The organism is Streptomyces iranensis (assembly GCF_017874715.1).
Classification (GTDB): domain Bacteria; phylum Actinomycetota; class Actinomycetes; order Streptomycetales; family Streptomycetaceae; genus Streptomyces; species Streptomyces iranensis.
In genome coordinates this window covers 345,343-400,962 of the sequence record NZ_JAGGLR010000001.1, presented here as the reverse complement: position 1 = coordinate 400,962, position 55,620 = coordinate 345,343, and the positions used below count along the sequence as shown (strand labels likewise).

Sequence of the window (55,620 nt, the reverse complement as noted above, 5' to 3'; positions counted from 1 at the left end):
GCGAACGCCGTGTTCAGGCGGCCCAGTTCGTCGCGGAAGCGGCGGCCGGAGGCGGTTGCGGGGACGATGCCCGCGCCGACCTCGTTGCTGACCGCGACGACCGTACGGGTCGTGGCGCGGACCGCCGCGACGAGGGCGGAGACCCGTTCGTGGAGGGCGCGTTCGCCGCCGTGTGCCCACTTCTCGTCGTCCCAGGCGCTCACGGCGTCCATCGCGTCGGTGAGCCACAGCGCCAGGCAGTCGATGAGCAGCGGTGGGCCGTCCTCGGTGAGCAGCGGGGGCAGGTCGCAGGTCTCGGTGGTGCGCCAGGAGCCGGGGCGGCGGTCGCGGTGGGCGGCGACGCGGGCGGCCCACTCGGGGTCCCCCTCGCGGGTGCCGCCCGTCGCGACGTACAGGACGTCGGGGAACGCGGCCAGCCGCCGTTCCGCCTCGAGGGACTTGCCGGACCGGGCGCCGCCCAGCACCAGCGTGCGGCGCGGCAGATCCGGCACCGCGTGATACTCGCCGACGATCAGCGTCTGCCCGTCCGGCACCGCCCGCGCGCCCGCCGTGGCGAGGCGGCGGTGCAGCTCCCGGCCGGGCGGGGTGGTGTGGTCGAGATGGACGGCCAGGACGTCGGTGGTGGCGCCGACGGCGCCCGGGGAGCGGAGGGCGGCCAGCGCGTCGGGGCGGCCCAGCACGTCGAGCAGCACCATGTCGTACGGCTCGGCCGGGTCCGGGAGCCCGGCGACGGCCGCGCCCGGCGGGAGGTACAGCAGCCGGGTGCCGTCGGGCCCGGTGACCTCGTAGCCGGTACCGGGGGAGTCCAGCGCGACCGCCCGTACCCGGTGCCCGCTGATCAGGGACAGCGTGCGGCCGTCCGGCACCCGCCCCGGCGCCGGCAGCCCGGCCGGGAACTCGACGGCCGGACCCGCGTGCGGATGCGAGAGCAGCACCTGCCGGACGCCCACCAGCGAGTACCCGGCCCGCGCGGCGGCGAAGGCGGCCCCCGGGGTGAGGTCGATCAGCAGCGCGCCGTCGATCAGCAGCGAGGTGGCGGCCCGTGCCTCCTCGCCGACGGCGGCGGCGCAGGCGGCGCAGGGGCAGGCGTGGCGCGGCAGCCCGTCGGGGGCCCCGGTGCCCAGAAGAGTGAGTTCCACGCCCCGATCGTCTCGCGTCCGTTCCCACGGGTCGCGCGGGGCCACCCCGTACGGAGTGATCAGTCACCTAGGCTGCGGGCAGACATCAGCTGTGGACCGGCGGGTATCACCCGTGGGTCGGCGGGATGGAGGAGGCTGGAATGGCGTGGACATGGCGGTTCGAGAAGTCCGACGGGGCGGAGACGAAGCCCGCGGTGCAGCCGGAGGAGTTCCCGACCCAGGGGGACGCGGAGTCGTGGATCGGCGAGGAGTGGCGGGAGCTCCTCGAGGGAGGCGCTGAGCAGGTGACGCTCTTCGAGGACGGTAAGAAGATCTACGGCCCGATGAGCCTGCGCGCCGAATAGACAAAACGCGCCGAATGGACAAAAGCGCGGGGTGGCGGTCCTGACCGCCACCCCGTCCCGGCCCCGGTTCAGCCGTCCCGGCCCCGGTTCAGCCGTCTCGGCCCCGGACCAGCCGTCCCGGCGCCCCGGATCAGCCGCGCACCCCGCACAGGTGCAGCAGCGCCGCCACCGCCCGGTAGGGATCCGTGCGGCCGGCCCGCTCCTCGGCCGTCAGCAGCCGCTCCCACTCCGGGGAGCCCGGCGGCTCAGCGTCGTCCGGGGCGAGGTCGGTGAAGACCCGCACGCCGTACCAGGCGCGCAGCGGCGCGCCGATCGCGGTGAGGGTCTCGGTCAGCTCCTCGCGCCGGTCGGCGCGCACCGGCAACCCGATGCGGTTGGTGTACGAGGGGGAGTCGAAGGCGGCCAGCGCGGTGTCGAAGTCCCCGGCCAGACCGGGCCGCATCGCCAGCGCGTCACCGTTGCGCACCAGCAGCGAGAGCAGACCGCCGGGGGCCAGCACCCGGGCCAGCCCGGCGAGCAGCGGATCCGGTTCGGGCATGTACATCAGCACGCCGTGGCACAGCACCACATCGAAGGTGCCCGGCAGGAAGTGTGCCCCGGTCTCCCGGCCGTCGCCCTCCAGCAGCCGGACACGTCTTCGGATGCCCTCGGGCTCGTCGGCGAGCGCGGTGCGGGCCGCCTCCAGCATGGTGGCGTCGGACTCCAGCCCGGTCACCTCATGGCCCGCGCGGGCCAGCCGCAGGGCCTGGGTGCCCTGGCCGACGCCAACGTCGAGCATCCGCAGCCGCTGCCCCACCGGGAAGCGCGCGGTGATCTGCTCATCGAGCTGGTGGGCGACCAGCGCCTGCCGGACGGTGTTCCGCAGGCCCCCGAGGTGGCCCAGCCAGCCGGCCGCCCCGCCGGTGAAGCCGGAGGGTTGGCCGCTCAGGGCCGCTCCCCGCGCTTGACCTGCGGCTTGGGCAGCCGCAGTCGGCGCATCTGGAGGGTGCGCATCAGGGCGTACGCCACCGCGCCGCGCAGATTCTCGTCGGGGAAGCGCTTGCGCAGCTGCCGCTTGAGCTGGACGCCGAGGATCAGGGAATTGACCACGATGAGGACGATGACCACCATCCACACCAGCAGCACATAGCTCTGCATGGCCCCGGCCCGGACCATGCTCAGGACCAGGATGACCACCGCGAGCGGCAGGAAGTACTCGGCGACGGAGAACCGCGAGTCCACGTAGTCGCGGGCGAAGCGTCGCACCGGACCCTTGTCTCGGGCCGGCAGATACCGCTCGTCACCCCCGGCCAGCGCCTGGCGCTGCTTGGCCATATCGGCGCGGCGGGCCTCGCGCGCACGCTTGGAGGCGTCCTTACGGTTGGCCGGCGTCTTCGCCAGGCTGCGGCGCTGCGACTGGGCCTCGCTCCGCTTGGGAGTGGGGCGGCCCTTGGGCGCCTGCGGGTCACGGGTCTGCTGCGGCTGGTCCGCGGTCACCTTGGTGGTTGCGGCCTGCTCATCCTTGGAACGGCTTCGGAACACAAAGCCCAAGGGTACGGGTTGCGGGGTGTGCGCCCCAGCCTCTGGGGGAACGATCAGGCAACGGAGTCCCGCCCTAATCGGGACACAGGGGGCGCACTCCTCCTTGCGCCGGAGGCTCCCACCCGTCTGATCGTCCTGCAGGAGGAGCGCGAGCGGGCTCGAACAGTGCGGTAATGGAAGCAGGGCCCGTAGGCTGGGTCTGTTGGAGTGCCGGAGTCACACGTCCGTCAGAAGGGGGCGCGCGAGGCCCATGAGCGGTGTCATGAAGCGTATGGGGATGATCTTCCGCGCGAAAGCCAACAAGGCCCTGGACCGGGCCGAGGACCCGCGCGAAACCCTTGACTACTCGTACCAGAAGCAGCTGGAGCTGCTCCAGAAGGTGCGCCGCGGTGTCGCCGACGTGGCGACTTCGCGCAAGCGCCTGGAGCTGCAGCTCAACCAGTTGCAGGGCCAGTCCACCAAGCTGGAGGACCAGGGCCGCAAGGCGCTCGCGCTCGGCCGGGAGGACCTGGCCCGCGAGGCGCTGTCCCGCCGCGCCGCGCTGCAGCAGCAGGTCACCGATCTGGAGACCCAGCACCAGACGCTCCAGGGCGAGGAGGAGAAGCTGACCCTGGCCGCCCAGCGGCTCCAGGCCAAGGTCGACGCCTTCCGTACGCGCAAGGAGACCATCAAGGCCACCTACACCGCGGCCCAGGCCCAGACCCGCATCGGCGAGGCGTTCTCCGGCATCTCCGAGGAGATGGGCGACGTCGGCATGGCGATCCAGCGTGCCGAGGACAAGACGGCGCAGCTCCAGGCGCGCGCGGGCGCGATCGACGAGCTGCTGGCCTCCGGCGCCCTGGACGACCAGTCCGGTATGGCCAAGGACGACATCGCGGCCGAGCTGGACCGGATCTCCGGCGGTACGGACGTGGAGCTCGAGCTTCAGCGGATGAAGGCCGAGCTGGCCGGCGGCAGCCCGCAGCAGGCGATCGAGGGCGGCCAGACGGACGAGTCCCAGCAGTCCCGGACCCAGCACAAGTTCGACAAGCAGTAGCCCGCGCCCCCGCCTGGGCGAGGTCTCCAAGGAGGTCGTCATGATCGTACGGATCATGGGGGAGGGCCAGGTGCTGGTGGCCGAGAGCCATCTGCCCGGACTGAACAGGCTGGACGACGAGCTGCTCGCGGAGATCGAGGGCGGCGACCACGAGGGCTTCCGGAGGACCCTGGGCGCGCTGCTTGACGCGGTGCGCTCGGCCGGTGAGCCCCTGCCCGACGACGCGCTCCAGCCGTCCGAGCTGATCCTCCCCGCCGCCGACGCGACCCTCGAGGAAGTCAAGGCGATGCTCAAGGACGACGGCCTCATTCCGGGCTAGTGCGGCACGCTCCCGGATCCACACTCCAGCACAGGTCGTACCTCCCTTCACCGGCCGGGTACGGGCCGCCCGCGAAGCCGGGCGGCCCCCCGCGGCCCTTACCGTTGGATTCCGTGACTCCCCTCGCCGTCGGGCCGGGTCTGGCCCGTCCGCACCGCTGGCTGTGCGCCCACCCCCGTGCCCTGGACACCCTGGTGGCGCTGGGGGTCCTCGCGCTGATCCTGATCGGCGCGGTGGCCGGCCCGCGCATGCGCCACCAGTCGCTGGGCGCCTTCTTCGTGCTGCTGGCCGTGCTCGCCGCCGCCTCACTGGTGCTCCGCCGCGATCTGCCCCGCGGGGTGCTCGCCTTCAACGTCGCCCTCACCCTCACCGAGCTCGTCACCAATGACGTGGGCCCGCCGCGCACCTCGATCGTGTTCGGGGTCGTGGTGGCGCTCTACACCGTGGCGGCCCGCACCGACCGCCCCACCACCTGGCGGGTCGGCGCCGCCACGGCCGTACTGCTCACCGGCGCCGGGATGCTCTTCGCGCTCAACCCCTGGTACTCACAGGAGAATTGGGGCCTGTTCGCCTGGACCGGGCTGGCCGCGGCCGCCGGTGACGCGGTGCGCAGCCGGCGCGCCTACATCGCCGCCATCGAGGAGCGGGCGGTCCGCGCCGAGCGCACCCGCGAGGAGGAGGCGCGCCGCCGGGTCGCCGAGGAGCGGCTGCGGATCGCCCGTGAGCTGCACGATGTCGTGGCGCATCACATCGCGCTGGTCAACGTCCAGGCCGGGGTCGCCTCCCATGTCATGGACAACCGCCCGGACCAGGCCAAGGAGGCGCTCGCGCACGTACGGCAGGCGAGCCGCTCGGCGCTGGAGGAGCTGCGGGCCACGGTCGGCCTGCTGCGGCAGTACGGCGACCCGGCCGCCCCCACCGAACCGGCCCCCGGCCTCACCGTCCTGGACCAGCTCGTGGACGGCTTCGTACGGGCCGGGATGCGGGTCCGGGTCCGGGCGGAGCCGCCGGAGAAGCTGGGTCCGCTGCCGGGCTCGGTGGACCTCACGGCCTACCGGGTGGTCCAGGAGGCGCTGACCAATGTGCACAAGCACGCCGGGCCCGGGGCCACGGCCGAGATCCGCATCGCCAGGGTCGCGGACGCGCTGGAGGTCACGGTCGAGGACGACGGGGCGGGGACGCGGACCGAGGGCCCCGAGGAGGCGCCGAACGGCGCGGACGGGTCCGGGCAACCCCGGGCGGACGGGACGGAGCCCGGCGGCGGACACGGCCTGCTGGGGATGCGCGAGCGGGTGACCGCGCTGCGCGGCAGCTGCGAGGCGGGAGCCCTGCCCGAGGGTGGTTTCCGGGTGCGGGTGAGACTTCCTCTGCAGCCGCGTAGGGGAGGGGACTCATGACGATCAAGGTGCTGCTGGCGGACGATCAGGCGCTGCTGCGCAGCGCGTTCCGCGTTCTGGTGGACTCCGAGCAGGATATGGAGGTGGTGGGCGAGGCGTCGGACGGCGCGGAGGCGGTGGAGATCGCCCGCGCCCGGGGCGCCGACGTCGTCCTGATGGACATCCGGATGCCCGGTACGGACGGGCTGGCCGCCACCCGCTTGATCACCGAAGACCCGCAGCTCAAGGACGTACGGGTGGTCATGCTGACGACCTTCGAGGTGGACGAGTACGTGGTGGACTCGCTGCGGGCGGGGGCCAGCGGCTTCCTCGGCAAGGGCGCCGAACCCGATGAGCTGCTCGCGGCGATCCGTATCGCGGCGGCGGGCGAGGCGCTGCTGTCCCCGGCCGCCACCAAGGGGCTGATCGCCCGCTTCCTGGCCCAGGGCGACGGGAGCGGCGGCGAGGACGCCTATGACTCCTCGCGGCTGGACGCGCTGACCGTGCGCGAGCGGGAGGTCCTGGTCCAGGTGGGCGGCGGGCTGTCCAACGACGAGATCGCCGCCCGGCTGGAGGTCAGCCCGCTCACGGTCAAGACGCATGTCAACCGTGCGATGGCCAAGCTGAGCGCCCGCGACCGGGCCCAGCTGGTGGTGATCGCCTACGAGACGGGGCTGGTCCGCGCGGGCGCGTAGGGCTGTCCGCCGGACCTTTCCCCTCCCCGCCCCTTCCCGAATCCGGGGCTCCGCCCCAGCCCCCGAAGGGGCGCGGGGCTGTGTCGATGTGCGGCTCCGCCGCGTGGGCGCGACCAGCCACGATGGTGCCGCAGATGATCGACGGCCGGTCAGGGCCAGGGGCCTCGCCCCTGGCCCCGGGGACTGGGGCGGAGCCCCAGTTGTGGGAAGGGGCGGGGAGGGGAACAGCCCGCCGCAGGCGAACCGCGCCCCGCCTCCCATCGCCGGACGCTGCCTACGGCAGCGCCAGCATCCGCTCCAGCGCCAGCTTGGCGAAGTGCTCGGTCTCCTTGTCGACCTGGATGCGGTTGACCACCTTGCCGGCTGCCAGCGACTCCAGCGCCCACACCAGATGCGGCAGATCGATCCGGTTCATGGTCGAGCAGAAGCAGACCGTCTTGTCGAGGAAGACGATCTCCTTGTCCTGGTCGGCGAAACGATTGGCCAGGCGCCGTACGAGATTCAGCTCGGTGCCGATCGCCCACTTCGAACCGGCGGGGGCGGCCTCCAGGGCCTTGATGATGTGCTCGGTCGAGCCCACGTGGTCGGCCGCCGCCACGACCTCGTGCTTGCACTCCGGGTGCACCAGCACGTTCACTCCCGGTATGCGCTCGCGCACATCGTTGACCGAGTCCAGCGAGAAGCGGCCGTGCACCGAGCAGTGGCCGCGCCAGAGGATCATCGTGGCGGCGCGCAGCTGCTCGGGGGTGAGCCCGCCGTTCGGCTTGTGCGGGTTGTAGACGACGCAGTCCTCCAGCGACATGCCCATGTCGCGGACCGCCGTATTGCGCCCCAGGTGCTGATCGGGCAGGAACAGCACCTTCTGGCCCTGCTGGAACGCCCACTCCAGCGCCCGCCGGGCATTGGAGGAGGTGCAGATGGTGCCGCCGTGGCGACCGGTGAACGCCTTGATGTCGGCGGAGGAGTTCATGTACGAGACGGGCACCGTCGCATCCGCCACACCGGCCTCGGTGAGCACCTCCCAGCACTCGGCGACCTGCTCGGCCGTGGCCATGTCGGCCATCGAGCAGCCGGCCGCCAGATCGGGGAGGACGACCTGCTGGGCGTCGCCGGTGAGGATGTCGGCGGACTCGGCCATGAAGTGCACACCGCAGAAGACGATGTACTCGGCGTCCGGCCGCGCGGCCGCGTCCCGGGCGAGCTTGAAGGAGTCTCCGGTGACGTCGGCGAACTCGATGACCTCGTCGCGCTGGTAGTGGTGGCCGAGCACGAAGACCTTGTCCCCGAGCTTCTCCTTGGCCGCGCGGGCGCGTGCCACCAGATCCGGGTCGGAGGGCGCCGGGAGGTCTCCCGGACACTCCACGCCGCGCTCGCTCCGGGGGTCGGCCTCCCGGCCGAGAAGCAGCAGCGCGAGCGGGGTCGGCTGCACGTCGAGGGGCTGGGCGGTGGTCACGTCACGCACCCTTCTTTCTTCGCTGGGAACCCTAATCGTCAGAATGACGCTATCTATCATAGCCGCTTCACGTCACGTTGACGAGAGGCATTGTGTCGATGTGACGCATTCCGGTGTGTCCACCCGTATGCGAGCATGAAGGGCAACAGGAGTTAGGCGCTTGGGCCCGGAATGAATCCGGGACGCCGTTGGTTTGGCACAACGGCAAGCAGTCCGTACGACCCGGGAGAGAAGCAGATGACCGTTCAGGACGAGACCACCGCGAGCGAGGGCATCATCCTGTCCGACGCCGCCGCGTCGAAGGTCAAGGGCCTGCTGGAGCAGGAGGGCCGCGATGACCTCGCGCTGCGCGTCGCCGTCCAGCCCGGCGGCTGCTCCGGCCTGCGTTACCAGCTCTTCTTCGACGAGCGCTCGCTCGACGGCGACGTCGTCAAGGACTTCGGCGGAGTGAAGGTCGTGACCGACCGCATGAGCGCCCCGTACCTGGGCGGTGCCTCGATCGACTTCGTCGACACCATCGAGAAGCAGGGCTTCACCATCGACAACCCGAACGCCACGGGCTCCTGCGCCTGCGGCGACTCCTTCAGCTGAGCCCCCGGGCGCGGCGGAGGTAAACAGCGCGACGGAAGGGGGCGGGCCCATTGGGCCCGCCCCCTTCCGGCTGTCCTGAGTTCCGGCTGTCCTGAGCCGTTCGCTCACTTCCGCAGCGGCACCGTCTCACCGGTGGACCCGTCCACGACCTTCCGGCCGTCCAGCGGCTCCTTCAGCGTCACCTTCCGCTCCAGCTGCTTGGCGATGAGGATGCAGGCCCGCCCCGGATGCTTCGGCTCGCTCTCGAGGTCCAGCGTCACCTTGTCCGAGGTCTCCTTCGCGGAGACCGAGTAGGTGTTGCAGACCCCGCCCCAGAAGCGCAGCGTCAGGGTCTTGCCGTCCACGCTGTACGAGGTGAGGTGATCCGGCTTGGAGGTGCTGTCCCCCTTGCCCGGCGAGGGGGAGTGGCCCGGCTCCTTCGCCTTCTTGATGAACTCAGGCTTCACCGCGGGGTAGGGGAGGGTGACCGCCACCCGGTTGGTCCCGGCCGGCTTGGTCTCGAAGATCCACGACGGCACCAGCGCCCGTCGGCCGTCCACCATGTGCGAGGCGAGGCCGAACGTCACCTTGCGCACGCTCACCTTGCCCGAGGGGCCGTCGCTCCCGCCCGACGTCGAGTTCAGCCGCCGCAGCGCCTGGTCCGCGCTGAGCACCGGATAGCTGTCGTCCTCCTTGGGCTCCGACAGCGTTCCACTGCCGCCGACCAGCTGGCCGTCGGCGCCGACCTGCAGATTGGTGCCCCAGCCGTAGGTGGGCAGATCGCCCACCTTCGGGTCCGCGTTCACCATCCGCACGGCGCCGTAGAGGCCGCTCGCGTCCAGCTTGGCGTCCGACAGCCCGAGCGCCTTGAGTGCCGGCTCGGCGGCGCTCCGGGCCTTCTCCTCGGAGACGGCCTTGTCACGGCCCTCGGCGGCGCCGTTGTCACCGCGCTTGTCGCCGTCGCGGTAGGTGGGGCAGCTCTTGTCGGGCTTGGCCGCCCCGTCGCCCTTGTCGGTCCGCGTGGTCTGCGGCGCCTTCTTCCCATCCGGGTGGACGCAGGACGTGTCACCCGGCGTCCCATAGCGGGAGTACGACCAGCTGCCCGGCCCGGTTCGGCTCACCCGCAGCGTCGGGCCGCTCGCGTCCGGGGTGCCGCCCACCTTCCAGTACCCGTGGTCGGCGCGGGGGCTGCCGGAGACGTCCAGGGCCTTCGCCAGCCGCGCCACATCGGCCTTGGCGACCTTCGGGTCGGTCAGATACACGGGGGCCTCGTCGGGCCCGTCCGGCAGCTTGCCCGTCACCACATAGCGTCCGCCGTGCGGGTCGGGCTCACCGGGCGCGATGCCCTCGTTCCCGCCCCGCTCTCCGCCCGGGGAGGCGTAGGCGTCCAGTGCGAGGGGTTTCGGCGCTCCGTCCTCGCCCGACGCGCCTGGACCCCGGGTGCCGCCGTCCGCCGCGGTGGAGGCCCAGTAGGCGCCGCCACCACCGGCGACCAGCACCGCGGCCGCCACCGAAACGACGGCCAGCGGCGAGCGCCGGCGCGCACGGGAAGTGTCGTCGTCGGGGGTCTGCGGGGTGTCGGTGTCCTCGGTGCTCACCGTTTCGCTCCTTCGGCTCCGCTCACGTTCTACGGTCCCATCCCTCGCGAGGAGATGCCGATGAGACGGAGCCGGGGCGCGGCCGGTTCCTTCAATCGCCGTAATCGGACATGCCGGCCAGCAGATCGGCCGAGGTGGCGGGCACCGTGATCCCCCGGATGCGGGAGGCGGCGACCGGGGAAACGGGCCTGGTGGGAGCGGCCGATACGGTGACCGTCCAGTGCGGCGCCATCCGCGCACCTTCGCCGCGCAGCTCCTCCAGATATTCGGGCTCGATGGCCCCGGTGGCGGGAAACGCGGGGGTGAGGTGCTGGGGCATGATGCCTCCCGGTCCGTGGGTGTAGCCGACGCGTCCCCCGTGTCCACGCACCGTATTCAGCGGGTGTCGGCGAAAAAAGACCTACTATTGGGTAGTTTCTTCCGTTCGTATGGACCGGGCTGAACAGATAGCGTGAAGCGTCCGATCTCTCCGCCCCGCAGGAGCGACTCAGTGCGTATCGCCGTAACCGGCTCCATCGCCACCGACCATCTGATGTCCTTCCCCGGCCGTTTCGCCGATCAGCTGGTCGCCGATCAGCTGCATACGGTCTCACTCTCCTTCCTGGTCGACACCCTCGACGTCCGCCGCGGCGGAGTCGGCCCCAACATCTGTTTCGGCATGGGCGTGCTGGGTCTGCGCCCGATCCTGGTCGGCGCGGCCGGCGAGGACTTCGCCGACTACCGCGCCTGGCTGGACCGGCACGGTGTGGACACCGCGTCCGTCCATATCTCCGAGGTCCACCACACCGCGCGCTTCGTGTGCACCACCGACGCCGACCACAACCAGATCGCGTCCTTCTACACCGGCGCCATGAGCGAGGCCCGCCAGATCGAGCTCCAGCCGGTCGCGGAGCGCGTCGGCGGCCTCGACCTGGTGCTGATCAGCGCGGACGACCCGGAGGCCATGGTCCGCCACACCGAGGAGTGCCGCTCACGCGGCATCGCCTTCGCCGCCGACCCCTCCCAGCAGCTCGCCCGCATGGAGGGCGAGGACATCCGGCAGCTGATCGGCGGCGCGGAGTACCTCTTCACCAACGAGTACGAGGCCGCGCTGATCGAGACCAAGACCGGCTGGACCGCGGACCAGATCCTCGCCAAGGTCGGCACCCGCGTCACCACGCTCGGCGCGCAGGGCGTGCGGATCGACCGCGAGGGCGAGGAGCCCGTGGTCGTCGGCTGCCCGGAGGAGGAGCAGAAGGCCGACCCGACCGGGGTCGGCGACGCCTTCCGCGCGGGCTTCCTCTCCGGTCTGTCCTGGAACCTCTCGCTGGAGCGGGCCGCCCAGGTGGGCTGCATGCTGGCGACGCTGGTCATCGAGACGATCGGCACGCAGGAGTACGAGCTGCGCCGCGGCCACTTCATGGAGCGCTTCGCCAAGGCGTACGGCCATGACGCGGCGGGCGAGATCGCGGCCCACCTCCCCTGAACCCGTGGGGCGCCCAGGGGGCCATTGCCCCCTGGGCCTCACCTTCCAGCCCCTCCGGCGTTTGAGGAGCGGGGTCTGGGGCGGAGCCCCAGTTTCGGGAAGGGGCGGGGAGGGGAGCAGCCCGCCGCAGGCGTACGCGTACCGTCGGACAACGCCTACGCGCGGCGGCGCACCCGGTACGCCACGCCCCGGTCGGCCGGGCGCTCGCCCTCATAGGTCTGGCCGCGCATCTCGCACCAGGCCGGGATGTCCAGCCGGGCCGCCTCGTCGTCGGCCAGGACCGTCACCACCCCGCCCACCGGCACTTCGCCGATCACCTTGGCCAGCTCGATCACCGGGATCGGGCACCGCTTGCCGAGCGAGTCGACGACCAGCTCGGGTTCGGGTGCGGGCTCAGGTTCGGGCTCGGGGGCCGGGTCGGCCGCGGCTTCGGCCGGTTTCGGGGCGCCCAGGCGCTCCCGTACGCCCGCCACCACCCCCGGCAGCGCCTCCAGGAACCGGTCCACGTCCGCCTCGGCCGTACCGCGCGGAAGCGAGACCCGCACATTGCCCTCGGACAGCACCCCCATGGCCCGCAGCACATGGCTCGGGGTCAGTGTGGAGGAGGTGCAGGAGGAGCCGGACGAGACCGAGAACTCCGCGCGGTCCAGCTCATGGAGGAGCGCCTCTCCGTCGACATAGAGACAGGAGAAGGTCACCAGATGCGGCAGCCGCCGCTCCGGGTCGCCGACCACCTCGACGTCCGGCACCAGCTCCGGCACCCGCGCCCGGATCCGCTCCACCAGCCCCCGCAGCCGCTCCGCCTCGGCGGCGCCCTCCGCCCGGACGGCCCGCAGCGAGGCGGCCGCGGCGACGATGGCGGGGAGATTCTCGAACCCGGGGGAGCGGCCCGACTCCCGCTCGTCGGCGGGCTGGACCCTACGGAAGCGAACCCCCTTGCGCACCGCGAGCAGCCCCACCCCCGCAGGGCCGCCCCATTTGTGGGCACTTGCGGTCAGAAGCGACCAATTACCCTCCGTGGGGCCCCAGCCGAGCGACTGCGCCGCGTCCACCAGCAGCGGTACGTCCGCCGCCGCGCACTCCTCGGCGGCCTCGGCCACCGGCTGCAGCGTGCCGACCTCATGGTTGGCGGACTGCAGACAGGCCAGCGCCACCCCGCCCGGGGCCTCCCGCAGGGCCGCCGCGTACGCCCCCGGCGCGACCCGTCCCGTACGGTCCACCGGAACGTCGGTGACCGTGCCGCCGTCCGCCTCGTGCGTGGCCGCCGCGTGCAGCACCGAGGAGTGCTCCACGGCGGAGACGATCAGATGGTGACCGGCGCGCCGCCGTCCCGCGAGCGCCCCCGCGATGCCGTCGTGCACCGCGCGGGTCCCCGAAGGAGTGAAGACGAGCTCGTCCGGGCGGCACCCCACGGCCTCGGCGGCCGCCTCCCGCGCGGCGTCCAGCAGCAGCCGGGCCCGCCGCCCCTCCCGGTAGAGGCGCGAGGGGTCGGCCCACCCCTCGTCGAGCGCGGCGAGGAGCGCCTGCCGCGCGACGGGGTGCAGAGGAGCGGATGAGGCCGCGTCGAAGTAGGGCACGTAAGAAACGCTAGTCGCCGCGACCGGCGAACGGACGGGCACGGCCCCGCCCAGGATCGCACCGCCCCCGGAACCGGGTTCGCACCGCCCCCGGAACCGTGATCGCACCGCCCCCGGAGTCAGGGTCGCACCTTGCCCGGAGCCGGGCCCGGACCGGGGCCGGACCGGAGCCGGAGCGGGGCCGGAACCCGGGCCGGAGCGGGGCCGGAACCCGGGCTGCGCCCGGCCGGAACAGGCCGCCGGAGCCCGGGATTCCACCCCTTCGTGGAGCGCCCCGGCGCGTTGGGCACCCTCCCCGCGCGACCCCAAATGGCGTCCAGTAGGGTTTGGTCCGCATAAACATCCAAACCCCTGCCCGCACCGGGCCGGCGACCGACCAGACAGACGGCCGCGGCCAACCGCGCGGGCGAGACTCTCGGGAAGGCGCTACGTGAGTCCCAACGGCTCCGACCGCTCGTCGCGGCGCCCGGTGCGGCGGAAGCTGCTGCAGGCGCTGGCCGCGGGCTTGGTCCTGGCGACCGCCACCGGTTGCACATCCAAGGACTTCCCCCGCCTCGGAATGCCTACCCCCGTCACGGAGGAGGCGCCGCGGATCCTCTCCCTGTGGCAGGGCTCGTGGGCGGCGGCGCTCGCCACGGGCGTCCTGGTCTGGGGCCTGATCATCTGGGCGGTCATCTTCCACCGTCGCAGCAGGACCAAGATCGAGGTTCCCGCGCAGACCCGGTACAACATGCCGATCGAGGCGCTGTACACCGTGGTCCCGATCATCATCGTCTCGGTGCTGTTCTACTTCACCGCACGCGATGAGAACGCGCTCCTCAAGACCTCCAAGAAGCCCGACCACGTGGTCAACGTGGTGGGCTACCAGTGGAGCTGGGGCTTCAACTACATGGAGAACGTGGACGGGTCCACCGCCACGCCCAAGCAGGAAGCCAAGGAGATCTCCGCGATCCCGGGGCGCATGCTGAACGCGGTCCCCAAGGGCGCCGAAGGCGTCTACGAGGCGGGCACGCCCGGTGAGCGGAACCCGCAGACCGGCAACCCGGGCCCGACCCTGTGGCTGCCGAAGGGCGAGTCGGTCCAGTTCATCCTGACGTCCCGCGATGTCATCCACTCGTTCTGGGTGGTCCCCTTCCTGATGAAGATGGACGTCATCCCGGGGCACACCAACCGCTTCGAGGTCACTCCGAACCGCGAGGGCACCTTCAAGGGCAAGTGCGCCGAGCTGTGCGGCGTCGACCACTCCCGGATGCTCTTCAACGTCAAGGTCGTGTCGCCGGAGCGTTACCAGCAGCACCTCAAGGAACTGGCGAAGAAGGGCCAGACCGGCTACATCCCGGCGGGCATTGAGCAGACGGACGCCGCCAAGAACGCGGAGACCAGGACATCGTGAGCATCCTCAACGAACCCCAGGGTGCCGGCACCACCGCCTCGCAAGAGCGGGAAGCGCCGGTACGTCGGAAGCAGCCGGGCAATGTCGTCGTCAAGTGGCTGACCACCACGGACCACAAGACGATCGGCACGCTCTACCTCGTCACGTCGTTCGCGTTCTTCTGCATCGGCGGGGTGATGGCGCTCTTCATGCGCGCCGAGCTGGCCCGCCCGGGTACGCAGATCATGTCGAACGAGCAGTTCAACCAGGCGTTCACCATGCATGGCACGATCATGCTGCTGATGTTCGCCACCCCGCTGTTCGCGGGCTTCACGAACTGGATCATGCCGCTGCAGATCGGTGCGCCCGATGTGGCGTTCCCGCGGCTGAACATGTTCGCGTACTGGCTGTACCTCTTCGGCTCGCTGATCGCGGTGGGCGGGTTCCTGACCCCGCAAGGCGCGGCCGACTTCGGCTGGTTCGCCTACTCCCCGCTGTCGGACGCGGTCCGTTCGCCGGGTATCGGCGCGGATATGTGGATCATGGGTCTGGCCCTCTCCGGCTTCGGCACGATCCTCGGTGCGGTCAACTTCATCACCACGATCATCTGCATGCGCGCTCCGGGCATGACGATGTTCCGCATGCCGATCTTCACCTGGAACGTGCTGCTGACCGCGGTGCTGGTCCTGCTCGCCTTCCCGGTGCTGGCCGCCGCGCTGTTCGCCCTGGAGGCGGACCGTAAATTCGGGGCGCATGTCTTCGACGCGGCCAATGGCGGAGCGTTGCTCTGGCAACACCTCTTCTGGTTCTTCGGCCATCCAGAGGTGTACATCATCGCCCTGCCGTTCTTCGGCATCATTTCCGAGGTCATTCCGGTCTTCTCCCGGAAGCCGATGTTCGGTTACATCTCCCTGATCGCCGCGACCATTTCGATCGCCGGTCTCTCGGTGACGGTGTGGGCCCACCACATGTATGTCACCGGCGGAGTGCTACTGCCGTTCTTCTCGTTCATGACGTTCCTCATCGCGGTGCCGACCGGTATCAAGTTCTTCAACTGGATCGGCACGATGTGGAAGGGGTCGCTGAGCTTCGAGACCCCGATGCTCTGGGCGGTCGGCTTCCTGATCACCTTCACCTTCGGTGGTCTGACCGGTGTGATCCTGGCGTCGCCGCCGATGGACTTCCACGTCTCCGACTCGTACTTCGTGGTGGCCCACTTCCACTACGTGGTCTTCGGCACCGTGGTCTTCGCGATGTTCGCCGGATTCCACTTCTGGTGGCCGAAGATGACCGGCAAGATGCTGGACGAGCGGCTCGGCAAGATCACCTTCTGGACGCTGTTCGTGGGCTTCCACGGCACGTTCCTGGTGCAGCACTGGCTGGGCGCCGAGGGCATGCCCCGCCGGTACGCCGACTACCTGGCGGCCGACGGCATCACCACGCTGAACACCATCTCGACCATCAGCTCCTTCCTGCTGGGCCTGTCGATCCTGCCGTTCCTCTACAACGTCTGGAAGACCGCCAAGTACGGCAAGAAGGTCGAGGTCGACGACCCCTGGGGCTACGGCCGTTCGCTGGAGTGGGCGACCTCCTGCCCGCCCCCGCGGCACAACTTCCTCACCCTGCCGCGGATCCGCTCCGAATCCCCGGCGTTCGACCTGCACCACCCGGAGATCGCGGCGCTCGACCAGCTCGAGAACCACGGTGCGCCTGACGATGACAAGGCCCTCGCGGGTGGTAAGGAGGCCGGCAAGTGAAGGTCCAAGGCCGGATGTTCATCTGGCTGGCCGTCTTCATCCTCGTCATGGCGATCGTCTATGGCGTGTGGTCGAAGGAGCCGGCCGGCACCACGGCGCTCTTCCTGGCCTTCGGGCTGAGCATCATGATCGGCTACTACCTGGCCTTCACGGCCCGCCGGGTGGATGTCGGCGCGCAGGACAACAAGGAAGCGGATGTCGCGGACGACGCCGGCGAGCTGGGATTCTTCTCCCCGCACAGCTGGCAGCCGCTCTCCCTCGGCGTCGGTGGCGCCATGGCGTTCCTGGGCGTGATCTTCGGCTGGTGGCTGCTCTTCTTCTCGGCCCCGATCATCATGATCGGCCTCTTCGGCTGGGTCTTCGAGTACTACCGCGGCGAGAACGCCAACCAGTAGCCCTGACCGGCTGATACGAGCGGGGCCCGGACACCTCCCGAGGTGTCCGGGCCCCGCTCGGCGTCGCGGGCCGGACGGCCCCGCCGGGACCGCCGGGGCCGCCGGTTCACTCCGGTGCCTCGCTCCGCGCGCCGTTCCCGGACACCGTTCTTACGTTGGCTCCATGAGCCACACACCTCGATCACTCAGAAGCCGGGCGGTGCTGACCTGCGCCCTGCTGGTGGCGCCGCTGATAGCGGGTCTGAGCGGATGCGGGGGATCCCCCGACCCCCTGTCCGCCAAGCCGTACGACGCCGCCGATCAGATCTCGTTCAGCGGTGACGGCGACGGCCGTAAGGCCGATCCGGACAAGCCGCTCGAAGTGACGGCCAAGGACGACGACAGCCGGATCACGGATGTCACGGCCACCGACGCCGCGGGCCGCTATGTCCGGGGTGAGCTGACCGACGACGGCAGGCACTGGCGCAGCACCGTGCCGCTGGCCGCGGGCGCCCACTACACGCTGAAGGTGTCCACGGAGGACGGGGGCGGCGCTCCGGGCCGCCGTACGGTCGACTTCACCACCAGCTCCGCCCACCGGCTGCTGAAGGTCACCTTCGGCCCCAAGGCGGGGGAGTACGGGGTGGGGCAGCCCATCACGGCCAAGCTGAGCCGGCCCGTCAAGGACCCCTCGGCCCGCGCCGTGATCGAGCGCGCCCTGAAGGTGGACTCACGGCCCGCGGTGGAGGGCGTCTGGCACTGGGTGAACAGCCGGAACCTGCACTACCGCCCGCAGGAGTACTGGCCCGCCCACGCCACCATCACGGTGCACTCCAACCTCAAGGGCATCCGGATCGGCGGCGGGCTCTACGGCGGTGCGGCCAAGTCGCTGCGGGTGACCACCGGCGACCGCCTCGAGGCCCTCACCGACTCCGGCACCCACCAGATGACGGTGAAGCGCAACGGGGTGCCGATCCGGACCATCCCGATCACCACCGGTATGCCCGGATTCGACACCCGGAACGGCATCAAGGTCATCCTGGCCAAGGAATCCGCCGTACGGATGACGGGCGCCAGCATCGGGCTCGGCGCGGGCTCCTACGACCTGATGGTCTACTGGGCCGCCCGGGTCACCAAAAGCGGTGAATACGTCCATGCCGCGCCCTGGTCCACCGGTTCGCAGGGCTACGCCAACGTCAGCCACGGCTGCACCGGCATGAGCACGGCGAACGCCCAGTGGTTCTTCAACACCGTGCGCCTGGGGGACATCGTCCAGGTGGTGCACAGCAATGGAGACGACATGGCGACATTCGACAACGGCTACGGCGACTGGAACATGGCCTGGGCGGACTGGCGCAAGGGCAGCGCGGTCGCCTCCGGCCAGTCCGACGCCACCCCCGCCGACTCCGCCCGGCTCCGACCCCAGGTCTGAGCGGACGGTGCGGATGGTGCGGACGGTGAGGTCAGGCGCCCACGGCGAGCCGCTTGCGGAGCAGTCCGGCCAGCGCGTCCGCCAGGGCCACCGGGTCCACCGGATGCGTGACCGCGGCCTCCGCGCGGCTCCAGGTGGCCAGCCAGGCGTCCTGCGGGCGGCCGATGAGCAGCAGCACCGGCGGGCACTGGAAGATCTCGTCCTTGATCTGCCGGCAGACGCCCATCCCGCCCGCGGGCGCCGACTCACCGTCCAGCACACAGGCGTCGATGCCGCCCTCCTCCAGCGCCGAGAGAACGGCCGGGAGGGTGGCGCACTCCAGGAACTCCACCGGGGGCACATCGGCGGCGGGCCGGCGCCCGGCCGCGAGGCGCACCTGCTCGCGGGTGCTCGCGTCATCGCTGTAGACCAGCACCGTTGCGGTGGGCCGCATCATGACCTCCGGACGAAGTAAGTGATCTGCAAGTGATCTGCCGGGCTCCTGAGGCGGATGCTACTCCCGTACAGCCGTCCGGAGGAGGGGGTGTACGGATCTCTCCCTCCTTCGGGGGACTGTCCGGAACAGCCCCGACGAGCAGGGTCGATGTCCTTGACGCGGCCCTTGACACTCCGAACGGGACCCCCGGGAGTGAGCGCTGGATAAGCGACCGACATAATGTCGGTCGTGGCGACAGCAACAGCAGTAGAAACCGGGCACGCGCACCCGTCGGTCAACCGGCCGAACCTCACCAGCGTCGGAACCATCATCTGGCTGAGTTCCGAGCTGATGTTCTTCGCGGCCCTCTTCGCGATGTACTTCACCCTGCGATCGGTGACCGGGGCCGAGCACTGGAAGGAAATGGCGTCCTCGCTGAACTTCCCGTTCTCGGCGACGAACACCACGATCCTGGTGCTCTCCTCCCTCACCTGCCAGCTCGGCGTCTTCGCCGCCGAGCGCGGCGACGTGAAGAAGCTGCGCTCCTGGTTCGTGATCACCTTCATCATGGGCGCGATCTTCATCGGCGGTCAGATCTTCGAATACACCGAGCTGGTCAAGAAGGACGGGCTCTCGCTCTCCTCCGACCCCTACGGCTCGGTGTTCTACCTGACCACCGGCTTCCACGGCATGCATGTGACGGGCGGCCTGATCGCCTTCCTGCTTGTCCTGGGCAGGACGTACGCGGCCAAGAGGTTCACCCACCAGCAGGCGACGGCGGCCATCGTCGTGTCCTATTACTGGCACTTCGTCGATGTCGTCTGGATCGGCCTCTTCGCCACGATCTACATGATCAAGTAAGCCGGTCACCGCACCGGAACCACGTCCTTAACAGCATCGACGCAGAAGATCCTGACACCGGGGTAATCCGTGAAAAAGCTCTCCGCACGACGGCGCCATCCGCTGGCTGCGCTCGTCGTCCTACTCTTCGCGCTGGCGGTCACTGGGGGGCTGTACGCCGCGTTTTCGCCGAGCGAGGCGAAGGCCGACGACAGCTCCGCCCAGTCCCTCGCCATCGAGGAGGGCAAGAAGCTCTATGCCGTCGGCTGCGCCAGCTGCCATGGCACGGGCGGTCAGGGGACCTCTGACGGCCCGAGCCTGGTCGGCGTCGGCTCCGCCGCCGTGGACTTCCAGGTCGGCACCGGCCGCATGCCGGCGCAGCAGCCGGGCGCCCAGGTGCCGAAGAAGAAGAAGATCTACTCGGACGCCGACACCGAGCAGCTCGCGGCCTACATCGCGTCGCTCGGTGCGGGTCCGGTGACGCCCACCAAGAGCGAGTACAGCCCGGACGGCGCGGACGTCGCGAAGGGCGGGGAGCTCTTCCGTACGAACTGCGCGCAGTGCCACAACTTCGCCGGTAAGGGTGGTGCCCTCACCAACGGCAAGTTCGCGCCGGCTCTCGACGGGGTCAGCCCCAAGCATCTCTACGAGGCCATGCAGACCGGCCCGCAGAACATGCCCTCCTTCCCCGACACCGTGATGCCGGAGAAGAACAAGCAGGACGTCATCGCCTACCTCGACACGGTCAACAGCGACAAGAGCAAGACCCCCGGTGGTCTTGAGCTCGGCGGGCTCGGCCCGGTGAGCGAGGGTCTGTTCGGCTGGATCTTCGGCATGGGCGCGATGATCGTCCTCACCATCTGGGTCGCCGCCCGGACCGCAAAGGCCAAGAAGTCATGAGTAGCCACGAGATTTCAGAAGCAGAAGACAAGCTGCCGGAAGCGCGGGGGGCCGAGAGTGCCGTAAGGCCGGCCGAGGACCCGTTCGCCGACCCGGGGCTGCCCCCGCACGAGCACCGTAAGCAGGACATCGACGAGCTGGCCGCGAGGCGCTCCGAGCGCACCGTCGCCCTGCTCTTCACGGTCTCGATGCTGGCCACGATCGCCTTCATCGCCGCGTATGTGGCACTCCCGGTCGACAGGTACATCTACGTCTTCCCGATCGGGCACATCAGCGCGCTGAACTTCGCGCTGGGGCTGACGCTCGGCATCGCGCTGTTCACCATCGGCGCGGGCGCGGTCCACTGGGCCCGCACCCTGATGTCCGATGAGGAGATCGCCGACGAGCGCCACCCCATCGAGGCCAGCCCCGAGGTCAAGTCGAAGGTCCTCGAGGAGTTCGCCACCGGCGCCAAGGAGTCCGGCTTCGGCCGGCGCAAGCTGGCCCGCAACACCCTCTTCGGCGCGCTCGCGCTGGTGCCGCTCTCCGGCATCGTGCTGCTGCGGGACCTCGGTCCGCTGCCGGGCACCAAGCTCCGGCACACCAAGTGGGCCAAGGGCAAGCGGCTGATGAACTACAACACCATGCAGCCGCTGCGCCCCGAGGACATCGCCGTCGGCTCGCTCACCTTCGCCATGCCCGAGGGCATGAGCGAGGAGCAGCACGACTTCCAGACGGAGATCGCCAAGGCCGCCCTGATGCTGGTCCGGCTCCAGCCGGAGAACATCAAGGACAAGCGCGAACTGGACTGGTCGCACGAGGGCATCGTCGCGTTCTCCAAGATCTGCACCCACGTCGGCTGCCCGATCAACCTCTATGAGCAGCAGACCCACCACGTCCTGTGCCCCTGCCACCAGTCGACCTTCGACCTCTCCGACGGTGGCCGAGTGATCTTCGGTCCGGCCGGTCACGCGCTGCCGCAGCTGCGGATCAAGGCCAACGACCAGGGGTACCTCGAAGCCATGGGCGACTTCTCGGAGCCCGTCGGTCCTGCTTACTGGGAGCGCGGATGAGTACTACAAGCGACAGCGCCGCGCAGCGCCGGGGCAAAGCGCCCGCGGGTGAGCGCGTCGCGGACTGGGCCGACGGCCGGCTGGGCATCTACAGCCTGGCCAAGGCCAATATGCGCAAGATCTTCCCGGACCACTGGTCCTTCATGCTGGGCGAGGTCTGCCTCTACAGCTTCATTGTCATCATCCTCACGGGTGTGTACCTGACGCTGTTCTTCCACCCCAGCATGTCGGAGGTCGTCTACGAGGGCCCGTACGTCCCGATGCAGGGCGTGCGGATGTCCGAGGCGTTCCAGTCGACCCTCGACATCAGCTTCGAGGTGCGCGGCGGTCTGCTGATCCGGCAGATTCACCACTGGGCCGCGCTGGTCTTCCTCGCCGGCATGTTCACGCACATGATGCGCGTGTTCTTCACCGGTGCGTTCCGCAAGCCGCGTGAGATCAACTGGCTGTTCGGCTTCCTGCTGTTCTTCCTCGGCATGCTGACCGGCTTCACCGGCTACTCGCTCCCCGACGACCTGCTCTCCGGCACCGGTCTGCGGTTCATCGAGGGTGTGTTCCTGTCGATCCCGGTGGTCGGCACCTACCTCTCGATGTTCATCTTCGGTGGCGAGTTCCCCGGTACGGACCTCATCGCGAGGCTCTACCCGGTCCATGTCCTGCTGCTGCCGGGCATCATGCTCGGCCTGCTGGTGGCGCACCTGATCCTGGTCTTCTACCACAAGCACACGCAGTACCCCGGGGCCGGAAAGACCGAGAAGAACGTCGTCGGCATGCCTCTGCTGCCGGTCTACATGGCCAAGGCGGGCGGCTTCTTCTTCCTGGTCTTCGGTGTGATCGCGGTCCTGTCCGCGGTCGCGACCATCAACCCGATCTGGACCATCGGCCCCTACCGGCCGGACCAGGTGTCCACCGGCGCCCAGCCCGACTGGTACATGGGCTTCGCCGAGGGTCTGGTCCGTGTGATGCCCGGCTGGGAGATCACCGCCTGGGGCCACACGCTCGTCCTGGGCGTGTTCATCCCGATCGTGCTCTTCCCGCTGGTCCTGTTCGCGATCGGGCTCTACCCGTTCATCGAGTCCTGGATCACCGGCGACAAGCGTGAGCACCACATCCTGGACCGCCCGCGCAACGCCCCGACCCGTACCGCCTTCGGTGTCGCCTGGATCACCGCGTACTTCGTGATGCTGATCGGTGGCGGTAACGACCTGTGGGCCACCCACTTCCACCTGTCGATCAACTCGATCACGTGGTTCGTGCGGATCGGCTTCTTCGTCGGCCCGGTCCTGGCGTTCATCGCCACCAAGCGGATCTGCCTCGGCCTCCAGCGGCGGGACAAGGACAAGGTGCTGCACGGCCGTGAGACCGGCATCATCAAGCGGCTGCCGCACGGTGAGTTCATCGAGGTCCACGAGCCGCTCTCGCAGGAGCAGCTGCACACGCTCACCCAGCATGACCAGCCCGAGCCCTACGAGATCGGCCCGGAGGTCGACGAGAACGGGGTCAAGCGGAAGATAAAGCCTTCGCAGAGGCTCCGTTCGAAGCTCTCCAAGGGCTACTACGGCGGGGACAACGTCATTCCGAAGCCGACCCGGGAGGAGCACCACGAGATCACCAGTGGCCACGGCCACCACTGATCTCCCGGTACCCCTTCAGCGACCGGTTTCTTCATACAGCGACGCCACAGACCAGGGCCCCGGCCCGGACCACACGGTCCGGCCGGGGCCCCGGCCGTGCGGCCGATAGGCTTGCGACGGGCCGCTGAAGTGCGCGGACCCCTTTCCCTGCCCACCCCCACGGATCCAGGAGCGGACCATGGACGTTGTGACCCCCGCCGGAGGCGACAGCACCGCGACGGCCCGCACCTGGCCGGACGTACTGAGCTCGCTGATCGCCGGCCGGGACCTCGACGCCGACGACACCGCCTGGGCCATGGACCGGATCATGCGGGGCGAGGCCACCGACGCCCAGATCGCCGGTTTCGCGATCGCGCTGCGCGCCAAGGGCGAGACGGTCTCCGAGGTGGCCGGTCTGGTGCGGGCCATGTACGAGCACGCCAGGGTGATCGAGGTGCCCGGGGCGACCGTGGACATCGTGGGCACCGGTGGCGACCGCGCCAGGACCGTCAACATCTCCACCATGTCCGCGCTGGTCGTCGCCGGTACCGGCGCACGGGTGGTCAAGCACGGCAACCGCGCCGCGTCCTCCGCCAGTGGCGCCTCCGACGTGCTGGAGAAGCTCGGCGTCAATCTGGACATCACCCCCGAGCGGGTGGTCGAGGTCGCGGAGGAGGCCGGGATCACCTTCTGCTTCGCGGTGAAGTTCCACCCGTCGCTGCGGCATGTCGCCTCGGCCCGACGCGAGCTGGGCGTCGCCACCCCGTTCAATCTGCTCGGCCCGCTGACCAACCCGGCGAAGGTCACCTGTCAGGCGACCGGGGTCGCCGACGCCCGTATGGCGCCCATCATCGCCGGGGTGCTGGCCGAGCGGGGCTCCTCCGCGCTGGTCGTCCGGGGCGACGACGGGCTGGACGAGCTCACCGTGACCACGACCTCCCAGGTGTGGGAGGTCCGGGACGGCGCCGTGCGCCAGGAGACCTTCGACCCCCGGGACGTGGGCGTAGAGCGGGCCCCCGTGGAGGCCCTGCGGGGCGCGGACGCCTCGTACAACGCCGATGTGGCCCGCCGGCTGCTGGCGGGCGAGCGGGGCCCGGTCCGGGACGCGGTGCTGCTGAACTCGGCGGCGGCGCTGGTGGCGCTCGAGCGGGACCCGGGGGACAAGCCCCTGACGGACCGGATCGGGGCGGGGGCGGCGCGGGCCGCCGAGTCGATCGACTCGGGCGCGGCGCGCGACGTCCTGGAGCGATGGGTCCGGGCCACCCACGCCTAAGCGCTCCGCTGGGAGTGCCCTGATATGCCGTCGGCGGTCTGCGGCGCCGTCGTGGCTGGTCGCCCACGCGGCGGAGCCGCGTATCGACACAGCCCCGCGCCCTTTCAGGGCGTCGCCGGACCGCTGCCGACCTGGCCCTGTCCGGCGAACTCCTTACGGCGGCCATGGTCTGTCCGGGATGCGGACAGGGCATGGCCGCCGACGCCTGACATGGCATACTCCTGCCCAGGTCACGAGCGACAGCGACTACGGCCCCGGCCCGCTGTCCGGCAACCCTCCGTCCGTGGCGGGGTGCCCCGGGTGATGACCAGGCCGCCAGGCAGCGAGGCCGGCGGCAAGCGCGGACCCCTCGCACTAGGGGTCCTGGTGGTCGAGGGAGTTCTTCCGTGATGCAGCGAATGCGTTAGGGCCGAGCGGCCCCGTCTTTTCTCCATGTGCTCCGCGCGGTGCGGCCGTGCGTCGAGCGATTTCCCGCGCCCTTACAGCTGGCTCGCCGCCGCCGTTTCCGTGCGCGTCACGCATTCCTTCGACCCCTTCGGGAGACTTCGCCATGTCCGCGCGCCCCGCTGCCACCGCCACTTCTTCTTCCTCCTCCGCCGATTCCTCCGTCGCCGCCTGTGAGCCGCTGCCCGTGCTGGGCGACGACGTCCTGGTCCCCCTGGTCACCGGCGGTGAGGTGACCTACGCGGCGCTCGACTACGCCGCCAGCGCCCCCGCGCTGCGCCGGGTCTGGGACGACATCGCCGCGTACGCGCCCTACTACGGCAGCGTGCACCGCGGGGCGGGCTACCTCTCGCAGCTGTCCACCGACCTCTTCGAGAACAGCCGTAAGGACGTCGCCGCCTTCCTGGGCTGCCGCGAGGACGACCAGGTCGTCTTCACCCGCTCCACCACCGATTCGCTCAACCTTCTGGCCGCCGTGGCGCCCCGGGGCACCGAGGTCTTCGTCTTCGAGACCGAGCACCATGCCTCGCTGCTGCCGTGGGAGCAGCGCGAGGACGTCACCGTCCGCTACCTCAGCGCCCCGCGCTCCCCGCGGCAGGCGGTGGAGACGCTGGAGAAGGCGCTCGCGGGCCGCACTGGGGGCCCGGCGCTGGTGTGTGTGACCGGCGCGTCCAACGTGACCGGTGAGCTGTGGCCGGTGCGGGAGCTGGCCGCGGCCGCGCACGCGCACGGCGCCCGTATCGTCCTGGACGCCGCGCAGCTGGCCCCGCACCACCCCGTGGACATCGCGGAGGCGGACGTCGACTGGGTGGCCTTCTCCGGGCACAAGCTGTACGCGCCCTTCGGGGCCGGGGTGCTGGCCGGGCGGGCGGACTGGCTGCGGGAGGCCCGGCCGTATCTGGCGGGCGGCGGCGCCAGCCGTAAGGTGACGCGCAGGGAGGACGGCGGCGTCGACGTCGAGTGGCACACCACCGCAGCCCGGCACGAGGCGGGCTCGCCGAACGTCATCGGCGTCTACGCGATCGCGTCGGCCTGCAAGGCGCTGACCGAGGCCGGTTTCGAGGGCCTGGTCGCCCGTGAGCGGCAGCTGATCGAGAAGGTGCGGGCGGGGCTTGCCGAGGTGCCCGAGGTGCGGGTGCTCTCGCTGTTCGGCGACGACGCGCCCCGGGTCGGCGTGCTGTCGTTCGTGGTGGAGGGCTGGAACAGCTCCCACTTCGCGGCGGCGCTCTCCGCGGAGTACGGCATCGGCGTACGCGACGGACTGTTCTGCGCCCATCCGCTGGTCCGTACCCTGCTGGACAGCGAGCCCGAGGAGCCGGGCGAGTGCGGCGCGCCCGAGGCCGCGCCGGGGGAGCGGTCGCTGAACGCGATCCGGGTCAGCTTCGGGGCGGGCACCCCGGACGAGCATGTGGAGCGGTTCGTGGGCGCTGTGAAGGAACTGGTGCGCGACGGCGCCCGGTGGAGCTACCGGACCGAGGACGGCCGCTGCGTCCCGGACCGCGGCTGAGGCCGTTGGCCGGCCCAGCAGTTCGGCGGGCGCCGGGCCCTGCGGGGGGCTCTTTCCCCTTCCCGCCCCTTCCCGCGACCAGGGGCTCCGCCCCTGGACCCCGTGAGGTCGACGAGTCGGCCGTCGCCGCCGTGAACACCTGCACCGGCGAGCCGGTCGCGGCGGTCGCGGCTGGCGCGGCGGATGACCGCGCGCGTCCGGGCGTCCGGCCGGGGTCTGGGGCGGAGTCCCGGCCTCGCTTCGTTCTTGGACCCGGGGGTCGATGAGCCGACCGCGGCCGCGACCAGCTGACCGGCCAGGGGGTCCGCGGGGCGGGTGGTGAGGGCGTGATTACCTGCACCGGCGGGCTGGCCGCGTCGCCGCGTCGCCGCGCTGACGCGGCGGATGACTGGGCGGACGCCCGCGCCCATCCGGGTTGTCCGGCCGGGGTCTGGGGGAGTCCCGGTTTCGCGTCGCCCCTGGGCTCCGGGGGTGACGAGGCGGCCGTCGTCGTGAGCGCTTGCGGCGGTGGGTTGATCGCGGTCGGCGGGCAGACGGGGCGGATGGCCGGGCGGGCCTTCGCGCGCGTCCGGGGTCTGGGGTGGAACCCCGGTTGCGGGAAGGGGCGGGGAGGGGCGGAGAGGGGAAGGGCGCGCCGCAGGTGTCACGGCCCGCCGGACACGACCTAGCCGTCCAGGCCGATCGCGAACGCCGCCTCCAGGTCGTGCTGCGAGTACGTCCGGAAGGCGATGTGGGTCTCGGTCGAGGCCACCCCCGGCAGCTTGCTGATCTGGCCCGTGATGATGTCCGCGAGGTCGTCGTGCCGGGCCACCCGCACCATCGCGATCAGATCGTGCGCGCCGGTGACCGAGTAGACCTCGCTCACACCCTCCAGCGCGGCGATCTTCTCGGCGGTCTCCGGGATCTGGTCCACGTTGGTCTTGATGAGCACGATCGAAGTGATCACGGCTGGCTTTCTCCCTCACTGGGCCTGGCTGCGCCGCCCACTCTAGCCGTCCGCCCGAACCGGGCCCACGCGTAGAGAAAGCCGAGCGTGAAGCCCACGAGATGGGCGAGATAGGCGACGCCGGGGCGGTCGTCGGCCTGCCGGGCGGCCAGCCACTGGAGGGCCACCCAGAAGATCAGCACCGCCCACGCCGGAAAGCGCAGCGGGAGGAAGAGCAGGAACGGGAAGAGGCTGGTCACCCGGGCCCGGGGGAATAGCCACAGAAAGGCGCCGAGCACCCCGGAGATGGCCCCGGAGGCGCCCACCAGGGACTGGGCCGAGTCGGCGTGGGCGGCGGCGTACCCGAGGAGCGCCAGATAGCCCGTGGCGAGGTAGAAGACGGCGAACTGGAAACGGCCCATCCGCTCCTCGGTCATCGCGCCGAAGACATACAGGAACAGCATGTTTCCGAGCAGATGCAGCCAGTTGCCGTGCACGAAGAGCGCGGTCAGCGGGGCGAGCGGCTGATCGGGGTCGCCGCTCCACAGGGCGCTGGGCACCACCCCCCAGCGCTCGAAGTACGTGGACTGGGCCTCCACCAGCCGCCCGCCCGAGCCATAGCCGGGGTTGAGCCCCGAGGCCGGTCCGAGGACGAAGATCAGGCAGCAGCTGACGATCAGGCCGTACGTCATCCAGGGGCGGCCGGGCCCCGCCATCCAGGGGCGGTGGCGCCCCGACGACGTCTCGATCATGGGCAGATCATTCCGTACCGGGCGCAACCTCCACAGAGCGCCTCGCCGCGCTCGGGCGGGTCGTGGGGGCGGACCGGGCCCGGCACGGGCCAGGGCTCAGGCCGTAGGGTTACAGGACGCCGCCGACGAGCCGAGAAGCGAGGATCCGCAACCATGGCCGTGCCCCTGCCGACCACCCAGACCCGCTGGCGTTGCACACTGTGCGGCAATCTCACCCGGTTCGATGTGACCCGCTCGACCAGAGCCGTGGAGTATGTGCATCTCGACTTGGCGGGGGAACCCAGAGTCGAGGAACGCGAGGTGCTCAGTGAGACCATTGAGTCAGTGCGTTGTCGCTGGTGCAACGCGGTCGACCAGGTCGAACTAGTGGATCGTCCGAGCACCGGCCAGAGCGCCTGAGAACGGAGCGGTGACAGGTGGTGGAGCGGACCGGTGACCCCGGGGCGGCCGGTGACGCCGAGGGCGTCCCCGAGGCGCTGGACCGCCCCCTGCCGGAAGGGGTGCGACGGCGCGTGGTGGCGCTGGTCGCGGACGCCTTCGGCGGTCTGACGGTCACCGAGCTGCCCACCCAGCTGCGGCAGTACGCCCGTTTCACCCCGACCCGCCGCGCCAAGTTCGCGGGCAACGCGATGGCCGCCGCGGTGGAGAGTGACCCCGTCTTCCGGCAGCGGATCGCGGGACGGCTGCGGGAGACCCAGCGGGAGCTGGCCGAGGCGATCGAGGGCGGTTCGCCGCCCGCAGCGGCCGATCCGGTGGATGTCGCGGCGGTGGCGTATGTGCTGCGCCCGGTGGGCTGGGTCAAGCTGGTCGAGGCGGCGGGCGAGGAGGCCCAGCGGGCCTCCGCCGAGCGGGCCGGTGAGGAGGCGGCGCGCGAGCTCCAGCGGCTGCGCGAGGAGCTCGCCGAGGCCAAGGCGGCCACCCGGCACGAGGCCGAGCGGACGCGCACCGAGCTGGAGTCGGCCCGCAAGGAGAACGACGTGCTCCAGCGCAAGCTGCGCAGCGCGCAGAGCGATGTGAAGCGGGGTGCGGCCGCGCTGCGCAAGCTCGAGACGGAGCTGGAGTCCGTACGGTCGGAGGCGGCGACCCGTCAGGCCACCGCGGACAGCGAGGCGCGGCGGCTGCGGGCCCGGCTCGCGGAGGCGGAGTCGGCGCTGGAGGCCAGCCGGCGGGCGGTGCGCGAGGGGCGCAGCGTGGAGGACATGCGGCTGCGGCTGCTGCTGGACACGGTGCTGGACGCCGCGCAGGGGCTGCGGCGCGAACTGGCCCTGCCGCCCGCGTCGATGCGCCCGGCGGACACGGTGGACGCCGTGGAGCCGGGGAAGATGACGCCGAAGGACATAGCGACCAGGGCGCTGTCGGAGATGGACCCGGCGCTGCTGGACCAGCTGCTCGCGCTGCCCCAGGCTCATCTGGTGGTGGACGGCTACAACGTCACCAAGACCGGCTATCCCACGATGCCGTTGGAGAAGCAGCGGCTGCGGCTGCTGGGCGGTCTGGCGGTGCTCGCGGCCCAGACGGGCGCGGAGATGACCTGTGTCTTCGACGGGGCGGAGCTGGCCGCTCCGGTGCTGCTCGCGCCGCCGCGCGGGGTGCGGGTGCTGTTCAGCAAGCCGGGTGTGACGGCCGACGAGTTGATCCGGCAGCTGGTGCGGGCCGAGCCGCCGGGCCGTCCGGTGGTGGTGGTGTCGACCGACCGCGAGGTGGCCGACGGGGTGGCCCGCGCCGGAGCGCGCCCCGTGGCTTCGGCGTTGCTGCTGAAGCGACTTGCCCGTTCCTGAGCCGTCGTGACCCGAATCGTCCCTCCGCGTGCCCCGGTTGCCCCGTTTCTCCATTCCGCGGCCGAGGTGCCCGAATCACTTCGAATGACTTCACAAGTCTGACCCGGGTCACTTGTGATGTCAGCGGAGCGTCATCGACCATCACTGCCCGTGCGATATTTGTAAAATATGCCCTCGCGGACCGACTTTTTTGCCGTCGGGATTTGAACGGATCACGGCGGGGTCACTATGGTCAGCTCGAACCTTCGCGCGGTTGATCACCCATCCGGGGTGACAGCGGAGGTACCGCCGAGTCCGCGCCCTGTCGCGGAGCCGGGGCTTCACAACCCCCCAACTCCCGGTAGGCGGCTGGAGGAAGAAGGAGCTCGCCTTCGTGGCGTCCCACCGTCGACCCAAGCAGCCGAGCCGCACTCGGGTAACCGTCCTCACCGCGACCGCGGCCGCCGCCGTCGCTCTCACGTCCCAGGCCGCCCAGGCCGCTCCGAAGCAGGACAAGAAGGACGTCAAGGAGCAGGTCGACAAGCTCTACGAAGACGCGGAGCAGGCGACCGAGAAGTACAACGGCGCCAAGGAGAAGCAGCAGAAGCTGGAGAAGCAGGTCGGCGAGCTCCAGGACAAGGTGGCGCGCGGCCAGGAGGACCTGAACAAGCTGCGCAACGGCCTGGGTTCGATGGCCACCGCCCAGTACCGCTCCGGTGGGATCGACCCCTCGGTGCAGCTGCTCCTCTCCTCCGACCCGGACACCTACCTCGAGAAGGCGTCCACCCTCAGCCAGCTGAGCGGCAAGCAGGCCGAGTCCCTGCGGAAGATCGCCGACAAGCAGCGCACCCTCAAGCAGCAGCGCGAGGAGGCGTCCACCAAGCTGCAGGACCTTGCCGACACCCGTAAGGCGCTCGGCAAGAAGAAGGACGAGATCCAGGGCAAGCTGTCCAAGGCCCGGAACCTTCTCAACACCCTCACGGCCAAGGAGCGCGCCAAGCTGGCCGCCCAGGACGCCGAGCGCGCCAACCGCTCCAGCGAGCGCGTCGACCTCGGCAACGAGGTGCCCGAGTCGGGGCGTGCCGCCGCCGCGCTGGCCGCCGCCAAGACGAAGATGGGCCTCCCGTACGTCTGGGGCGCGACCGGTCCGTCCTCCTTCGACTGCTCCGGACTCACCGGCTGGGCCTACCAGCAGGCCGGGGTGCAGCTGCCGCGGATCTCCCAGGACCAGGCGAACGCCGGCACCCGCATCAGCCGCGGTGAGCTCAAGCCGGGCGACCTGGTGCTCTTCTACGGCGACCTGCACCACATAGGCCTCTACGCGGGCGGCGGCCAGGTGCTGCACGCGCCCAAGCCCGGTGCCGGTGTGCGCTACGAGTCGATGGACAACATGCCGTTCCAGTTCGGCGTCCGGGTCTGATCCGGGAGGCCTGCGAACCAGGTTTCAAACCGCCTCAACTGCCATCCTTTCGGGCGAATCTCCAGCGCCCTCGCTGATCCCCCGCCCCGCCGGTGACCTGCGTCAGTCGGCGGGGCGTCAGTGTGCCCGCACCTCACGGCCGTTGGACCGTGGGTGGCGCCGCGGCTACTGTCTGCCCGCAGTTCTCAGCCCGACACTGCGGAAGGGAGTGCGGCTTCCCATGGCGTCCTGTCGCCGCGTCGCGAAACCCCGGTCCGGCCGGGCCACCGTCTGGACCGCCGCCTCGGCGGCCGCGGTGGCCTCCGCCGCCGCGCTGTCCGCCGTGCCTGCCGGTGCCGAGCCGCACGACCCGGCGGGCAGTCCGTCCGCCCGGTCCGCCGGCGACCGGATCGCCACGCTCTACGCCCAGGCCGAGCGGGCCACCGAGCGCTACAACGCGGCGGAGACGCGGGCCCAGGCCCTGCGCCGCCAGGTCGGCCGGGTCCAGGACCGGGCCGCCCGCGGCCAGGGGCGGGTCAACCGGATGCGGACGGCGCTCGGCGCCCTCGCGGGCGGGCAGTACCGCACCGGCGGGATCGACCCGGGCCTCGCCCTGCTGCTGTCCGGGGACCCGGCCCAGTACCTCGACCGGGCCGCCACCCTGGAGCGGATCACCAGCCGTCAGACCGCCCAGCTGCGGGTGTTCCAGAGCGCCCAGCGGACGCTGCGGCAGGAGCGCGCGGAGGCCGCGGCCAAGCTGGTGAAGCTGGAGCACAGCCGTAAGGAGGTGGCCCGCCACAAGCGGGCGGTCCAGCGCCGGCTGGCCACGGCGCGGCGGCTGGTGAACGCGCTGCCGCCGGGGGAGTGGGAGAACTACGCACGCCGCGCCTCGCGGGCGGGCGGACGGGAGCACGGCGCCCTCGCCGGGCTGACGCCGGGCGCCCTTCCTGGCGGCCGCTCCCCTTCCGGTTCCGATTCCGGTTACGGCCCCGACGAGCTCCCTGGGGGCCTGCAGGGAGGGCCGCACGCCGTGCCGTCCTCGGGACGGGCCGCCACGGCGTACGGCGCGGCACGGGCGGCCCTGGGGCTGCCGTACGCATGGGGCCAGGCCGGTCCCACCGCCTTCGACTGCTCCGGGCTGATGCAATGGGCCTACGCCCACGCCGGAGTGGCCATTCCGCGCACCTCCCAGGCCCAGGCGCACGCCGGGCAGCCGGTGCCGCTGTCCCAGGCCCGCCCCGGCGATCTGGTGGTCTACCGCTCCGACGCCAGCCATGTGGCCATGTACGCGGGCAACGGGCAGGTGATCCACGCCCCTTACCCCGGGGCGCGGGTCCGGTACGACCCCGTGGGCATGTTGCCGATCTCTTCCATCACTCGGGTCTGAAGCCGGCGCGCGGGCTCGTACGATCTAAGACGTGGCGGGTCGGTGGAGATCGGGCGGATGGCGGGCGCTGCTGTGCCTGCCCCTGGTGGGCGCGTTCTCCCTGACCGCGCTGAGCGGCTGCGGCCCCGTCCCCGCGCCCGACGACCCCGAGGGGCGCGACGGCCGGGCCGTGCAGCGCATGCTGGACCAGCGGGCGGCGGCGGTCCGGAAGCGGGACGCGGACGCCTTCCTCGCGACCGTCGACCGCGGCTCGGCCGGTTACCTGACCGAGCAGCGGCGGGTGTTCCGGCAGATGTCCGCCGTACCGCTGCGCTCCTGGACCTACCGCCTGGTGCGCACCGGCGGCTTCGCGCCCGCGCGAGTCGGCGGCCGCAGCCTCGCCGCGCAGGTCGAACTCCGGTACCGGCTGAAGGGGTACGACACCGCGCCGGTCGTCTCCGCCCAGTACCTCACCCTCGCCCGGCGCGGCGGGCAGTGGTACGTCGCCTCCGACGACGGTGTGGTGGACGGCAAGCGCGGTATGGAGCAGCTGTGGGACCAGGGCACGGTCGACGTCGTGCGCGGCGCCCACAGCCTCGTCCTCGGCGTCGGGCAGGACCGGCGGGTGCTGCGCGCGGTCGCCGACACCGCGGACCGGGCGGTGCCCGTCCTGGGCCAGGTCTGGCCCCATGAGTGGGCCGGGCGCGTCGTGGTCGAGGTCCCCGCCTCCCTGGGCCGGATGGCCGCCCTGCTCGGCGCCTCCGCGGATGGCTACCGCGGGATCGCCGCCGTCACCACCGGCGAGGTCGGCGGGGCCGGTGACGAGACCCCCGCCGACCGCGTGATCGTCAACCCCGAGGCGTACCAGGTCCTCGGCGACTTCGGCCGGCGCGTCGTGATCACCCATGAGACGGCCCATGTGGCCACCCGCACCGCCACCAGCGCCGCCACCCCGCTCTGGCTCTCCGAGGGCTTCGCCGACTGGGTGGGCTACCGCACCCCGGGCCGCGCCCCCCGCCAGATCGCCCCCGAACTCACCGACGCCGTCACCGCCGGGCACCTGCCCACCGCGCTCCCGCGCGACGACGACTTCCGCTTCGGCAGCGACCCCGACCGCCTCTCCCGCGCCTATGAACAGGGCTGGCTCGCCTGCCGCCTGATCGCCGACACATGGGGCGAGAAGAAGCTGGTCGACTTCTACCGCGCGGTGGGCCGGGCGCATGAGCGCTCGGGGGCGGTGGAGTCGGCGCTGCGGAAGGTACTCGGGGTGAGCATGCGGGAGTTCACGGCGCGGTGGCGAAAGTACGTGGCGACCGAGCTGAGCTGAGCCCCGCCCCCGCCCGCGCCGACCGAGCCGGACCGCGCCCGGCGCCCCGGGCCCGTGCGTGGCGACCGAGCTGAACTGCACCCCGGGCCCGTCGTGGCGACCGAGCTGGACTGCGCCCCGGGCCCTGTATGTGGCGATCGAGCTGGGCTGAGCGGTGCCCCGGGCCCCGCCCCGCCCCCGTAGGTGGCGACCGAGCTGGTCTGTGCCCCGGTCCCTGTACGTGGCGATCGAGCTGGGCTGAGCGCTGCCCCGGGCCCCGCCCCGTCCCCGTACGTGGCGACCGAGCTGAGCTGAGCCCCGCGCCCGTGCGCGGCGACCGAGCCGGGCTGCGCCCGGCGTCCCAGGCCCGGACGCGTACGTGGCGATCGAGCTGGGCTGTGCCCCGGTCCCTGTACGTGGCGATCGAGCTGGGCTGAGCGCCGCCCCGGGCCCCGGCCCGTCCCCGTACGTGGCGACCGAGCCGGGCTGAGCCCCGCGCCCGTCCGCGGCGACCGAGCCGGGCCGCGCCGCCCCGGGCCCCGGGCCGGACGCGGCGGAGCGGGCCCGGGGCCGCGCCCGGTACTGTCGGCCAGGATGGACAAGACCCTGCTCGTGACCAACGACTTTCCGCCCCGCCCCGGCGGCATCCAGGCGTTTCTGCACAACATCGCGCTGCGCCTGGACCCGGACCGGATCGTCGTCTACGCCTCCACCTGGAAGCGCGGCCGGGAGGGTGCCGAGGCCACCGCACGCTTCGACGCCGAGCAGCCGTACCCGGTCGTCCGGGACCGGACGACCATGCTGCTGCCCACCCCGCGCGTCACCCGCCGCGCGACCGCGCTGCTGCGCGAGCACGGCTGCACCTCGGTGTGGTTCGGCGCCGCCGCGCCGCTGGGGCTGATGGCCCCCGCGCTGCGCGCGGCCGGGGCGCGGCGGCTGGTGGCGACGACGCACGGCCACGAGGCGGCCTGGGCGCAGCTGCCCGCCTCACGGCAGCTGCTGCGGCGGATCGGCGGGGCCACGGACACCCTCACCTATCTCGGTGAGTACACCCGCTCCCGCGTCGCCGCGGCGCTCGACCCCCGGGACGCCGCCCGCATGGTCCAACTCCCGCCCGGCGTCGACGAGAAGACCTTCCGCCCCGGTTCGGGCGGCGATGAGATCCGGGCCCGGCTGGGCCTGGCCGAGCGGCCCGTCGTGGTCTGCGTCTCCCGGCTGGTGCCGCGCAAGGGGCAGGACACGCTGATCCGGGCCATGCCGCGGATCCTCCAGCGGGTGCCGGACGCGGTGCTGCTGATCGTCGGGGGCGGGCCGTACGCGAAGGATCTGCGCCGCCTCGCGGAGACCAGGGGCGTGGCCGAGTCGGTGCGGTTCACCGGCCCCGTCCCCTGGGAGGAGCTGCCCGCCCACTACGGCGCGGGCGATGTCTTCGCCATGCCATGCCGCACCCGCCGCGGCGGGCTGGACGTCGAGGGCCTCGGCATCGTCTATCTGGAGGCGTCCGCGACCGGTCTGCCGGTCGTCGCCGGGGACTCGGGCGGGGCGCCGGACGCGGTGCTGGACGGCGAGACCGGATGGGTCGTACGGGGCGACTCCGCCGAGCAGAGCGCCGAGCGCGTCGTGACCCTGCTGGAGGACGCGGAGCTGCGCCGCCGCATGGGCGAGCGGGGCCGCGCCTGGGTGGAGGAGCGCTGGCGCTGGGATCTGCTGGCCGACCGCCTGAAGTCACTGCTGTGACGACGCGGGCCCGGGGGCGCGCCCCCGGGCCCGAGCCGGCCTGCTGTCGTCAGCCTCGGTAGAGCGCCTCGATCTCCGAGGCGAAGTCCTTCGCCACCACGTTCCGCTTCAGCTTCAGCGAGGGCGTCACATGCCCGGAGTCCTCGGTGAACTGCGTCGCCAGGACCCGGAACTTCCGGATCGACTCCGCCTTGGACACCGCCGCGTTGCCGTCGTCCACCGCCTGCTGGATCTCCGCCAGCAGGTCCGGGTCCTCCCGCAGCTCGGCCACCGTCACGCCCTCGGGCTTGCCGTGCTCGGCCGCCCAGCGCGGCAGGAACTCCTCGTCCACCGTGACCAGCGCGCCCACGAAGGGGCGGCCGTCGCCGACGACCATGCACTCGGCCACCAGGGCATGGGCCCGGATCCGGTCCTCTATCACCGCCGGGGCGACGTTCTTGCCGCCCGCGGTGATGATGATCTCCTTCTTCCGGCCGGTGATGGTGAGGTACCCGTCCTCGTCGAGCGTGCCCACGTCCCCGGTGTGGAACCAGCCGTCCGACAGCGCCTCCGCCGTGGCCGTCTCGTTGTTCCAGTACTCGGTGAAGAGGTGCTCACCGTGCAGCAGCACCTCGCCGTCGTCGGCGATGCGCACCACCGTGCCCGGCATCGGCTGCCCGACCGAGCCGATCTTCTGCCGGTCCCAGGGGTTGAAGGTGGTCGCCGCGCAGGACTCCGTCAGGCCGTACCCCTCCAGGACCGTGAAGCCGATGCCCCGGTAGAAGTGGCCCAGCCGCTCGCCGAGCGGCGCCCCGCCGGAGATGGCGTGGGTGGCCCGGCCGCCCAGCACGGCCCGCAGCTTGCTGTAGACCAGCCGGTCGAAGACCTTGTGCTTGAAGCGGAGCCCGAAGGACGGCCCGCCCGGGGCGTCCAGCGCCTTGCTGTACTCGATGGCGGTGTCGGCCGCCTTGTCGAAGATCTTGCCCTTGCCCTCGGACTGGGCCTTCGCCCGCGCCGAGTTGTAGACCTTCTCGAAGACGCGCGGCACGCCAAGCACCAATGTGGGCCGGAACGCGGCGAGTTCGTCGGTCAGGGACTTCACATCCGGCACATGGCCGAGCTTGATCGGCGCCAGCACCGCCGCGATCTCCACCAGCCGCCCGAAGACATGGGCCTCGGGGAGGAACAGCAGCACCGACGACTCACCGGTGTTGAAGATCGGCTTGAGCCGCGCCACCGCGTTGCCGCACTCGGCGAAGAAGCTGCGGTGGGAGAGCACACAGCCCTTGGGGCGGCCGGTGGTGCCCGAGGTGTAGACGATGGTGGCGGCGGAGTCGGCGTTGGCGATCGAGGAGCGCTCGTCCACCTTCTCCTCGGGGACGTGCTCGCCCAGCTTCCCCAGCGTCCCGATGGCGTCGCCCTCGATCCGCCAGACGTGCTTCAGGGTGGGCAGGGTGTCCCGGACGGCCTCGACGGCGGCCTCGTGGACGCCGGTCTCGACCAGCGCGGCCACCGCGCCCGAATCGCTGAGGATCCACTGGACCTGCTCCGGTGAACTCGTCTCGTACACCGGCACGGTGACCCCGCCCGCGCTCCAGATGGCGAAGTCGAGCAGCGTCCACTCGTAGCGGGTTCTGGACATCAGGCCGACCCGGTCGCCCGGTTCCACACCGGCCGCGATCAGGCCCTTGGCGGCGGCGCGCACCTCCGCCAGGAACACGGTCGCGGTCACGTCCTCCCATCGGTCGTCGACCTTGCGGCCGACCACGGCGACATCGGGATGCTGTGCGGCATTGCGGCGGATGAGATCCGTCAGATTGCCGTCGGCCGGAACCTCGTACAGGGCCGGAAGGCTGAACTCGCGCAAGACTGCTGCTCCTCGTGGGGCGCCGGCGCCGCTACAGGGCATGGGGGGTGGTGGACGGCCCGGACGTTACCCATCGGTACGCTTCCGGGATAGGGGTTCCTGCCCAGATGTTTGATGCGTCACACACCGCCTTCGTGCTGCCCGCAGACTAGTCGACGGGTGCCGCGTCCGCTAAGGAACCGCAGGTGGACGCGGGGCGGTGCAGGCGGAACACCTTACGGGCGCGGGCCCGTACGTCTTAGGGTGACACGCATGCGAGTCCACGTGGTGAGTGACGTGCATGGCAACAGTGAGGACCTCGAGAAGGCCGGTGACGGGGCGGACGCCCTGATCTGCCTCGGTGACCTCGTTCTCTTCCTCGACTACGCCGATCACTCACGTGGCATCTTCCCCGATCTCTTCGGGGTCGAGAACGCCGACCGGCTGGTCGAACTGCGCACCGCCCGCCGCTTCGAGGAGGCGCGGGCGCTCGGCAACCGGCTGTGGGAGGGGCTGGACCGCAACGCGGCCATAGAGGCCGGGATCCGCCGCCAGTACGCCGAACTCTTCGCCGCGTTCCCCACCCCGACGTACGCCACCTACGGAAATGTCGACATGCCGTCACTGTGGCCGGAGTACGCCCAGTCCGGCACCACCGTCCTGGACGGCGAGCGCGCCGAGATCGGCGGGCTGGTCTTCGGCTTCGTGGGCGGCGGGCTGCGCACGCCGATGCGCACCCCCTACGAGATCGACGACGAGACCTACGCGGCGAAGATCGCGGCGCTCGGCGAGGTGGACGTGCTCTGCACCCACATCCCGCCGGACGTGCCCGACCTCTGCTACGACACCGTCGCCCGCCGCTTCGAGCGCGGCAGCGCCGCCCTGCTGGAGGCGATCCACACCGTCCGTCCCAAGTACTCCCTCTTCGGCCATGTCCATCAGCCGCTCGTCCGCCGGATGCGGATCGGGGCCACCGAGTGCGTCAATGTCGGGCACTTCGCCTCCTCCGGCACCCCCTGGACCCTGGAGTGGTGACCCGCGCGCGGTAGCCTTCAGCCGCAGAGGACCCATGCGGCGGACCGGTACGGAGGAGCCACGGCGATGGCGGAACACACCAGCTCGAGCATCACGATCGAGGCGGCCCCGGCCGACGTGATGGAGGTGATCGCCGACTTCGACCGTTACCCGGAGTGGTCCGGTGAGGTGAAGGAGGCCGACATCCTCACCAAGGACGCCCAGGGCCGCGGCGAGCAGGTGCGGATGCTGCTCGACGCCGGCGCGATCAAGGACGACTACACCCTCCAGTACAGCTGGACCGGGGACGACCAGGTCAACTGGTCCCTGGTCAAGTCCCAGATGCTGCGCACCCTCGACGGCTCCTACCGGCTGTCGGCGCGCGACGGCGGCAAGAGCACCGAGGTGACGTACCAGCTCACGGTCGACGTCAAGATCCCCATGCTGGGCATGATCAAGCGCAAGGCCGAGAAGGTCATCATCGACCGCGCGCTCGCGGGCCTGAAGAAGCGCGTCGAGGGCGCCTGACCCGCCCCGGACCGCCCCGGACCGCCCCGGGCCCCGACGGTGCCCGGGGCGATCCACAGTGCGGGGTACGCTCCGGCGGGTGCGGAGCACCGGACCCGCGCCGCGCACACCGACGTAACCCCCCTGCCGGAGGCTCTCTTCATGCGTACGGTCCTCGTCACCGGCACCGGCGGCGCGGGCCGCACCACAGTGGCCGCCGCGACCGCCCTCGCCGCCGCCCGTGAGGGGCAGCGGACCCTGCTGCTCACCGCCGACTCCGACGGCACCCCCGAGGCGCTGCTCGGCATCGGCACGCCGCGGTCCGTACCCGGGCGCTCGGCGGACCGGTTGCCGTGGTCCGTACCCGTCGAGCTCGCGCCGGGGCTGTGGGCCGCGCGGGTCGTCACGGACGAGTGGTTCCGCGGTGAGCTGACCGCCCTCCAGGACCGCGGCCACGGCCTGCTCGACCTGCTCGGCGCGACCCCACTGGACGGCGAGGAGCTGACCGCCCTGCCCGGGGTGGAGGCCATCGCGCTGCTGCGCGCCCTGCGCGCCGCCCAGACCGCCCCGCCCGGCACCGGCTGGGACGTCCTCGTCGTCGACATGCCGCCCGCGCCGGACACCGTCGCGCTGCTCGCGCTGCCCGAGCAGCTGCGGCGCTATCTGCGTCGGCTGCTGCCCGCCGAGCGGCAGGCGGCCCGCGCGCTGCGGCCGATGCTCGCCCAGCTGGCGGGGGTGCCGATGCCCGCGCAGAAGCTGTACGAGACGGCCGAGCGCTGGGAGCGGGAGCTGGCCGCCGTCCAGGGAGTGATCGAGTCCGAGGCCACCACGGTACGGCTGGTCGTGGAGCCGGGACCGCTCGCCGACCGGGCGCTGCGCACCGCCCGCGCCGGTCTCGCGCTGCACGGCTGCCGGGTGGAGGCGGTGATCGCCAACCGGCTGCTGCCCACCGGCACCGCCGACCCGTGGCTCGCCGCGCTGTCGGGCCAGCAGCAGGACGCGCTCAAGGAGCTGTACGAGCAGTGGGCCCCCGCCGTCCCGGTCCGTGAGCTGCCGCATCTGGGCCGCGATCCGCACGGCCTCGGCGAACCGCGGCCCGCCGAACCGCACCCTGCCGAGTCGAATCCCGTCGAGCCGCACCCGGCCGAGTCGTATCCCGCCGAGCCGCACCCCGGCGACGGCGCCCGGCGCGCCCCGGCCGGGCTCGCCGATCTCGCCGGGGCCGTCGGGGCGCCCGAGGCGCGGCCCGACCGGCCCGCCGCCGACCCCTGGACCGTCGAGGACCGGCTGGCCGAGGACGGGGTGCTGCTGTGGCGGCTGCCGCTGCCGGGCGCCGACCGCGACAGGCTCTCCCTGGTGCGCCGGGGCGATGAACTGATCGTCACCGTCGCGCCGTTCCACCGGGTGCTGCCGCTGCCGTCCGCCCTGCGCCGCTGCACCGTCTCCGGCGCCGGGCTGCGCGACGGATGGCTCCAGGTGCGCTTCACTCCCGACCCGGACCTGTGGCCGAAGCGGCTCTGACCCCCGCGTCCACGACGGCCGGTCTCCGGCTCTGACCCCGCCCCCCTCCTTCGGGTAACGTCGGTCACAAGCCCGGATGAACGTCACCGGGCAGCCAGCATCCCCGCCGCAGGAGTTCGCCATGAGCGATGCCACCGAGCGCCCCCCGGAGCCCCCGGTCACCGATGTGCCGGTCACCGAGATCGACCCCGATGCCTGGGAGCGGGCCTGTGAGGAGGACCTCGCAGCCGAGCGGGCCAGGCAGCGGGCCCGGCAGACCACCGAGGAGCCGGGAAGCGTGGCCGAGGAGTTCCTCAAGCTGGCCGACGCGCTCGCCGAGAAGGTCGCCCAGACGCCGATCGCCGGGACCGCGGTTCAGGGGGCCGTACAACAATTGATCGCACAGGCGAAGGCCGGGGTGGAACCGGTCATAGAGCGCAATCCAGAGGTTTTCGAACACCTCGCCAGCGCCGGATCCGAGCTGCTCGCCGCCTATCGCGCCGCCGTGACCGGCCAGGAGCGACGCTGGACCCAGGGCACCGAGGGTGATTCCAAGGGCAGCGGCGAGGAATCCGAGAGTTCGAGTAGTGAACACATCGACCTCGACTGAGCGCTACCTCCGGTACCGTTAGCCTCGGCGGGGTTCGACCAAATAACTGAGGGACTCATGGGACTCACCATCGGCGTCGACATCGGCGGCACGAAGATCGCGGCCGGCGTGGTCGACGAAGAGGGCTCGATTCTCGAGACGAGCCAGGTTTCGACCCCGCACACTCCCGAGGGAGTCGTCGACGCCATCGCGGACGCGGTGCGCATCGTCAGCGAGGGGCATGAGATCGAGGCCGTCGGCATCGGCGCGGCCGGATATGTGGACGACAAGCGCGCCACGGTGCTCTTCGCGCCCAACATCAACTGGCGGCACGAGGCACTCAAGGACAAGGTCGAGCAGCGCGTCGGCCTGCCCGTCGTGGTGGAGAACGACGCGAACGCCGCGGCCTGGGGCGAGTACCGCTTCGGTGCCGGGGTCGGCCATGACGACGTCGTCTGCATCACCCTCGGCACCGGCCTCGGCGGCGGCATCATCATCGGCGGCAAGCTGCACCGCGGCCGGTTCGGCGTCGCGGCCGAGTTCGGCCACATAAGGGTCGTCCCGGACGGTCTGCTGTGCGGCTGCGGCAGCCAGGGCTGCTGGGAGCAGTACGCCTCCGGCCGTGCCCTGGTCCGCTACGCCCAGCAGCGCGCCGCCGCCACCCCGGAGAACGCCACGGTCCTGCTCGGCCTCGGCGACGGCACCTCCGAGGGCATCGAGGGCAAGCACATCAGCGACGCCGCCCGCCAGGGCGACCCCGTCGCCATCGACTCCTTCCGCGAGCTGGCCCGCTGGGCCGGGGCCGGGCTCGCCGACCTCGCCTCGCTCTTCGACCCCTCGGCGTTCATCGTCGGCGGCGGGGTCTCCGACGAGGGCGATCTCGTCCTGGAGCCGATCCGCAAGTCCTTCCGGCGCTGGCTGGTGGGCAATCAGTGGCGTCCGCACGCCCAGGTGCTCGCCGCCCAGCTCGGCGGCAAGGCCGGGCTCGTCGGCGCCGCCGACCTGGCCCGCCAGGGCTGAGACGCGAGGGGGGAACGTGCCGCTCGCGGACCTGCCCGGATCCACCACCGGCCCGGACGCGGCGGTGGTGCGGGTGCTCAGCTACAACATCCGCTCGATGCGGGACGACCGTGAGGCGCTGGCCCGGGTGATCCGGGCCTGTGCCCCCGATGTCGTCTGCGTCCAGGAGGCGCCGCGCTTCTTCCGCTGGCGCAAGGCCGCCGCCTGGCTGGCCCGGGAGACCGGCCTCGTCTACACCACGGGCGGGGCCACCGCCGCCGGCCCGATGATCCTCACCTCGCTGCGCGCCCATGTGGAGCACGCCGAGGACACCCTGCTGCCGCGCGTCCCCGGGCTGCACCGGCGCGGTTTCGCCACCGCCGTGCTGCGCTTCGGCGGCGGCCACCGCGACACCGACCTCCGCGGCACCGGCGACCGCGGCACCGGCCTCCGCGACACCGGCGACCGCGGCACCGGCCTCCGCGGCACCGGCCTCCGCGACACCGGCCGCCCGGAGAACGGCGACGGCACCGGCGTCCGGCTCGGTGTGGTCAGCTGCCATCTGAGCCTCGCCGAGGCCGAGCGCTACGAGCAGGCCGGAATGCTGCTGGACCACCTGACCGCGCTGGACGTCCCGTACGCCATCGCGGCCGGTGACATCAACGACCGGCCGGACGGCCGCGCCTTCCGCCGGATCGCGGGAAGGCTGCGGGACGGCTGGGCCACCGAGCCCTGGGGGAGCGAGGCCACCTTCTCCCCCAAGGACCCGCGTCAGCGCATCGACGGGATCTTCGCCTCGGAGGGCATCGAGATCATCGGCTGTGGGGTCCCGGCCGGGCTGCCGGGCGTCACCGACGCGGACCTCCGCCTGGCCACGGACCACCTTCCGGTGCTGGCCGCGCTCAGGCTGCCCCGGGTGTCCCCGGTCTGAGCGGGTGGGCATGAAGCCGGAGCCGGGGCGCGAAGCCGGAGCCGGGGCGCGCCCGGCTCCGGAGCGCCGGGGTCAGACGACGGCGCCGCGCCCCGGGCCGTCGTCCTCTTCATCGTCGTCGTCCTTCATCCGCAGCACCAGCGTGACGAAGCCGCCGAGGAAGCCGCCGACGCCCAGCGTGGCGATCCACCAGACCATCTCCACCCGGAACAGCACCACTCCGAGCAGCAGCAGCGGCCCGCCCAGCACTCCGAGCCAGGCGAAGCGGGAAGTGGTGTCGGACTCGGGCAGCGGAGGCGGCTCGGGCGGGACGAAATGGCCCTCGTCGGTCTCGTCAAAGTCGTCCTCGGACGGCTCTTCGGGCTCCCAGTCGCGGGGGCCCACGCCCGGGGCGTAGACGATGAAGCCGCCCGGCTTCTCGGCCTTGTCGGGCTTGGTCAGCCCGCCCGTGGCCGCCTCGCCGTCACCGGCCCCCTCGGCGTCGGTGTCGCCGTCCGCCGCGGACCGGCGGTCCCGGTCCCGCTCCTCGTCGAGGTTCTCGGCGGCGGGCCAACGCTCGGCGCCCGGCGGGTCCTGCGGTTCCTCCCCGTACGCGGCGACGATCGCGGCGAAGGTGGCGTCGTCGTCCCGCCGCGCGTCCGCCTCGTGTCCATTCGAGTCGCGCTCAGCCACTGGCCGCCGCCCCCTCCTTTCCGCTGCCCTTCCCGAGGCCGGTCCGGGTGGTGTCTTCACCCATACCCGCCGTCAGCCGGGTAATGAACGTGTCCGTCTCCTCGAAGATGAACTCGGCGTCGTGGTCCAGCGTCGCCACGTGGTAGCTGCGCTCCAGCAGCCGCTCGGTGACGTCCCGCGAGGACACCTGACTCAGGATGCGCTCGGAGTCGGCCGGCGGCACCACATGGTCCTGGGGGCTGTGCATCACCAGCAGCGGCTGGGTCACCTGCGGCAGTTCGGCGTCGACCACCCGGTAGAAGCGGCGCATCGAGTGCACGGCGTGCAGCGGCATCCGCTCGTAACCCGACTCCCGCGCGCCCGGCTTGGCGATGTCGCTCACGATGCCCTTCACCGACGGCACCAGATGACGCAGCACCGGAAGGGCGACGGCCAGCGGATCGTGGATGCGGTTGGCCGGATTCACGACGGCCACGCCGCTGATCGCCGCGCCGTGCTGGGCGGCCAGCCGCAGCGCGAGCGCGCCGCCCATCGACAGACCGCAGACGAACACCCGCTCGCAGGCCCGGGAGAGCCTGCTCAGCTCGCGGTCCACCTCCGCGTACCAGTCCTGCCAGCCGGTGACGGCGAGGTCCTGCCAGCGCGTGCCATGGCCGGGAAGCAGCGGCAGTGAAACGGTCAGCCCACGGGCCGCGAGATGGTCGGCCCAGGGCCGCACGGACTGCGGGGAGCCGGTGAATCCGTGACAGACGAGGACGCCGATCTCTCCGCCGTCGTGGCGGAACGGCTCGGCTCCGGGCAGGAGCGGCACCACGGATCTCCGTTCGCTGGGGAAGCGGGCTCGGGTCCTCAGCGTACGCGGCGCGCCGCATACGGGGTAGGCAGGTTAAGGTCTCCTCGTCGGATACAGGAGGTCCCGGTTGTTCTACAGCGCAATGAAGCTGTCGGTGGGTGGTGCGTTGAAGCTCACCTTCCGGCCCTGGGTGGAGGGGCTGGAGCACGTCCCCGCCGAGGGTCCGGCCATCCTCGCGAGCAACCACCTCTCCTTCTCCGACTCCTTCTTCCTGCCCGCGGTGCTCGACCGCAAGGTCACCTTCATCGCCAAGCAGGAGTACTTCACCACCCCCGGCGTCAAGGGGCGGCTCACGGCGGCCTTCTTCAAGGGCGTCGGGCAACTGCCGGTGGACCGCTCGGGCTCGCGCGGCGCCGGCGAGGCCGCCATCAAGGCGGGCATCGAGGTGATCAGGCGCGGTGAGCTCTTCGGCATTTACCCCGAGGGCACCCGCTCGCCCGACGGACGGCTCTACCGGGGCAAGCCGGGCGGTCTGGCAAGGGTCGCGCTCGCGACCGGCGCCCCGGTGATCCCCGTGGCGATGATCGACACCGAGAAGATCCAGCCCCCCGGCAAGGTCATGCCGAAGCTGATGCGGCCCGGTATCCGGATCGGCAAGCCGCTGGACTTCAGCCGCTACCACGGCATGGACGGCGACCGCTTCATCCTGCGCTCGGTGACCGACGAGGTCATGTACGAGATCATGAAGCTCTCCGGCCAGGAGTACGTGGACGTCTACGCCACCGCCGCCAAGCGGCAGATCGCGGATGCGGAGACGGCCCGGAAGCAGGCCGAGAAGAAGCAGGCCGAGAAGGAGAAGGCCGAGAAGGAGAAGGCCGAGAAGGAGAAGGACAAACACAAGTCCGGCGCCTAGCCGCGCCGGCACCGGGGGTGGGGGACGTTGACGGAGCGGTCCAGGGAGCGGTCCAAACGGGAGCGCGCCGGGGGTGAGCGCGTGGTGCGGATGTCCGTCGAGCAGCCGCTGTGGCAGGCGTTGACCGCCTACCGGGTGCTCACCCTGCTCTACGCGCTCGGCCTGTGCGTCTACTCCTTCGAGGACTACGACCATCCGATCGGCGCCGTCGTCTACATGGCGGTGCTGACGCTGTGGACGGCGCTCACCTTCCGGATGGTCGCCTCGGCCGAGCGCTGCACCCGGCGGTTCCTCGTCGGCGATCTCGGCATCGCGGTGACCGGCATTCTGCTGACCCCGCTCGTGGACAGCCACGACCGGATCGCCGAGGGCACCCCCACGCTGCCTTCCATATGGACGATGGGCGCGGTCCTCGGCTTCGCCATCAAGGGCGGCTGGCGCTGGGGCGCCTCGGCCTCCACCGTGGTCTGCGCCGCCAATGTGATCGAGCGCGGCGGATTCGCCCAGGACACCCTCCACATGCTGTCGCTGGTGTGGGTGGCGAGCGTGGGCATCGGCTATGTGGTCGAGGTGGCCCGTGCCAGTGAGCGCACCCTCGCCCGCGCGCTGCGCATCGAGGCGGCCACCCGGGAGCGGGAGCGGCTGGCCCGCGACATCCACGACAGCGTGCTCCAGGTGCTCGCCATGGTGCAGCGGCGCGGCGCCGCGATCGGCGGCGAGGCGGCCGAACTGGGCCGTATGGCGGGGGAGCAGGAGATCGCGCTGCGCACCCTGGTCTCCACCGGTCTGGTGACCCGGCCGCGTACCGGGGACGAGACGGAGGCCGTAGCCGGCCGGGGCGGCCCGCCGGGCGCGGTGGACCCGCCGGCCCCGCCCTGCCCTCCCGGCCCCGAGAGCTCCGACGGGGGGCCCTGCGATCTGCGGGCCCTGCTGGCCCCGCACGCGGGCTCCCGGGTCACCTTCTCCGAGCCGGGTGCCCCGGTGCTCCTCCCGGCGGGCGTCGCCGGGGAGTTGGCCGCCGCCGTCGGCGCCGCCCTGGACAACGTACGGGTCCACGCCGGGGAGGACGCCCACGCCTGGATCCTGCTGGAGGACGAGCCGGACGCGGTGATGGTGACCGTACGGGACGATGGCCCCGGCATCCCCGAGGGACGGCTGGCGGACGCGGAGGCGGAGGGCCGCCTGGGGGTGGCCCTGTCGATCCGGGGACGGCTGCGCGACCTCGGCGGCACCGCCGAGTGGATCTCGGCGCCGGAACAGGGCACCGAAGTGGAGTTGACGGTTCCGAAGGCGTCGGCGATGAAGGCCAAGCAGAAGGGGGAAGCGGCACGATGACCGCTCAGCACGACGGCCGCCCGGTGACGGTGATGGTGGTCGACGACCATCCGATGTGGCGCGACGCGGTGGCCCGGGACCTGTCCGAGGCCGGGTTCGACGTGGTGGCCACGGCCGGGGACGGACCGCAGGCGGTCCGCCGGGCCAAGGCCGCCGGACCCGACGTCCTGGTGCTCGACCTCAACCTGCCCGGACTGCCGGGGGTCGAGGTGTGCAAGGAGGCCCTCGCCGACCGCCCCGAGCTGCGGGTGCTGGTGCTCTCCGCGAGCGGTGAGCACGCGGACGTCCTGGAGGCGGTCAAGTCCGGGGCCACCGGCTATCTGCTGAAGTCGGCCAGCACCGAGGAACTGCTGGACGCGGTGCGCCGTACGGCGGTCGGCGACCCGGTGTTCACCCCCGGCCTCGCGGGCCTGGTGCTCGGCGAGTACCGGCGGCTCGCGGGCGAGCCCGCCCCCACCGCCGCCGACCAGCCCGCCGCCCCGCAGCTCACCGAGCGTGAGACGGAGGTGCTGCGGCTGGTGGCCAAGGGGCTTTCGTACAAGCAGATCGCCGAGCGGCTGGTCATCTCGCACCGCACGGTGCAGAACCACGTCCAGAACACCCTCGGCAAGCTCCAGCTGCACAATCGTGTGGAGCTGGTCCGCTACGCCATCGAGCGCGGCCTGGACGACGCCTGACGCCTTCCGGCCGGGGCCGGTGACACCGCGTCACCCCCTCGTACGGGTGAAGTTCAAAACCAACTCCCTTGATTCGCGGGGGAATCGTCCGACGCCCCATCCCGTGTGACCTGGATCACCGTTAGCGTGGCTCTCCGTACCGGGCCCAATCACGGGATTCCACGGGAGAAGGGAAGAAACGATGCGGGTCGGAGTGCTGACCGGCGGCGGTGACTGCCCCGGGCTCAACGCGGTCATCCGCGCCGTCGTGCGCAAGGGCGTACAGGAATACGGCTATGACTTCATCGGTTTCCGGGACGGCTGGCGCGGCCCTCTCGAGAACGACACCGTTCCCCTCGACATCCGCGCGGTGCGCGGCATCCTGCCACGCGGCGGCACCATCCTCGGCTCCTCCCGCACCAATCCGCTCAAGAGCGAGGACGGCATCCGCCGGGTCAAGGAGACCCTGGTCAAGCAGGAGGTCGACGCGCTGATCGCGATCGGCGGCGAGGACACCCTCGGCGTCGCCGCGCGGCTCTCCGGCGACTACGGCCTCCGTTGTGTCGGCGTCCCCAAGACCATCGACAACGATCTGTCCGCCACCGACTACACCTTCGGCTTCGACACCGCCGTCAACATCGCCACCGAGGCCATCGACCGGCTCCACACCACCGCCGAATCGCATATGCGCGTGCTCGTCGTCGAGGTGATGGGCCGTCACGCCGGGTGGATCGCCCTCCACTCGGGGCTCGCCGGCGGCGCCAATGTCATCCTCCTCCCTGAACAGCGCTTCGACGTCGACCAGGTCTGCGCCTGGGTCGAATCCCGTTTCAAGATCCGCTACGCCCCGATCGTGGTCATCGCCGAGGGTGCGATGCCCAGGGACGGCGACGCCGTCCTCAAGGACGACACGCTGGACTCCTTCGGCCATGTCCGGCTCTCCGGGGTCGGCGAGTGGCTGGCCAAGGAGATCGAGAAGCGTACCGGTAAGGAGGCCCGCACCACCGTCCTCGGCCATGTCCAGCGCGGGGGCACGCCCAGCGCCTTCGACCGCTGGCTCGCCACCCGCTTCGGGCTGCACGCCATCGACGCGGTCCGGGACGAGGACTTCGGAAAGATGGTCGCGCTGCGCGGCACCGACATCATCCGGGTACCGCTTGCCGAGGCGACCGCACGGATCAAGACGGTCGATCCCTCGCTCTACGCCGAGGCCGAGGTCTTCTTCGGCTGAGGCCGTCTGGGTGCAGTACGGCGATGGGCCGGGCGCGGAAGTCGCACCCGGCCCATCGTCACGCCGCCCTCGGGGCCGGTGGCCCCATCGTCACGCCGCCCTCGGGGCCGGTGGCCCCGTCGGACCAGCTGCCCCCTTGGCGGGCGGGCCCGTCGGACCAGCCGTCCCTCGGGCCTGCGGGCGCTTCAGACCAGCACGGCCGCCAGCAGCTCCGCCACCAGCGCCGCCCCGCCCCGCGACAGCACCGACTCCGGGTGGAACTGCACCCCGGCGAAGCCCGGCCCGCGCAGCGCGTGCACATCGCCGGTCGCCCGGTCCCGGCTCAGCTCCACGCGGTGCATCGCCAGCTCCGTCTCCGCCGCCTCGTCGCAGCGCGCCGTGAAGGTGTTGTAGAAGCCGACGGTCTCCTCGCGCCCGAAGAAGTCGATCCGCTCCTGGGCGCCCTGGAACGGCACGTCCTTGCGCACGATCTCCAGCCCCAGCTCGGCCGCGATCAGCTCGTTCCCCAGGCACACCCCCAGCAGCCCGTGCCGGTGCCCGGCCACCAGCTCGGCGGCCAGCGCCCGCAGGAACCGCATCTTCGGGTCGGCCGCGTCGTTCGGGTCGCCAGGACCGGGGCCGAGCACCACGGGCCCCTGATGCGCCAGCGCCGCCTCCCGCACCCCCGGCTCGTCGTACCGCCGCACGGTCACGGTCAGCCCCGAGGTGCGCAGCAGATGCGCGAGCATCGCGGTGAACGTGTCCTCGGCGTCGATCACCAGGGCATGCCCGGACAACCCCCCGATCCGGGGCTCCTCGGGGGCCTGCATCCGCAGCCAGAACGGCGCCAGGTCCGCCCGCCGCGCGTCCAGCGCCGCCCGTACCCGCGGATCGTCCGTGAGCCGCGGCCGCGGGCCCGCCGCCTCGGGCCGTACGGGCGCGGGCCGCACGCCCAGCGCGGTCAGCACCCCGGCGGCCTTCGCATGTGTCTCGGCCACTTCGCCGCGCGGGTCCGAGTGGCGGACGAGCGTGGCGCCGACGGCCACCTTCAGCGATCCCCCGGCGTCGATGTCGGCGGTGCGGATGAGGATCGGCGAGTCCAGGGTCTGGGCGCCGCCGCCGTCCCGGCCGATCAGTGCGAGCGCCCCCGCGTAGTAGCCGCGGCCACCGGGCTCGTACCGCTCGATCACCCGGCACGCGTTCTGCACCGGGGAGCCGGTGACGGTCGCCGCGAACATCGTCTCGCGGAGCACCTCCCGGACGTCGAGCGAGGAGCGGCCGCGCAGCTCGTACTCGGTGTGCGCGAGATGCGCCATCTCCTTGAGCCGGGGCCCGATCACCGTCCCGCCCATGTCGCCGACGGTGCACATCATCTTCAGCTCCTCGTCCACGACCATGGACAGCTCCTCCACCTCCTTGCGGTCGTGCAGGAACTCCAGCAGCCCCTCGGCGCTCGGCCCGCCCTCGGGGTAGCGGTACGTCCCGCTGATCGGGTTCATCACGACCGTCCCCCCGGACATCCGCACATGGACCTCAGGGCTCGCCCCCACCAGCGTCCGACCGTCCGGCAGCCGCACCACATACGTCCAGTAGGCGCCCCGCTCCCCGGCCAGCAGCCGCCGGAAGAGCGCGAGCGCGTCGGTACTCCCGAACCCCGGGATCTCGCCCCGGAACGTCCGCCGGATGACGAAGTTGGCGCCCTCGCCGGTGCCGATCTCGTCCTCGATGACCCGGCTCACGATCTCCGCGTACGCCTCGTCGGCCACGTCGAACGCCCCGTCCTCGACCCGCACCGGGTGCGCGGGCAGCGCCTCCAGCGCCTCGGCGAGCGGCAGCTCGTAGCTCTCCTCCGGGCGCAGCACGGCCAGCGGCGTCCCGTCGTCGCGCACCTCGAACCCGCGCTCGCGGATCTGCCGGAACGGCACCAGCGCGAGGGCGTCCGCCACCGGGGCGCCGTCCCGTGGGGTCCCGGTCGGCAGCGGGATGTCGGTCAGCCGCTCCACCTCGCCGACCGGGCCGAGCAGCACCTCGACGGTGTCGGGGGCCCGGCCCGGGGTGCGGCGGTGCAGCAGGGCGAACGGCGGCGCGTCGTCGGAGAGCAGCCGTGCGACGACGGCCTGAGCATGAGGGTTCTGCATGGCGGGTGATTCCTTCCGGAATGAGGAACGACCCGCGGAAACGCCGAAGGCCGCCCCTCGGGCGGCCTTCGCGAGATCTTGGGAATGCGCGATTCAGCGGGCCGCCGGATGAGCGGTCCACCACCAGGTCATGGCCAGTCGCGCGTGCATGTCGAAAACCCTACAGGATCAGTTCCAGGGGTTCGCGGGCTGATCGTTGATCGCGGTCCAGAAGCGGGTGCCGTCCGGGACGTAGCCGTACGCCCAGAAGGACCAGCCACCGCTCGCCTCCAGGTTGGCGCCGTATCGGCCGTCGTGGAACTCGGCCTCCCGCCAGTCCGCGCCGTAGTACTGCGCACAGATCGCGTCCGCCGCGGCCCGGCTGGTCAGCGACTTGCCCAGTACGGGCGGCGTCGCCGCCACGGTGCCGCGTGCCCAGCCCGCGTAGAAGTCCGGGGTGATCCCACTGGGCACGGCGCTGCCATTGACTCTCAGGCACAGCATGGGGAGTGTCGCCGTGGCGGCGGTGTCACCGTTGTACGCGTCGGTCGCGGAGTCCGCGCCCACCCTGATCGTGCCGTCGGTCCCCTTCGCGAGCACGGTCCAGGTCATCCCGGACGGGATGGCCGATGAGTCCGCCTGGGCGGGTGTGGCGTTGAGCGACATCAGTACGAGCGAGGCGGCGGCCGCGAAGGCGGCGGCACCGCGGCGGAGCAACTTCCTCATGGGGCACTCCTTCGGATGAGGACCGGCCACGGGGGTGGGCCGGTCACCCGAACAGCGTCCGAGGAATGCACGGTTCCATCACGACATCTTCACGACATGACCGTAAACGGCCAGAGGATGCCCGGACGCCCGTTCTTGCGCGACGCGTCCTGTGTGTGCTTGGTGCGGACCTTCGTCACGGGGAGCGCTTGCCCACGGAGGTGAGGTCGATGTCGATGGTGAACGGCGTCGTGCACTTGAGCTGGTTGTGGTGGATACCGGTCAAGGCGAAGCACTCGTTGGCCGGGTCGCGTTCGTAGACGTAGACCACGGTCCGCCCCGCGTCGTTCTCCACCCGCCAGTAGTGCCGGATGCCCGCCTTCGCGTACTTCCGGGGCTTGGTGTCGCGGTCCCGCTCCTCCGAGTCCGGCGATACGGCTTCGACGGCCAGCACGACGTCTTCGGGGACGTAGTACGTGGACGGCTCGTCGCGGTCGTACGCCTTGCTGGTCACCACGACCACGTCCGGCTCGGGGGCCTGGCGCTTCGCGAGTCGTACGGTCATCTCCCGGTCGGCCCGCAGCCCATCCGGGGCCTGCCGGTCCAGCTCCGCGACCAGCAGAGTGATCACCCGGCTGTGCCATTTCTCCTGCGGGCTCGGGAGGACGAGGCTGCCGTCGATGAGCTCGGTGTGCGGGGGAAGTCCGGGCAGCCGCAGGAGATCCTCGGCGGTGAAACCGCCGGGAGGCGGGATCACCCAGTCCGGCAGGGGCGGGACGTTCATTGGGCGGCCTACGTGGGATTCGGTGTCGTGACCGCCGTCCGCGAGGGCGGGCGGCGGTCACGGTCGTTCAGAGGGTGCCGGTCGCGGCGGCGGTGACGAAGTCGCCGAAGGCGGCGGGGGAGAGGAGCAGGACGGGGCCGTCGGGGTTCTTGGAGTCGCGGATGGCGACCCGGCCGGGTATCTCGGCGACCTCCACGCATTCGCCGCCGTCGTCCCCGCTGTAGCTGGACTTGCGCCACTCAGGACTGCGTTCCATAGCGTTCCTCCATCACGTGCGCGATCAGATCCGCCGAGTCCACTACGGACAGGGCGGCAGCCTGCAAGTGAGCGTAACGAAGGCTGAGGTCGCCGACGTACTCCGGATCAGCGGACATATAGCCCGCTCTGTACGTCTCGTCGTACGCCAGATCCGGGCTGTTCTTGAACCGCAGCAGCGAGAAAGCCCCACTAAAACCGGCATGTGCTCCGGCCGTGAACGGCAGGATCTGGATGTGCACGTGTGGGTGATCGCGGAAGCTCAACAGGTGCGCCAGTTGGGCCCGCATGACGTCCCGGCCGCCGATCTCCTGGCACAGCACCCCTTCGCCGAGCACGGCCCACAGCAGCGGCGGGCGCTCCCCGTTGAGGATCTTCTGGCGTGACAATCGCTGCTCCAGCCGCGATTCGACCATGTCCTTGCGGAGCACGCCGAGCACCGCCCGTGCGTAGTCCGGGGTCTGTAGCAGGCCGTGCACTACAGCCATCTCGAACACGAACTTCTGGGTGGCTTCGGCCTCCAGTTCGCTGTGATCCTTGAGTTCGAGGGGCACGCCGAAGCGCAACGCCATCTCCAGCAGCCGCAGCAGCGCGCCGCCCGTGTTCAGCACGTCGTCCAACTGCATGGTGAAGCGGTTGGTCGGAATCTTCTTCGCCGTCTCGTACTGACCGATCAACGACCCCGTGCAGTACACCTTCCCGCCCAACTGGTCCTGCGTGAGGCCCGCGGCCTCCCGATACCGGCGCAGCTCCGCGCCGAGGTGATGCATCGGAGACGTAGTCGGGTCCAGCTTTCGGATGTTCGGCATGGCAGCCCCCAACAACCAGCACGTTGTGTTCGTGAGGTAGCCCAGCGTAATCGTCCGGATCCACCCTTGTGGCGTGAACAAAGACATCGCGTACCCACCGCCCCAGTACCACCTGACCTTCACCGCGCTCTCCGCGCACGCGGCCTGCCACATCCGCCGTATGGTCCGTACGTTCCTCGTCATGTGGGGCATGCCGCATCTCGCCGAGGCCGCCGGGCTGGCCGTGACCGAGCTGCTGGCGAACGTGATCAAGTACGTGCCCGACCGGAGCTGCACCGTGCTGCTGCTCGCGGAGGAGGGGAAGCTGCGGGTCGAGGTGGGGGACACCTCGCCCGCCCTGCCGGTCAAGCGCACCGCGCGGCCGTGGGACGAGAACGGGCGAGGACTCGCGATGGTGGAGCTGATCACGGACGCCTGGGGCGTCGACCGCGCCGAGGGCGCGCCCGGCAAGAAGGTGTGGTTCGAGCTCAAAGCGTGAGGGACGGTGTCTCATCCTTTGGGCAGCGGGCTGGACGGCCGTGGAGACCCCGTAACCTTGTGCGGGTGACCGTGAACGCTGAAACCCACGCCGGTGGCCACACCTGGCAGTCTCTTCCCGCGGCGCAGCAGCCCGACTGGCCGGACCGAGCGGCTCTGCGCGATGTGATCGCTGAGCTCGAGTCCTATCCGCCGCTCGTCTTCGCGGGCGAGTGCGACGCGCTGCGGCACCGCCTGGGGGCCGTGGCGCGGGGCGAGGCGTTTCTGCTCCAGGGCGGTGACTGCGCCGAGGCATTCGACGGCGTGGGCGCCGACCAGATCCGCAGCAAGCTCAAGACGCTCCTCCAGATGGGCGCCGTGCTGACCTACGCCGGGTCCGTCCCGGTGGTGAAGGTGGGCCGGATCGCCGGGCAGTACAGCAAGCCGCGCTCCAAGCCGACCGAGACCCGGGACGGGGTGACCCTGCCCACCTACCGCGGCGACTCCGTCAACGGGTTCGAGTTCACCCCCGAGGCGCGGATCCCGGACCCGCAGCGGCTGAAGCGGATGTACCAGGCGTCGGCCTCGACGCTGAACCTGGTGCGCGCCTTCACCACCGGCGGCTACGCGGACCTGCGGCAGGTGCACGCCTGGAACCAGGACTTCGTGAAGTCCTCGCCCTCGGGCCAGCGCTACGAGGCGCTGGCGCGCGAGATCGACCGGGCGCTGGCCTTCATGAACGCCTGCGGGGTGGACCCGGAGGAGTTCAAGACCGTCGAGTTCTTCTCCTCGCACGAGGCGCTGGTCCTGGACTACGAGACGGCGATGACCCGCACCGACTCGCGCACCGGTGAGCTGTACGACGTCTCCGGGCACATGGTCTGGATCGGCGAGCGCACCCGGCAGCTGGACGGGGCGCATATCGAGTTCGCCGCCAAGGTCCGTAACCCGGTGGGCGTGAAGCTGGGCCCGACGACCACGCCGGAAGAGGCGCTGTCGCTGATCGAGCGGATCGACCCGGACCGCGAGCCGGGCCGGCTGACCTTCATCACCCGGATGGGCGCGGACAAGATCCGCGACAAGCTGCCCAACCTGGTGGAGAAGGTGACCGCCTCCGGTGCGCAGGTCGCCTGGGTCTGCGACCCGATGCACGGCAACACCTTCGAGGCGGCGTCCGGGCACAAGACCCGCCGCTTCGACGATGTGCTGGACGAGGTCAAGGGCTTCTTCGAGGTCCACAAGGAGCTCGGCACCCATCCGGGCGGCATCCATGTGGAGCTGACCGGCGACGATGTCACGGAGTGCGTGGGCGGTGGCGACGAGATCTTCGTCGACGATCTGCACCAGCGCTACGAGACGGCGTGCGACCCGCGGCTCAACCGCAGCCAGTCGCTGGACCTGGCGTTCCTGGTGGCGGAGATGTACCGGGACCAGTAGAGCCCGGCCAGTAGAGATCATAAAGACGCAGGTGGGGCGCGGATCACAGGGATCCGCGCCCGCTGTTTGTTGTGGGGGTCCGGCGCGACAGGTAAGGTAAGGGTTACCTTACTGATCAATGCCATCGTCGATGCCACCGCTGGAGAGCCCGTGTACGTCTGCTCATGCTTCGGGATCACCGAGCAGCAGGTGCGTCAGCACGCGGAAACGGGCGCGTGCACCCCGCGCCAGATCGCCGGTGCCTGCAAGGCGGGCACGGACTGCGGATCGTGCGTGCGGAAGATCCAGGCGCTGCTGGGCCGCGGTGCGTGCCCCCGGCGCGAGGCGCTGGACCCGGTCGTCCTGACGACGGCCACGACGACGGCATCCGCCGCCGCTTCCCTCTCAGGGCCGACGACGGCCGAGGCGGCCTGACCGGCGGACCGGTTCGGCCGCCGCTGTTTCGGCCGCCGCGAGTTCTGCCGCCGCGGGCTCAGTGGCCCTTGCCGCTCCCGGAGTAGTTGTCGCCGTTGTCGCTGGGCTGCTCGATCTGCTGGGCGATGTAGAGGGGCTCACCGAGCTTCTCGATCAGCTCCAGCTGAGTGTCGAGATAGTCGATGTGGAGTTCCTCGTCGGCGAGGATGTACTCGAAGAGATTCGCCGAGGTGATGTCCGCCTTGGACCGCATCAGCTCGATGCCCCGCTTGAGGCGGTCGATCGCCTCGATCTCCACCTGCCGGTCAGCCTGGAACATCTCGGTCAGCGTCTGGCCCACCCGGACATGGAAGAGCCGCTGATAATTGGGCAGCCCATCCAGAAG

At 71.3% G+C, this 55,620-nt stretch carries 56 protein-coding genes and 1 riboswitch (2 of these 57 cut by a window edge); of the genes, 36 read left to right on the top strand and 20 right to left on the bottom strand.

Annotation, left to right across the window (positions count from 1 at the left end; translation table 11 throughout):
• Positions 1–1,139: the 5' portion of a bifunctional adenosylcobinamide kinase/adenosylcobinamide-phosphate guanylyltransferase gene (locus J2Z30_RS01810; RefSeq protein WP_044576729.1), read on the bottom strand. Its footprint begins 61 nt before the window's first position; the window shows 1,139 of its 1,200 coding nt (coding positions 1–1,139); its start codon is at positions 1,137–1,139; the stop codon falls past the left edge of the window.
• 140 nt (positions 1,140–1,279) lie between these two features.
• On the opposite strand from J2Z30_RS01810, the gene J2Z30_RS01805 reads away from it, so the two are divergent.
• Positions 1,280–1,483: a hypothetical protein gene (locus tag J2Z30_RS01805; RefSeq protein WP_020871990.1), complete on the top strand. Its 204-nt coding sequence runs from the start codon at positions 1,280–1,282 to the stop codon at positions 1,481–1,483.
• 130 nt (positions 1,484–1,613) lie between these two features.
• On the opposite strand, the gene J2Z30_RS01800 is transcribed toward J2Z30_RS01805, so the two are convergent.
• Complete coding sequence (locus J2Z30_RS01800; protein WP_107073569.1) at positions 1,614–2,348, bottom strand: class I SAM-dependent methyltransferase; 735 nt, start codon at positions 2,346–2,348, stop codon at positions 1,614–1,616.
• 59 nt (positions 2,349–2,407) lie between these two features.
• Entirely contained in the window at positions 2,408–3,004 is a 597-nt protein-coding gene (locus tag J2Z30_RS01795) for a DUF3043 domain-containing protein (protein ID WP_044576733.1), read from the bottom strand.
• 250 nt (positions 3,005–3,254) lie between these two features.
• On the opposite strand from J2Z30_RS01795, the gene J2Z30_RS01790 reads away from it, so the two are divergent.
• The 4 genes from J2Z30_RS01790 (at position 3,255) to J2Z30_RS01775 (ending at position 6,430) form a co-directional block, all read left to right on the top strand.
• Positions 3,255–4,040, top strand: coding sequence for a PspA/IM30 family protein (locus J2Z30_RS01790; RefSeq protein ID WP_209468496.1), 786 nt, complete (start codon positions 3,255–3,257; stop codon positions 4,038–4,040).
• A gap of 40 nt (positions 4,041–4,080) precedes the next feature.
• Positions 4,081–4,359 carry a PspA-associated protein PspAA gene (gene pspAA / locus J2Z30_RS01785; RefSeq protein ID WP_020871994.1) on the top strand — a complete coding sequence of 93 codons (279 nt, stop codon included), beginning with the start codon at positions 4,081–4,083 and terminating at the stop codon, positions 4,357–4,359.
• Positions 4,360–4,463: 104 nt separating this feature from the next.
• Positions 4,464–5,756 carry a sensor histidine kinase gene (locus J2Z30_RS01780; protein ID WP_044576738.1) on the top strand — a complete coding sequence of 431 codons (1,293 nt, stop codon included), beginning with the start codon at positions 4,464–4,466 and terminating at the stop codon, positions 5,754–5,756.
• Positions 5,753–6,430 (top strand): response regulator transcription factor, encoded by a 678-nt coding sequence (locus J2Z30_RS01775; RefSeq protein ID WP_044576741.1) that lies wholly within the window; start codon positions 5,753–5,755, stop codon positions 6,428–6,430. Before J2Z30_RS01780 ends, J2Z30_RS01775 begins: the two co-directional genes overlap by 4 nt.
• 274 nt (positions 6,431–6,704) lie before the next feature.
• Here the strand turns inward: J2Z30_RS01775 and nadA are convergent, their stop codons facing one another.
• Positions 6,705–7,892 carry a quinolinate synthase NadA gene (nadA, locus tag J2Z30_RS01770; protein WP_044576744.1) on the bottom strand — a complete coding sequence of 396 codons (1,188 nt, stop codon included), beginning with the start codon at positions 7,890–7,892 and terminating at the stop codon, positions 6,705–6,707.
• A 228-nt stretch (positions 7,893–8,120) separates the two neighbouring features.
• Between nadA and J2Z30_RS01765 the strand changes: the two genes are divergently transcribed.
• On the top strand, positions 8,121–8,474 hold the full coding sequence (locus J2Z30_RS01765) for a HesB/IscA family protein (RefSeq protein ID WP_044576747.1): 354 nt from the start codon (positions 8,121–8,123) through the stop codon (positions 8,472–8,474).
• Positions 8,475–8,578: 104 nt separating this feature from the next.
• On the opposite strand, the gene J2Z30_RS01760 is transcribed toward J2Z30_RS01765, so the two are convergent.
• Together J2Z30_RS01760 and J2Z30_RS01755 are read right to left on the bottom strand one after the other, a co-directional pair.
• Positions 8,579–10,051 (bottom strand): hypothetical protein, encoded by a 1,473-nt coding sequence (locus J2Z30_RS01760; protein ID WP_044576749.1) that lies wholly within the window; start codon positions 10,049–10,051, stop codon positions 8,579–8,581.
• Positions 10,052–10,142: 91 nt separating this feature from the next.
• Positions 10,143–10,370, bottom strand: coding sequence for a hypothetical protein (locus J2Z30_RS01755; protein ID WP_044576752.1), 228 nt, complete (start codon positions 10,368–10,370; stop codon positions 10,143–10,145).
• A gap of 171 nt (positions 10,371–10,541) precedes the next feature.
• Here J2Z30_RS01755 and J2Z30_RS01750 point away from each other — a divergent pair, with 171 nt between their 5' ends.
• A complete protein-coding gene (locus J2Z30_RS01750; protein ID WP_044576755.1) occupies positions 10,542–11,516 on the top strand; it encodes a carbohydrate kinase family protein in 975 nt (324 codons plus the stop codon).
• 155 nt (positions 11,517–11,671) lie between these two features.
• On the opposite strand, the gene J2Z30_RS01745 is transcribed toward J2Z30_RS01750, so the two are convergent.
• On the bottom strand, positions 11,672–13,093 hold the full coding sequence (locus J2Z30_RS01745) for a cysteine desulfurase/sulfurtransferase TusA family protein (protein WP_044576757.1): 1,422 nt from the start codon (positions 13,091–13,093) through the stop codon (positions 11,672–11,674).
• 430 nt (positions 13,094–13,523) lie between these two features.
• On the opposite strand from J2Z30_RS01745, the gene ctaC reads away from it, so the two are divergent.
• The 4 genes from ctaC (at position 13,524) to J2Z30_RS01725 (ending at position 18,028) form a co-directional block, all read left to right on the top strand.
• Positions 13,524–14,486, top strand: a complete 963-nt coding sequence (gene ctaC / locus J2Z30_RS01740) for an aa3-type cytochrome oxidase subunit II (RefSeq protein ID WP_044576759.1) — start codon at positions 13,524–13,526, stop codon at positions 14,484–14,486.
• Entirely contained in the window at positions 14,483–16,222 is a 1,740-nt protein-coding gene (gene ctaD / locus J2Z30_RS01735) for an aa3-type cytochrome oxidase subunit I (RefSeq protein WP_044576761.1), read from the top strand. The genes ctaC and ctaD overlap by 4 nt, the downstream gene beginning before the upstream one ends.
• Entirely contained in the window at positions 16,219–16,617 is a 399-nt protein-coding gene (locus J2Z30_RS01730; protein ID WP_044576763.1) for a cytochrome c oxidase subunit 4, read from the top strand. Before ctaD ends, J2Z30_RS01730 begins: the two co-directional genes overlap by 4 nt.
• Before the next feature lie 163 nt (positions 16,618–16,780).
• Positions 16,781–18,028 (top strand): L,D-transpeptidase, encoded by a 1,248-nt coding sequence (locus J2Z30_RS01725; RefSeq protein WP_107073376.1) that lies wholly within the window; start codon positions 16,781–16,783, stop codon positions 18,026–18,028.
• A gap of 31 nt (positions 18,029–18,059) precedes the next feature.
• On the opposite strand, the gene J2Z30_RS01720 is transcribed toward J2Z30_RS01725, so the two are convergent.
• A complete protein-coding gene (locus tag J2Z30_RS01720) occupies positions 18,060–18,461 on the bottom strand; it encodes a hypothetical protein (protein ID WP_044576767.1) in 402 nt (133 codons plus the stop codon).
• 222 nt (positions 18,462–18,683) lie between these two features.
• Between J2Z30_RS01720 and ctaE the strand changes: the two genes are divergently transcribed.
• The 6 genes from ctaE to J2Z30_RS01690 all read left to right on the top strand — a co-directional run bounded on the left by ctaE (position 18,684) and on the right by J2Z30_RS01690 (position 26,072).
• Positions 18,684–19,304 (top strand): aa3-type cytochrome oxidase subunit III, encoded by a 621-nt coding sequence (gene ctaE, locus J2Z30_RS01715; protein ID WP_020872008.1) that lies wholly within the window; start codon positions 18,684–18,686, stop codon positions 19,302–19,304.
• A gap of 69 nt (positions 19,305–19,373) precedes the next feature.
• Positions 19,374–20,183 (top strand): cytochrome bc1 complex diheme cytochrome c subunit, encoded by an 810-nt coding sequence (gene qcrC, locus J2Z30_RS01710; RefSeq protein ID WP_044576769.1) that lies wholly within the window; start codon positions 19,374–19,376, stop codon positions 20,181–20,183.
• Entirely contained in the window at positions 20,180–21,235 is a 1,056-nt protein-coding gene (gene qcrA, locus J2Z30_RS01705; RefSeq protein WP_044576770.1) for a cytochrome bc1 complex Rieske iron-sulfur subunit, read from the top strand. Before qcrC ends, qcrA begins: the two co-directional genes overlap by 4 nt.
• On the top strand, positions 21,232–22,869 hold the full coding sequence (qcrB, locus tag J2Z30_RS01700; RefSeq protein ID WP_044576771.1) for a cytochrome bc1 complex cytochrome b subunit: 1,638 nt from the start codon (positions 21,232–21,234) through the stop codon (positions 22,867–22,869). The genes qcrA and qcrB overlap by 4 nt, the downstream gene beginning before the upstream one ends.
• 178 nt (positions 22,870–23,047) lie before the next feature.
• Positions 23,048–24,121 carry an anthranilate phosphoribosyltransferase gene (trpD, locus tag J2Z30_RS01695; protein ID WP_044576772.1) on the top strand — a complete coding sequence of 358 codons (1,074 nt, stop codon included), beginning with the start codon at positions 23,048–23,050 and terminating at the stop codon, positions 24,119–24,121.
• Positions 24,122–24,349: 228 nt separating this feature from the next.
• Positions 24,350–24,468: riboswitch (SAM riboswitch) on the top strand.
• A 203-nt stretch (positions 24,469–24,671) separates the two neighbouring features.
• Positions 24,672–26,072 carry an aminotransferase class V-fold PLP-dependent enzyme gene (locus tag J2Z30_RS01690; protein ID WP_044576774.1) on the top strand — a complete coding sequence of 467 codons (1,401 nt, stop codon included), beginning with the start codon at positions 24,672–24,674 and terminating at the stop codon, positions 26,070–26,072.
• Positions 26,073–26,736: 664 nt separating this feature from the next.
• On the opposite strand, the gene J2Z30_RS01685 is transcribed toward J2Z30_RS01690, so the two are convergent.
• Positions 26,737–27,018: an Lrp/AsnC ligand binding domain-containing protein gene (locus tag J2Z30_RS01685; RefSeq protein ID WP_020872014.1), complete on the bottom strand. Its 282-nt coding sequence runs from the start codon at positions 27,016–27,018 to the stop codon at positions 26,737–26,739.
• The gene (locus J2Z30_RS01680; protein WP_020872015.1) at positions 27,015–27,749 is read right to left on the bottom strand and encodes a rhomboid family intramembrane serine protease; all 735 of its coding nucleotides are present in this window, start codon (positions 27,747–27,749) and stop codon (positions 27,015–27,017) included. Before J2Z30_RS01680 ends, J2Z30_RS01685 begins: the two co-directional genes overlap by 4 nt.
• 153 nt (positions 27,750–27,902) lie before the next feature.
• Between J2Z30_RS01680 and J2Z30_RS01675 the strand changes: the two genes are divergently transcribed.
• The 6 genes from J2Z30_RS01675 (at position 27,903) to J2Z30_RS01650 (ending at position 35,314) form a co-directional block, all read left to right on the top strand.
• Positions 27,903–28,148 (top strand): hypothetical protein, encoded by a 246-nt coding sequence (locus J2Z30_RS01675; RefSeq protein WP_020872016.1) that lies wholly within the window; start codon positions 27,903–27,905, stop codon positions 28,146–28,148.
• Positions 28,149–28,165: 17 nt separating this feature from the next.
• Complete coding sequence (locus J2Z30_RS01670; RefSeq protein WP_044576776.1) at positions 28,166–29,527, top strand: NYN domain-containing protein; 1,362 nt, start codon at positions 28,166–28,168, stop codon at positions 29,525–29,527.
• 373 nt (positions 29,528–29,900) lie between these two features.
• Complete coding sequence (locus tag J2Z30_RS01665; protein WP_044576777.1) at positions 29,901–30,926, top strand: C40 family peptidase; 1,026 nt, start codon at positions 29,901–29,903, stop codon at positions 30,924–30,926.
• A 220-nt stretch (positions 30,927–31,146) separates the two neighbouring features.
• A complete protein-coding gene (locus J2Z30_RS01660) occupies positions 31,147–32,292 on the top strand; it encodes a C40 family peptidase (protein WP_044576778.1) in 1,146 nt (381 codons plus the stop codon).
• Positions 32,293–32,323: 31 nt separating this feature from the next.
• Positions 32,324–33,598, top strand: a complete 1,275-nt coding sequence (locus J2Z30_RS01655) for a hypothetical protein (RefSeq protein ID WP_411762023.1) — start codon at positions 32,324–32,326, stop codon at positions 33,596–33,598.
• Between the two features lie 573 nt (positions 33,599–34,171).
• A complete protein-coding gene (locus J2Z30_RS01650) occupies positions 34,172–35,314 on the top strand; it encodes a glycosyltransferase family 4 protein (RefSeq protein ID WP_044576780.1) in 1,143 nt (380 codons plus the stop codon).
• 49 nt (positions 35,315–35,363) lie between these two features.
• On the opposite strand, the gene J2Z30_RS01645 is transcribed toward J2Z30_RS01650, so the two are convergent.
• The gene (locus J2Z30_RS01645) at positions 35,364–37,160 is read right to left on the bottom strand and encodes an AMP-dependent synthetase/ligase (RefSeq protein WP_044576782.1); all 1,797 of its coding nucleotides are present in this window, start codon (positions 37,158–37,160) and stop codon (positions 35,364–35,366) included.
• A gap of 252 nt (positions 37,161–37,412) precedes the next feature.
• Here J2Z30_RS01645 and J2Z30_RS01640 point away from each other — a divergent pair, with 252 nt between their 5' ends.
• The 6 genes from J2Z30_RS01640 to J2Z30_RS01615 all read left to right on the top strand — a co-directional run bounded on the left by J2Z30_RS01640 (position 37,413) and on the right by J2Z30_RS01615 (position 42,679).
• On the top strand, positions 37,413–38,174 hold the full coding sequence (locus tag J2Z30_RS01640; RefSeq protein ID WP_044576783.1) for a metallophosphoesterase family protein: 762 nt from the start codon (positions 37,413–37,415) through the stop codon (positions 38,172–38,174).
• A gap of 66 nt (positions 38,175–38,240) precedes the next feature.
• Positions 38,241–38,681: an SRPBCC family protein gene (locus tag J2Z30_RS01635; protein WP_044576785.1), complete on the top strand. Its 441-nt coding sequence runs from the start codon at positions 38,241–38,243 to the stop codon at positions 38,679–38,681.
• A 141-nt stretch (positions 38,682–38,822) separates the two neighbouring features.
• Positions 38,823–40,181, top strand: coding sequence for an ArsA family ATPase (locus J2Z30_RS01630; protein ID WP_044576786.1), 1,359 nt, complete (start codon positions 38,823–38,825; stop codon positions 40,179–40,181).
• A gap of 121 nt (positions 40,182–40,302) precedes the next feature.
• Positions 40,303–40,770, top strand: coding sequence for a DUF5304 family protein (locus J2Z30_RS01625; RefSeq protein WP_044576787.1), 468 nt, complete (start codon positions 40,303–40,305; stop codon positions 40,768–40,770).
• Between the two features lie 57 nt (positions 40,771–40,827).
• The gene (locus J2Z30_RS01620) at positions 40,828–41,769 is read left to right on the top strand and encodes an ROK family glucokinase (protein WP_044576788.1); all 942 of its coding nucleotides are present in this window, start codon (positions 40,828–40,830) and stop codon (positions 41,767–41,769) included.
• 16 nt (positions 41,770–41,785) lie between these two features.
• Positions 41,786–42,679 carry an endonuclease/exonuclease/phosphatase family protein gene (locus tag J2Z30_RS01615; protein ID WP_044576790.1) on the top strand — a complete coding sequence of 298 codons (894 nt, stop codon included), beginning with the start codon at positions 41,786–41,788 and terminating at the stop codon, positions 42,677–42,679.
• 72 nt (positions 42,680–42,751) lie between these two features.
• Here J2Z30_RS01615 and J2Z30_RS01610 read toward each other — a convergent pair whose 3' ends face one another.
• Both J2Z30_RS01610 and J2Z30_RS01605 read right to left on the bottom strand, forming a co-directional pair.
• A complete protein-coding gene (locus tag J2Z30_RS01610) occupies positions 42,752–43,351 on the bottom strand; it encodes a hypothetical protein (protein ID WP_078956955.1) in 600 nt (199 codons plus the stop codon).
• Positions 43,344–44,162 (bottom strand): alpha/beta hydrolase, encoded by an 819-nt coding sequence (locus J2Z30_RS01605; RefSeq protein ID WP_044582069.1) that lies wholly within the window; start codon positions 44,160–44,162, stop codon positions 43,344–43,346. Before J2Z30_RS01605 ends, J2Z30_RS01610 begins: the two co-directional genes overlap by 8 nt.
• 124 nt (positions 44,163–44,286) lie before the next feature.
• On the opposite strand from J2Z30_RS01605, the gene J2Z30_RS01600 reads away from it, so the two are divergent.
• From J2Z30_RS01600 to J2Z30_RS01585, 4 genes are all read left to right on the top strand, one after another.
• Positions 44,287–45,057 (top strand): lysophospholipid acyltransferase family protein, encoded by a 771-nt coding sequence (locus J2Z30_RS01600; RefSeq protein ID WP_044576795.1) that lies wholly within the window; start codon positions 44,287–44,289, stop codon positions 45,055–45,057.
• Between the two features lie 90 nt (positions 45,058–45,147).
• Positions 45,148–46,392: a MacS family sensor histidine kinase gene (gene macS / locus J2Z30_RS01595; protein ID WP_044582070.1), complete on the top strand. Its 1,245-nt coding sequence runs from the start codon at positions 45,148–45,150 to the stop codon at positions 46,390–46,392.
• Positions 46,389–47,069: a response regulator gene (locus tag J2Z30_RS01590; RefSeq protein WP_044576798.1), complete on the top strand. Its 681-nt coding sequence runs from the start codon at positions 46,389–46,391 to the stop codon at positions 47,067–47,069. Before macS ends, J2Z30_RS01590 begins: the two co-directional genes overlap by 4 nt.
• A 181-nt stretch (positions 47,070–47,250) precedes the next feature.
• Entirely contained in the window at positions 47,251–48,279 is a 1,029-nt protein-coding gene (locus J2Z30_RS01585; RefSeq protein WP_044576801.1) for a 6-phosphofructokinase, read from the top strand.
• A gap of 185 nt (positions 48,280–48,464) precedes the next feature.
• Here J2Z30_RS01585 and J2Z30_RS01580 read toward each other — a convergent pair whose 3' ends face one another.
• The 6 genes from J2Z30_RS01580 to J2Z30_RS01560 all read right to left on the bottom strand — a co-directional run bounded on the left by J2Z30_RS01580 (position 48,465) and on the right by J2Z30_RS01560 (position 52,928).
• Entirely contained in the window at positions 48,465–50,396 is a 1,932-nt protein-coding gene (locus J2Z30_RS01580; RefSeq protein ID WP_044576803.1) for an anthranilate synthase family protein, read from the bottom strand.
• A 93-nt stretch (positions 50,397–50,489) separates the two neighbouring features.
• Positions 50,490–50,546 carry a trp operon leader peptide gene (locus J2Z30_RS52245; protein ID WP_494486650.1) on the bottom strand — a complete coding sequence of 19 codons (57 nt, stop codon included), beginning with the start codon at positions 50,544–50,546 and terminating at the stop codon, positions 50,490–50,492.
• Between the two features lie 18 nt (positions 50,547–50,564).
• Entirely contained in the window at positions 50,565–51,101 is a 537-nt protein-coding gene (locus J2Z30_RS01575) for a thioredoxin domain-containing protein (protein WP_044576806.1), read from the bottom strand.
• 175 nt (positions 51,102–51,276) lie between these two features.
• Entirely contained in the window at positions 51,277–51,864 is a 588-nt protein-coding gene (locus J2Z30_RS01570) for a Uma2 family endonuclease (RefSeq protein WP_044576808.1), read from the bottom strand.
• A 67-nt stretch (positions 51,865–51,931) separates the two neighbouring features.
• Positions 51,932–52,120 carry a DUF397 domain-containing protein gene (locus J2Z30_RS01565; protein ID WP_044576810.1) on the bottom strand — a complete coding sequence of 63 codons (189 nt, stop codon included), beginning with the start codon at positions 52,118–52,120 and terminating at the stop codon, positions 51,932–51,934.
• Positions 52,104–52,928, bottom strand: coding sequence for a helix-turn-helix domain-containing protein (locus J2Z30_RS01560; RefSeq protein WP_044576814.1), 825 nt, complete (start codon positions 52,926–52,928; stop codon positions 52,104–52,106). The genes J2Z30_RS01565 and J2Z30_RS01560 overlap by 17 nt, the downstream gene beginning before the upstream one ends.
• 73 nt (positions 52,929–53,001) lie before the next feature.
• Between J2Z30_RS01560 and J2Z30_RS01555 the strand changes: the two genes are divergently transcribed.
• The 3 genes from J2Z30_RS01555 to J2Z30_RS01545 all read left to right on the top strand — a co-directional run bounded on the left by J2Z30_RS01555 (position 53,002) and on the right by J2Z30_RS01545 (position 55,235).
• Positions 53,002–53,406 (top strand): ATP-binding protein, encoded by a 405-nt coding sequence (locus J2Z30_RS01555; protein ID WP_044576815.1) that lies wholly within the window; start codon positions 53,002–53,004, stop codon positions 53,404–53,406.
• 65 nt (positions 53,407–53,471) lie between these two features.
• On the top strand, positions 53,472–54,821 hold the full coding sequence (locus J2Z30_RS01550; protein WP_044582071.1) for a class II 3-deoxy-7-phosphoheptulonate synthase: 1,350 nt from the start codon (positions 53,472–53,474) through the stop codon (positions 54,819–54,821).
• 150 nt (positions 54,822–54,971) lie between these two features.
• Positions 54,972–55,235: a (2Fe-2S)-binding protein gene (locus J2Z30_RS01545; RefSeq protein WP_044576818.1), complete on the top strand. Its 264-nt coding sequence runs from the start codon at positions 54,972–54,974 to the stop codon at positions 55,233–55,235.
• A gap of 58 nt (positions 55,236–55,293) precedes the next feature.
• On the opposite strand, the gene bfr is transcribed toward J2Z30_RS01545, so the two are convergent.
• A protein-coding gene (bfr, locus tag J2Z30_RS01540) for a bacterioferritin (RefSeq protein WP_044576820.1) crosses the window boundary here: on the bottom strand, positions 55,294–55,620 show its 3' portion. 189 nt of this gene lie beyond the right edge of the window; the window shows 327 of its 516 coding nt (coding positions 190–516); its start codon lies beyond the right edge, outside the window — the gene reads right to left on this strand; it ends in the stop codon at positions 55,294–55,296.

Bases quoted from the DNA above. Each gene is read 5' to 3' on its own strand.
- J2Z30_RS01805 (WP_020871990.1), top strand. From the start codon at position 1,280: ATGGCGTGGACATGGCGGTTCGAGAAGTCCGACGGGGCGGAGACGAAG.
- J2Z30_RS01790 (WP_209468496.1), top strand. From the start codon at position 3,255: ATGAGCGGTGTCATGAAGCGTATGGGGATGATCTTCCGCGCGAAAGCC.
- pspAA (WP_020871994.1), top strand. From the start codon at position 4,081: ATGATCGTACGGATCATGGGGGAGGGCCAGGTGCTGGTGGCCGAGAGC.
- J2Z30_RS01775 (WP_044576741.1), top strand. From the start codon at position 5,753: ATGACGATCAAGGTGCTGCTGGCGGACGATCAGGCGCTGCTGCGCAGC.
- J2Z30_RS01765 (WP_044576747.1), top strand. From the start codon at position 8,121: ATGACCGTTCAGGACGAGACCACCGCGAGCGAGGGCATCATCCTGTCC.
- J2Z30_RS01755 (WP_044576752.1), bottom strand. From the start codon at position 10,370: ATGCCCCAGCACCTCACCCCCGCGTTTCCCGCCACCGGGGCCATCGAG.
- J2Z30_RS01725 (WP_107073376.1), top strand. From the start codon at position 16,781: ATGAGCCACACACCTCGATCACTCAGAAGCCGGGCGGTGCTGACCTGC.
- J2Z30_RS01720 (WP_044576767.1), bottom strand. From the start codon at position 18,461: ATGCGGCCCACCGCAACGGTGCTGGTCTACAGCGATGACGCGAGCACC.
- ctaE (WP_020872008.1), top strand. From the start codon at position 18,684: ATGTCGGTCGTGGCGACAGCAACAGCAGTAGAAACCGGGCACGCGCAC.
- qcrA (WP_044576770.1), top strand. From the start codon at position 20,180: ATGAGTAGCCACGAGATTTCAGAAGCAGAAGACAAGCTGCCGGAAGCG.
- qcrB (WP_044576771.1), top strand. From the start codon at position 21,232: ATGAGTACTACAAGCGACAGCGCCGCGCAGCGCCGGGGCAAAGCGCCC.
- trpD (WP_044576772.1), top strand. From the start codon at position 23,048: ATGGACGTTGTGACCCCCGCCGGAGGCGACAGCACCGCGACGGCCCGC.
- J2Z30_RS01690 (WP_044576774.1), top strand. From the start codon at position 24,672: ATGTCCGCGCGCCCCGCTGCCACCGCCACTTCTTCTTCCTCCTCCGCC.
- J2Z30_RS01680 (WP_020872015.1), bottom strand. From the start codon at position 27,749: ATGATCGAGACGTCGTCGGGGCGCCACCGCCCCTGGATGGCGGGGCCC.
- J2Z30_RS01675 (WP_020872016.1), top strand. From the start codon at position 27,903: ATGGCCGTGCCCCTGCCGACCACCCAGACCCGCTGGCGTTGCACACTG.
- J2Z30_RS01660 (WP_044576778.1), top strand. From the start codon at position 31,147: ATGGCGTCCTGTCGCCGCGTCGCGAAACCCCGGTCCGGCCGGGCCACC.
- J2Z30_RS01650 (WP_044576780.1), top strand. From the start codon at position 34,172: ATGGACAAGACCCTGCTCGTGACCAACGACTTTCCGCCCCGCCCCGGC.
- J2Z30_RS01640 (WP_044576783.1), top strand. From the start codon at position 37,413: ATGCGAGTCCACGTGGTGAGTGACGTGCATGGCAACAGTGAGGACCTC.
- J2Z30_RS01635 (WP_044576785.1), top strand. From the start codon at position 38,241: ATGGCGGAACACACCAGCTCGAGCATCACGATCGAGGCGGCCCCGGCC.
- J2Z30_RS01630 (WP_044576786.1), top strand. From the start codon at position 38,823: ATGCGTACGGTCCTCGTCACCGGCACCGGCGGCGCGGGCCGCACCACA.
- J2Z30_RS01625 (WP_044576787.1), top strand. From the start codon at position 40,303: ATGAGCGATGCCACCGAGCGCCCCCCGGAGCCCCCGGTCACCGATGTG.
- J2Z30_RS01620 (WP_044576788.1), top strand. From the start codon at position 40,828: ATGGGACTCACCATCGGCGTCGACATCGGCGGCACGAAGATCGCGGCC.
- J2Z30_RS01600 (WP_044576795.1), top strand. From the start codon at position 44,287: ATGAAGCTGTCGGTGGGTGGTGCGTTGAAGCTCACCTTCCGGCCCTGG.
- macS (WP_044582070.1), top strand. From the start codon at position 45,148: ATGTCCGTCGAGCAGCCGCTGTGGCAGGCGTTGACCGCCTACCGGGTG.
- J2Z30_RS01590 (WP_044576798.1), top strand. From the start codon at position 46,389: ATGACCGCTCAGCACGACGGCCGCCCGGTGACGGTGATGGTGGTCGAC.
- J2Z30_RS01585 (WP_044576801.1), top strand. From the start codon at position 47,251: ATGCGGGTCGGAGTGCTGACCGGCGGCGGTGACTGCCCCGGGCTCAAC.
- J2Z30_RS01580 (WP_044576803.1), bottom strand. From the start codon at position 50,396: ATGCAGAACCCTCATGCTCAGGCCGTCGTCGCACGGCTGCTCTCCGAC.
- J2Z30_RS01575 (WP_044576806.1), bottom strand. From the start codon at position 51,101: ATGAGGAAGTTGCTCCGCCGCGGTGCCGCCGCCTTCGCGGCCGCCGCC.
- J2Z30_RS01570 (WP_044576808.1), bottom strand. From the start codon at position 51,864: ATGAACGTCCCGCCCCTGCCGGACTGGGTGATCCCGCCTCCCGGCGGT.
- J2Z30_RS01565 (WP_044576810.1), bottom strand. From the start codon at position 52,120: ATGGAACGCAGTCCTGAGTGGCGCAAGTCCAGCTACAGCGGGGACGAC.
- J2Z30_RS01560 (WP_044576814.1), bottom strand. From the start codon at position 52,928: ATGCCGAACATCCGAAAGCTGGACCCGACTACGTCTCCGATGCATCAC.